50 protein-coding genes and 1 tRNA gene (2 of these 51 running past the window's edge) are annotated in these 56,607 nt (G+C 67.0%); 32 read left to right on the top strand and 19 right to left on the bottom strand.

Features of this window, described 5'->3' with window-relative positions; translation table 11 throughout:
• From QZ471_RS10080 to QZ471_RS10035, 10 genes are all read left to right on the top strand, one after another.
• Positions 1-358, top strand: partial view of a cellulose synthase operon protein YhjQ/BcsQ gene (locus QZ471_RS10080; protein WP_295463260.1) — the 3' portion only. The gene continues 689 nt to the left of window position 1, outside the view; the window shows 358 of its 1,047 coding nt (coding positions 690-1,047); the start codon falls outside the window, past its left edge; its stop codon occupies positions 356-358.
• A 2-nt stretch (positions 359-360) separates the two neighbouring features.
• On the top strand, positions 361-2,559 hold the full coding sequence (gene bcsA, locus QZ471_RS10075) for a UDP-forming cellulose synthase catalytic subunit (protein ID WP_295463258.1): 2,199 nt from the start codon (positions 361-363) through the stop codon (positions 2,557-2,559).
• Entirely contained in the window at positions 2,556-4,784 is a 2,229-nt protein-coding gene (gene bcsB / locus QZ471_RS10070) for a cellulose biosynthesis cyclic di-GMP-binding regulatory protein BcsB (RefSeq protein ID WP_295463255.1), read from the top strand. Before bcsA ends, bcsB begins: the two co-directional genes overlap by 4 nt.
• A 3-nt stretch (positions 4,785-4,787) precedes the next feature.
• Positions 4,788-8,570, top strand: a complete 3,783-nt coding sequence (locus QZ471_RS10065; RefSeq protein ID WP_295463253.1) for a cellulose biosynthesis protein BcsC — start codon at positions 4,788-4,790, stop codon at positions 8,568-8,570.
• Positions 8,571-8,584: 14 nt separating this feature from the next.
• Positions 8,585-9,250: an SGNH/GDSL hydrolase family protein gene (locus QZ471_RS10060; RefSeq protein WP_295463251.1), complete on the top strand. Its 666-nt coding sequence runs from the start codon at positions 8,585-8,587 to the stop codon at positions 9,248-9,250.
• Positions 9,247-9,897, top strand: a complete 651-nt coding sequence (locus tag QZ471_RS10055) for an alginate O-acetyltransferase AlgF (protein WP_295463250.1) — start codon at positions 9,247-9,249, stop codon at positions 9,895-9,897. Before QZ471_RS10060 ends, QZ471_RS10055 begins: the two co-directional genes overlap by 4 nt.
• A 13-nt stretch (positions 9,898-9,910) precedes the next feature.
• Positions 9,911-11,326 carry an MBOAT family O-acyltransferase gene (locus tag QZ471_RS10050; protein WP_295463248.1) on the top strand — a complete coding sequence of 472 codons (1,416 nt, stop codon included), beginning with the start codon at positions 9,911-9,913 and terminating at the stop codon, positions 11,324-11,326.
• A 10-nt stretch (positions 11,327-11,336) separates the two neighbouring features.
• Positions 11,337-12,482 carry a cell division protein FtsQ gene (locus tag QZ471_RS10045; protein ID WP_295463246.1) on the top strand — a complete coding sequence of 382 codons (1,146 nt, stop codon included), beginning with the start codon at positions 11,337-11,339 and terminating at the stop codon, positions 12,480-12,482.
• A 63-nt stretch (positions 12,483-12,545) separates the two neighbouring features.
• Complete coding sequence (locus QZ471_RS10040) at positions 12,546-13,874, top strand: bifunctional DedA family/phosphatase PAP2 family protein (RefSeq protein ID WP_295463244.1); 1,329 nt, start codon at positions 12,546-12,548, stop codon at positions 13,872-13,874.
• Between the two features lie 100 nt (positions 13,875-13,974).
• Positions 13,975-16,527 carry an ATP-binding protein gene (locus QZ471_RS10035; protein WP_295463242.1) on the top strand — a complete coding sequence of 851 codons (2,553 nt, stop codon included), beginning with the start codon at positions 13,975-13,977 and terminating at the stop codon, positions 16,525-16,527.
• A gap of 30 nt (positions 16,528-16,557) precedes the next feature.
• On the opposite strand, the gene bfr is transcribed toward QZ471_RS10035, so the two are convergent.
• The 6 genes from bfr to QZ471_RS10005 form a co-directional block, all read right to left on the bottom strand.
• The gene (bfr, locus tag QZ471_RS10030; RefSeq protein WP_295463240.1) at positions 16,558-17,055 is read right to left on the bottom strand and encodes a bacterioferritin; all 498 of its coding nucleotides are present in this window, start codon (positions 17,053-17,055) and stop codon (positions 16,558-16,560) included.
• Positions 17,056-17,175: 120 nt separating this feature from the next.
• Positions 17,176-18,066, bottom strand: a complete 891-nt coding sequence (locus QZ471_RS10025) for a PA4780 family RIO1-like protein kinase (protein WP_295463238.1) — start codon at positions 18,064-18,066, stop codon at positions 17,176-17,178.
• 150 nt (positions 18,067-18,216) lie between these two features.
• A complete protein-coding gene (locus QZ471_RS10020) occupies positions 18,217-19,149 on the bottom strand; it encodes a biotin-dependent carboxyltransferase family protein (protein ID WP_295463236.1) in 933 nt (310 codons plus the stop codon).
• Positions 19,146-19,823, bottom strand: coding sequence for a 5-oxoprolinase subunit PxpB (gene pxpB / locus QZ471_RS10015; RefSeq protein WP_295463234.1), 678 nt, complete (start codon positions 19,821-19,823; stop codon positions 19,146-19,148). The genes QZ471_RS10020 and pxpB overlap by 4 nt, the downstream gene beginning before the upstream one ends.
• Positions 19,820-20,566: a 5-oxoprolinase subunit PxpA gene (locus QZ471_RS10010; protein WP_295463232.1), complete on the bottom strand. Its 747-nt coding sequence runs from the start codon at positions 20,564-20,566 to the stop codon at positions 19,820-19,822. The genes pxpB and QZ471_RS10010 overlap by 4 nt, the downstream gene beginning before the upstream one ends.
• 89 nt (positions 20,567-20,655) lie before the next feature.
• On the bottom strand, positions 20,656-21,507 hold the full coding sequence (locus tag QZ471_RS10005; RefSeq protein ID WP_295463230.1) for a DUF1989 domain-containing protein: 852 nt from the start codon (positions 21,505-21,507) through the stop codon (positions 20,656-20,658).
• A 104-nt stretch (positions 21,508-21,611) separates the two neighbouring features.
• Here QZ471_RS10005 and QZ471_RS10000 point away from each other — a divergent pair, with 104 nt between their 5' ends.
• The 4 genes from QZ471_RS10000 (at position 21,612) to QZ471_RS09985 (ending at position 25,325) form a co-directional block, all read left to right on the top strand.
• The gene (locus tag QZ471_RS10000) at positions 21,612-22,964 is read left to right on the top strand and encodes an MATE family efflux transporter (RefSeq protein ID WP_295463228.1); all 1,353 of its coding nucleotides are present in this window, start codon (positions 21,612-21,614) and stop codon (positions 22,962-22,964) included.
• 64 nt (positions 22,965-23,028) lie between these two features.
• Positions 23,029-23,166 carry a hypothetical protein gene (locus tag QZ471_RS09995; protein ID WP_295463226.1) on the top strand — a complete coding sequence of 46 codons (138 nt, stop codon included), beginning with the start codon at positions 23,029-23,031 and terminating at the stop codon, positions 23,164-23,166.
• A 283-nt stretch (positions 23,167-23,449) separates the two neighbouring features.
• Positions 23,450-23,998 (top strand): hypothetical protein, encoded by a 549-nt coding sequence (locus QZ471_RS09990; protein WP_295463224.1) that lies wholly within the window; start codon positions 23,450-23,452, stop codon positions 23,996-23,998.
• 286 nt (positions 23,999-24,284) lie between these two features.
• A complete protein-coding gene (locus QZ471_RS09985) occupies positions 24,285-25,325 on the top strand; it encodes an acyltransferase (protein WP_295463222.1) in 1,041 nt (346 codons plus the stop codon).
• Between the two features lie 152 nt (positions 25,326-25,477).
• Here the strand turns inward: QZ471_RS09985 and QZ471_RS09980 are convergent, their stop codons facing one another.
• From QZ471_RS09980 to queA, 6 genes are all read right to left on the bottom strand, one after another.
• Entirely contained in the window at positions 25,478-26,005 is a 528-nt protein-coding gene (locus tag QZ471_RS09980; RefSeq protein WP_295463220.1) for a glycine zipper 2TM domain-containing protein, read from the bottom strand.
• Positions 26,006-26,062: 57 nt separating this feature from the next.
• On the bottom strand, positions 26,063-26,968 hold the full coding sequence (gene secF / locus QZ471_RS09975) for a protein translocase subunit SecF (RefSeq protein ID WP_295463219.1): 906 nt from the start codon (positions 26,966-26,968) through the stop codon (positions 26,063-26,065).
• Between the two features lie 10 nt (positions 26,969-26,978).
• The gene (secD, locus tag QZ471_RS09970; RefSeq protein WP_295463218.1) at positions 26,979-28,847 is read right to left on the bottom strand and encodes a protein translocase subunit SecD; all 1,869 of its coding nucleotides are present in this window, start codon (positions 28,845-28,847) and stop codon (positions 26,979-26,981) included.
• 64 nt (positions 28,848-28,911) lie between these two features.
• Positions 28,912-29,256, bottom strand: a complete 345-nt coding sequence (gene yajC, locus QZ471_RS09965) for a preprotein translocase subunit YajC (RefSeq protein ID WP_058762149.1) — start codon at positions 29,254-29,256, stop codon at positions 28,912-28,914.
• 148 nt (positions 29,257-29,404) lie between these two features.
• Entirely contained in the window at positions 29,405-30,523 is a 1,119-nt protein-coding gene (tgt, locus tag QZ471_RS09960; RefSeq protein ID WP_295464671.1) for a tRNA guanosine(34) transglycosylase Tgt, read from the bottom strand.
• Positions 30,524-30,533: 10 nt separating this feature from the next.
• Positions 30,534-31,577, bottom strand: a complete 1,044-nt coding sequence (queA, locus tag QZ471_RS09955; protein ID WP_295463213.1) for a tRNA preQ1(34) S-adenosylmethionine ribosyltransferase-isomerase QueA — start codon at positions 31,575-31,577, stop codon at positions 30,534-30,536.
• Positions 31,578-31,683: 106 nt separating this feature from the next.
• On the opposite strand from queA, the gene QZ471_RS09950 reads away from it, so the two are divergent.
• A tRNA-Leu gene (locus QZ471_RS09950) sits at positions 31,684-31,768 on the top strand.
• 98 nt (positions 31,769-31,866) lie between these two features.
• Here QZ471_RS09950 and QZ471_RS09945 read toward each other — a convergent pair.
• On the bottom strand, positions 31,867-32,196 hold the full coding sequence (locus QZ471_RS09945; RefSeq protein ID WP_295464669.1) for a DHCW motif cupin fold protein: 330 nt from the start codon (positions 32,194-32,196) through the stop codon (positions 31,867-31,869).
• Between the two features lie 257 nt (positions 32,197-32,453).
• Here QZ471_RS09945 and QZ471_RS09940 point away from each other — a divergent pair, with 257 nt between their 5' ends.
• From QZ471_RS09940 to QZ471_RS09930, 3 genes are read left to right on the top strand one after another with little or no spacing between them, the layout of a single operon-like run.
• Positions 32,454-32,624 (top strand): hypothetical protein, encoded by a 171-nt coding sequence (locus tag QZ471_RS09940; protein ID WP_295463211.1) that lies wholly within the window; start codon positions 32,454-32,456, stop codon positions 32,622-32,624.
• 33 nt (positions 32,625-32,657) lie between these two features.
• Complete coding sequence (locus QZ471_RS09935; RefSeq protein ID WP_295463209.1) at positions 32,658-33,167, top strand: hypothetical protein; 510 nt, start codon at positions 32,658-32,660, stop codon at positions 33,165-33,167.
• Positions 33,168-33,224: 57 nt separating this feature from the next.
• Complete coding sequence (locus tag QZ471_RS09930; protein ID WP_295463207.1) at positions 33,225-33,542, top strand: hypothetical protein; 318 nt, start codon at positions 33,225-33,227, stop codon at positions 33,540-33,542.
• A gap of 144 nt (positions 33,543-33,686) precedes the next feature.
• On the opposite strand, the gene lptG is transcribed toward QZ471_RS09930, so the two are convergent.
• Entirely contained in the window at positions 33,687-34,748 is a 1,062-nt protein-coding gene (gene lptG, locus QZ471_RS09925; protein ID WP_295463205.1) for an LPS export ABC transporter permease LptG, read from the bottom strand.
• Positions 34,745-35,857: an LPS export ABC transporter permease LptF gene (gene lptF, locus QZ471_RS09920; RefSeq protein ID WP_295463204.1), complete on the bottom strand. Its 1,113-nt coding sequence runs from the start codon at positions 35,855-35,857 to the stop codon at positions 34,745-34,747. Before lptF ends, lptG begins: the two co-directional genes overlap by 4 nt.
• Before the next feature lie 172 nt (positions 35,858-36,029).
• On the opposite strand from lptF, the gene QZ471_RS09915 reads away from it, so the two are divergent.
• The 7 genes from QZ471_RS09915 (at position 36,030) to QZ471_RS09885 (ending at position 42,438) form a co-directional block, all read left to right on the top strand.
• Positions 36,030-37,529, top strand: a complete 1,500-nt coding sequence (locus QZ471_RS09915; protein WP_295463203.1) for a leucyl aminopeptidase — start codon at positions 36,030-36,032, stop codon at positions 37,527-37,529.
• Between the two features lie 71 nt (positions 37,530-37,600).
• Positions 37,601-38,029 carry a DNA polymerase III subunit chi gene (locus tag QZ471_RS09910; protein ID WP_058767756.1) on the top strand — a complete coding sequence of 143 codons (429 nt, stop codon included), beginning with the start codon at positions 37,601-37,603 and terminating at the stop codon, positions 38,027-38,029.
• 4 nt (positions 38,030-38,033) lie between these two features.
• On the top strand, positions 38,034-38,396 hold the full coding sequence (locus QZ471_RS09905) for a hypothetical protein (RefSeq protein WP_058767755.1): 363 nt from the start codon (positions 38,034-38,036) through the stop codon (positions 38,394-38,396).
• Positions 38,397-38,482: 86 nt separating this feature from the next.
• Complete coding sequence (locus QZ471_RS09900; RefSeq protein WP_295463199.1) at positions 38,483-41,314, top strand: valine--tRNA ligase; 2,832 nt, start codon at positions 38,483-38,485, stop codon at positions 41,312-41,314.
• Positions 41,315-41,472: 158 nt separating this feature from the next.
• The gene (locus tag QZ471_RS09895) at positions 41,473-41,763 is read left to right on the top strand and encodes a nucleotidyltransferase family protein (RefSeq protein WP_295463197.1); all 291 of its coding nucleotides are present in this window, start codon (positions 41,473-41,475) and stop codon (positions 41,761-41,763) included.
• On the top strand, positions 41,756-42,100 hold the full coding sequence (locus tag QZ471_RS09890; protein WP_295463195.1) for a DUF86 domain-containing protein: 345 nt from the start codon (positions 41,756-41,758) through the stop codon (positions 42,098-42,100). Before QZ471_RS09895 ends, QZ471_RS09890 begins: the two co-directional genes overlap by 8 nt.
• 41 nt (positions 42,101-42,141) lie before the next feature.
• Positions 42,142-42,438, top strand: coding sequence for a winged helix-turn-helix domain-containing protein (locus QZ471_RS09885; protein WP_295463193.1), 297 nt, complete (start codon positions 42,142-42,144; stop codon positions 42,436-42,438).
• A gap of 3 nt (positions 42,439-42,441) precedes the next feature.
• Here QZ471_RS09885 and QZ471_RS09880 read toward each other — a convergent pair whose 3' ends face one another.
• Both QZ471_RS09880 and purL read right to left on the bottom strand, forming a co-directional pair.
• On the bottom strand, positions 42,442-42,756 hold the full coding sequence (locus QZ471_RS09880) for an NGG1p interacting factor NIF3 (RefSeq protein WP_295463191.1): 315 nt from the start codon (positions 42,754-42,756) through the stop codon (positions 42,442-42,444).
• A 169-nt stretch (positions 42,757-42,925) separates the two neighbouring features.
• Positions 42,926-46,825 carry a phosphoribosylformylglycinamidine synthase gene (gene purL, locus QZ471_RS09875; RefSeq protein WP_295463189.1) on the bottom strand — a complete coding sequence of 1,300 codons (3,900 nt, stop codon included), beginning with the start codon at positions 46,823-46,825 and terminating at the stop codon, positions 42,926-42,928.
• Positions 46,826-47,141: 316 nt separating this feature from the next.
• Here purL and mltF point away from each other — a divergent pair, with 316 nt between their 5' ends.
• Positions 47,142-48,626, top strand: a complete 1,485-nt coding sequence (mltF, locus tag QZ471_RS09870) for a membrane-bound lytic murein transglycosylase MltF (RefSeq protein WP_295463187.1) — start codon at positions 47,142-47,144, stop codon at positions 48,624-48,626.
• 232 nt (positions 48,627-48,858) lie between these two features.
• On the opposite strand, the gene tcdA is transcribed toward mltF, so the two are convergent.
• Complete coding sequence (gene tcdA / locus QZ471_RS09865) at positions 48,859-49,644, bottom strand: tRNA cyclic N6-threonylcarbamoyladenosine(37) synthase TcdA (protein ID WP_295463185.1); 786 nt, start codon at positions 49,642-49,644, stop codon at positions 48,859-48,861.
• Positions 49,645-49,728: 84 nt separating this feature from the next.
• On the opposite strand from tcdA, the gene dapE reads away from it, so the two are divergent.
• From dapE to QZ471_RS09850, 3 genes are read left to right on the top strand one after another with little or no spacing between them, the layout of a single operon-like run.
• Positions 49,729-50,871: a succinyl-diaminopimelate desuccinylase gene (gene dapE / locus QZ471_RS09860; protein WP_295463183.1), complete on the top strand. Its 1,143-nt coding sequence runs from the start codon at positions 49,729-49,731 to the stop codon at positions 50,869-50,871.
• Entirely contained in the window at positions 50,868-51,680 is an 813-nt protein-coding gene (locus QZ471_RS09855; protein WP_295463181.1) for a putative RNA methyltransferase, read from the top strand. Before dapE ends, QZ471_RS09855 begins: the two co-directional genes overlap by 4 nt.
• Before the next feature lie 5 nt (positions 51,681-51,685).
• Positions 51,686-52,069, top strand: a complete 384-nt coding sequence (locus tag QZ471_RS09850) for a hypothetical protein (RefSeq protein ID WP_295463179.1) — start codon at positions 51,686-51,688, stop codon at positions 52,067-52,069.
• 218 nt (positions 52,070-52,287) lie between these two features.
• On the opposite strand, the gene QZ471_RS09845 is transcribed toward QZ471_RS09850, so the two are convergent.
• Positions 52,288-52,500: a cold-shock protein gene (locus tag QZ471_RS09845; RefSeq protein ID WP_017641736.1), complete on the bottom strand. Its 213-nt coding sequence runs from the start codon at positions 52,498-52,500 to the stop codon at positions 52,288-52,290.
• A gap of 368 nt (positions 52,501-52,868) precedes the next feature.
• Here QZ471_RS09845 and plsB point away from each other — a divergent pair, with 368 nt between their 5' ends.
• The 3 genes from plsB to QZ471_RS09830 form a co-directional block, all read left to right on the top strand.
• Positions 52,869-55,379, top strand: coding sequence for a glycerol-3-phosphate 1-O-acyltransferase PlsB (plsB, locus tag QZ471_RS09840; protein ID WP_295463174.1), 2,511 nt, complete (start codon positions 52,869-52,871; stop codon positions 55,377-55,379).
• A gap of 48 nt (positions 55,380-55,427) precedes the next feature.
• Complete coding sequence (locus QZ471_RS09835) at positions 55,428-55,907, top strand: YbaY family lipoprotein (protein ID WP_295463172.1); 480 nt, start codon at positions 55,428-55,430, stop codon at positions 55,905-55,907.
• A 63-nt stretch (positions 55,908-55,970) separates the two neighbouring features.
• Positions 55,971-56,607, top strand: the 5' portion of a protein-coding gene (locus QZ471_RS09830; protein ID WP_295463170.1) for an AraC family transcriptional regulator. 89 nt of this gene lie beyond the right edge of the window; the window shows 637 of its 726 coding nt (coding positions 1-637); its start codon is at positions 55,971-55,973; the stop codon falls past the right edge of the window.

Here is a 56,607-nt window from a genome sequence, read left to right as displayed (position 1 = left end):
CCTGGCCCTGGCCACCCGGGTTCTTGGGGTGACGACCGCGGATGCGACCGGCTATGCCAGTCTGCCGCGTCTCGAACGCCAGTGGCAGGGCTGTACCGCCCAGGCCAATCCGCTGCATCTGCTCAACCGGGTCGACCCTGACCGCCCCCTGAGTCAGGACATCGCCGCCATCGTGGCGCAAGCCTGGGGCGAGCGGCTGCTGGGTGTATTGCCGGAAAGTCCCGAACTGGAACAGGCCCTGGCGCTAGGCCAGGGCCTGGCCAGCGTCCAGGACGCCTGGGCACGCCGCCTCGGCGAACTGGGCCAGGTGTTGCTCGACGAGCTTCGACCGACCGTCCGTCACGCAGCGCGTTCCTAGCCATGGGCTTTCTCGACCGCCTGGAGCAGGTTCGCCGGCGCCGCACGCTGCGCGGTGCCAACGCCCCGTCCGAGCTGCCCGCGGCGCCGCCGTCGCTGCAACTGCTGGCCTGGACCGCCGCCGCGCTGCTGGTTGCCCTGCTGGTGAGCGTCCCCCTGGCGTTGGCAGAGCAGGCGCTGTTCGCCAGTGGCTGCTTCGTCGCCGCCCTGCTGCTGCGCCGGCTGCCCGGACGCCTGCCGGTGATCCTGCTGGTGATGCTGTCGCTGCTGGCCTCGCTGCGTTATCTCTACTGGCGCCTCACGTCCACCCTGGGCTTCGAGACGCCGCTGGAGATGCTGCTAGGCTATGGACTGGTAGCCGCCGAACTCTATGCCCTGGCCGTGCTGGTATTCGGCTATCTGCAGACCATCTGGCCGTTGCGGCGGTCACCGCTGCCGATGCCGGACGACCCCGCGCAATGGCCGACGGTGGATGTCTTCATCCCCACCTACAACGAAGCCCTGAGCATCGTGAAGCTGTCGATCCTGGCGGCCCAGGCCATCGACTGGCCGCGCGACAAACTGCGCGTGCACGTGCTCGACGACGGCCGCCGCGAGGACTTTCGCCACTTCTGCGCGACCGCCGGCGTCTCCTACCTGGTGCGCGAGAACAATGAGCATGCCAAGGCTGGCAATCTCAACGCGGCGCTCAAGGTGACCGACGGCGAATACATCGCCATCTTCGATGCCGACCACGTGCCGACCCGCTCCTTCCTGCAGGTCTGCCTGGGCTGGTTCCTCCGGGACCCGCAGCTGGCCATGCTGCAGACGCCACACTTCTTCTTTTCCCCGGATCCCTTCGAGAAGAACCTCAAGACCTTCCGTACCGTGCCCAACGAGGGCGAGCTGTTCTACGGCCTGGTGCAGGACGGCAACGACCTGTGGAACGCCGCCTTCTTCTGCGGCTCCTGCGCGGTGATCCGGCGCTCGATGCTGGAAGAGATCGGCGGGGTGGCCACCGAGACGGTGACCGAGGACGCCCATACCGCGCTCAAGCTCAATCGCCTGGGCTACAACACCGCCTACCTCGGCATTCCCCAGGCGGCCGGCCTCGCCACCGAGAGCCTATCGCGCCACATCGCCCAGCGCATTCGCTGGGCCCGCGGCATGGCGCAGATCTTCCGCACGGACAATCCGCTGCTGGGCAAGGGCCTCACCTTCGGCCAGCGCCTCTGCTACCTGAATGCCATGCTGCACTTCTTCTACGGGCTGCCACGGCTGGTGTTCCTCACCGCGCCGCTGGCCTACCTGCTGTTCAGCGCCCAGATCTTCCACGCCTCGGCGCTGCTGATCACCTGCTACGTGCTGCCCCATGTGCTGCACTCGAACCTGACCAACTCGCGCATCCAGGGCCAGTTCCGCTATTCGTTCTGGAACGAGGTGTACGAAACGGTCCTGGCCTGGTACATCCTGCGCCCCACGCTGCTGGCGCTGATCAACCCGCGGCTGGGCAAGTTCAACGTGACCGACAAGGGCGGCATCATCGCCCGCGACTACTTCGACTGGGAGTTGGCACGCCCCTACATCGTCCTGCTGCTGCTCAACCTGCTCGGCCTGGTGGTCGGTATCGGGCGGCTGTTCCTCGGCGACCCCGAGGCGGTGACCACGGTCGCCATCAACCTGGCCTGGACGCTCTACAACCTGGTGATCGCCAGTGCCGCCGTGGCGGTGGCCAGCGAGACCCGCCAGGTGCGTGCCGAGCCGCGGGTGAGCGCCACCCTGCCGGTCGAGCTGATCCTCGCCGACGGTGCCCGCTTGCCCTGCACCACCCAGGACTTTTCCCAGAGCGGTCTGGGCCTGCGCCTGCCCGAGGGTGTCGAGGTCGCCGAAGGCACCCCGGTACACATAGAGCTCACCCGCAACGGCCAGGCGCGCCGCTTTCCCGCCACCGTGGTGTTCAGCCGCAACAACGCCGTGGGTACCCGTTTCGCCGACCTCAGCGTCACCGAGCAGCGTGAGCTGGTCCGCATGACCTTTTCCCGTGCCGACCTTTGGGCCGAAGCCTGGGGTAACCACCAGCCGGACTCGCTGCTGGGCTCCTTGCGCGGCGTCGGCCTGATCGGCCTGCGGGGCGTCACCGAACTCAATCGCAACTTCTGGCGCACGAGCCGACGCCTCTGGCGCCAGACGCCCTCCTCTTCCGCCCCCTTGGACCGCCCATGACCGTGTCGCTTCGTCTCCTTCCGCTCCTGCTCACCGCCTTGGGCGCCGCGCCCGCCGTCGCTCTGGACCAGGCCACGCCGCCGGTAGCCATGGCCGGCACTGGTTACGACAACAGCTTCAAGCAACTGGGCGCTGTCTACCCCTTCAACCTGCGGGGGATCGACGGCCGCGACGGAGTCAGCTTCGATATCCGTGCCGACGAGATCGTCAGCGCGGCCAAGGTGACGCTGAACTACACCTATTCGCCGGCACTGCTGCCGGATCTGTCCCAGCTCAACGTCCTGGTCAACGACGAGGTCGCCGCCAGCATCCCGCTGCCCAAGGAGACCGCCGGCATCCCGCAGACGCGTACGGTGGACATTCCGCCGCGCCTGATCACCGAATTCAATCGCCTGAGCATCCAGCTGGTCGGCCACTACACCATGCAGTGCGAGGACCCGCTGCACTCCAGCCTGTGGGCCAAGGTGAGCAATGCCAGCCGCCTGGAAGTCCAAGTCACCCGCCTGGACCTGACGCCAGACCTGGCGCGCCTGCCGCAACCCTTCTTCGACCGCCGCGATGCCCGCCCCCTGGAGTTGCCCTTCGTGATCGCCGGGACGCCGGACGACGGCACCCTGGAAGCCGCCGGCACCCTGTCCTCCTGGTTCAGCGCCCTGGCCAGCTATCGCGGTGCCCGCTTCCCCAGCAGCCAAACCGCGCTGCCGGCCAAGGGTAATGCGGTGGTACTGGTGACCAGCGAAGAACGCGCCAAGACCCTCGGCCTGAGCCTGCCGGCCCCGACCGGGGCGCGGGTAGACATCCTGGTCAACCCCTTCGATCCCCAGGGCCAGCTGCTGGTGATCTCCGGTCGCGATGCCGGCGAACTCAAGCGTGCGGCGGCCGCCGTGGCCCTCGGCCACCAGACCCTGTCCGGTCCGGGCATGGCCATCGATGGCCTGCAGACCCTGCAGCCGCGCCAACCCTACGATGCTCCCAACTGGCTGCCGAGCGATCGTCCGGTGCGCCTGGGCGAACTGGCGACGCCCAAGCAGCTGGCCGTCTCCGGCTACGATCCGGGCACCGTGACCGTCCCGCTGCGCCTGCCGCCGGACCTGTTCCTCTGGCGCAACGACGGCCTGCCGCTGCACCTCAAGTACCGCTACACGCCGCAGCCGGTGTCGACCAATTCCTCGCTGCTGGTGAGTTTCAACGACCGGTTCGTCCAGTCCATCCCGCTGCCCGGCCAGGAACGCCTGGACAGCGGCCTGCTGGCGCTGATCAAGAACGAGGAACTGCCGCGCGAGGCGGACATCCGCCTGCCCCTGGACGGCGAAGCGCTCCAGGCTCGACTACAGTTCCGTTTCATGTACGACTACATAAAGCAAGGCGAATGCCGCGACGTCATCATCGACAACATGCGCGGCACCCTCGAACCGGACTCCACCCTGGACCTGTCCGGCTATCGGCATTTCATCGCCCTGCCCAACCTCGGCGTGTTCAAGGACAGCGGCTTCCCCTTCACCCGCCTGGCGGACCTCAGCGAAACCGCGGTGATCCTGCCGGATGCGCCTACGCCGGCTGAGATCGATGCCTATCTGAACGTGCTCGGTCGCTTCGGCACCTCCACCGGCTATCCCGCCACCGCTGTCACGGTGGCGCGCGCCGCGGCCATCGATCGACTGGCCGACAAGGACCTGCTGCTGATCGCCAGCGGCACCGACCAGCCGTTGCTGCAACGCTGGGCCGCTCAGTTGCCCGCTGGCTTCGACGGCGCCCAGCAGCGCTTCGAGGTATCCGACCTGGCCTTCCGTCTGCGCCAGTGGTTCAGCTCCGACCGCGAGGCCAGCCTGCAGCGCAGCCGCGCGGCGCTGAGCGCCAGCGGTAGCCTGACCGGTGCCTACGTGGCCGGCTTCGAATCGCCGCTCAAGAGCGGTCGCAGCGTCGTCGCCTTGGTCGCCGCGCGTCCCGAAGGGCTGGCGGACATCAGCCGCGCCCTCACCACCCGGGAGGACTACGCCCAGGCCCTGCAAGGCAGCCTGGCCACGGTACGCGGCGAGCAGGTGGAAAGCCTGGTGGCCGACGAGACCTATCATGTCGGCAGTCTCGGCCCGCTGCTCTATGCCCGCTGGCAACTGGCACGCCATCCGCTGCTGATGCTGCTGCTGAGCGCCGTGGGCGTGGCCCTGCTCGCCGGACTGGTCTACGCCGCCCTGCGCGCCCGTGCCCGCCGCCGTCTGGAGCGCTAGCGCATGACCCGCGTACCGCTGCTCGCCACCCTCCTGACCGGCGCCCTGACCCCGGCGCTGGCCCTGGCGCTCGACGAGCCCCAAGCCCTGCTCATCGAACAGGGCCACTTCTGGCAGGCGCGCAAGAACGCGTCCCGTGCCCAGGAGACCTGGAACAAGCTGCTGGAGCTGGACGCCCGGCAACCCGAGGCGCTCTACGGTCTCGGGCTGATCGAGGTGCAGGCCGGGCGACTGCCGGCGGCCCAGGGTTATCTGCGCCGCCTGCAGGCCATCACGCCGCTGCCGCAACAGGCCTTGCAACTGGAGCAGGACATCGCCCTGGCCAGCGGCGACAACCCGCAGCGCCTGGTGGACGCACGCCAATTCGTCAGTGAAGAGAAACCGGTGCAGGCGCTGCCGCTGTACCGTCAGCTGTTCGGCGGGCGGCTGCCCCAGGGTGATCTGGCCAAGGAGTACTACGACATCCTCGCCTACACGCCCAACGGCTGGCAGGAGGCGGGACCGGGCATCGAGCGGTTGCGCAAGCTCGACCCCGACGATCCGGCGCTGATGCTGATCCAGGCCAAGCACCTGGCCCGTTTCCCGGCCAGTCGCAGCCAGGGCATCCAGGCCCTGGCCAGGCTGAGCACGCGCAAGGACATCGGCGGCGAGGCCAGCGAGTACTGGCGCCAGGCGCTGGTCTGGAGCGGTCCGCCGGGGCCGGCGGAGGCACCACTGTTCGAAGCCTATCTGCGCCAGCATCCGGATGACGCCGAGTTGCGCGCACAACTGGAAAAGGGGCGCGCCCTGAGTCGCAGCGGCGGACTGGACCCGCAACTGGCGCGCGGCATCGAAGCCCTGCGCCGCGGCGATCTGGGCGCGGCCGAGAGTGCCTTCCAGGCGCGCCTCAAGGTGGCGCCGAACGATCCCAATGCCCTCGGTGGCCTGGGTATCGTCCGCCAGCGGCAGGAGCGCTTCGGCGACGCCCAGGAGCTGCTGACCCGTGCCAGTCGCCAGCCCGGTGGTACGCGCTGGCAGGCCCCCCTGGCGGAAGTCCGCTACTGGGCACTGCTCGCCCAGGCCCGTAGCGCCCAGCAGGCCAATGACTTCAGCACCGCGCGAGAACGCGCGGAGCAGGCCCTGCGTCTCGATAGCAAGCGAGCGGAAGCGCCCCTCGCCCTGGCCGGCGTGCAGGCGCAGACCGGCCAACTGGCCGCCGCCGAAGCCGGCTATCGCCGCGTGCTGCAGCAGGACCCCCGCAATCTCGAAGCCCGGCGCGGTCTCATCGACCTGCTCGCCGACAGCGATCGCCCGGCTGAAGCCTTGCGGTTGCTGGACGGCCTCACCCCGGCCGAGCAGGCCAAGCTCGGTAACCTCGAGCGTCTGCAGGCCACCCGCGCCTTGCAGGAAGCCAAGCTGGCCGAGAGTCGTGGCGACCTCGACGGCGCCCGTCGCGCCCTGGAGAACGCCCGCCGCGCCAACCCGGACGACGTCTGGACCCTGCTCGCCCTGGCTCGGCTCCAGCAGCGCCAGGGCCAGACCCTGGCCGCACGCCAGACCCTGGATAGCGGGCTGGCCAAGAACCCACAGCGGCCCGAGGCGCTCTATGTCCAGGCGCTGTTCGCCCTGGAGCAGAACGATCCGGCAGCCGCCCGCGACTTTCTGCGCCGTATTCCACCAGCCCAGCGCAGCGCGGCCATGAACACCCTGGCGGCCGATCTCGACTTCGACGCCCAGGTCAGCGCCGCCCGCGACCTGGCCCGCCGGGGCCAGCAGCACGCCGCACGCCGTCAGTTGGCGGAACTGGAGCCCCGCGCCGGTCAGCGTGCCGGGGCCCTGGGCGGCCTGGCCGCTGCCTATGCGGAAGCCGGTGACGCCGAGCATGGCCTGCGCCTGCTGCGCGATGTCCTGGCCCGCGAGCGCACGCCCGATCCGGCCCTGCGCCTGCAGTATGGCGAGGTGCTGCTACGCAGCGGCGCCGACGACGAGGTGAACGCCCTGCTGCACGATCTGCAGGACCAGCGCCTCAGCGCAGCCCAGCGCCAGCTCTACGACGACCTGCTCTACCGCTACCGCGTCCGCCAGGCCGATCGCCTGCGCGAGCGCGGTGATCTGGTCACCGCCTACGACACCCTGGCCCCGGCCCTGGCCCAGCGGCCGGACGATGCGCTGGTCAACACCGCCCTGGCCCGCCTGTACCTGGCCAATGGCGACGCCGCCAAGGCCCTGCAACTCTATGAACCGCTGCTGCGCCGCGATCCCGCCAATCCCCGGCTGCAGCTGGGCGCAGCCGACGCGGCGCTCCACGCGCACCAGACGGCCTACGCCGAACGCGCCCTCGACCAGGCGGTGAAGCTGGCCGCCGACGATGTCGGCGTGCTGACCGACGCCGCCGGCCTCTACCGGGCGCTCGGTCGCGACGGCCGCGCCACCGAACTGCTGCGCCAGGTGGTCGCCGTGCAGCGTCGCGATGCCGAAACCGCGCAGCCGCTCGCCAGCGCCCCGGCCAACCCCTTCGGTCCGCGACGCGGCAGCGCCACCTTGGCCAGCCAGGCCATCCCGCCGACCGCCGATCAGTTGCTGGCGGCGGCCAAGGCGGCCCCGGCGGCGGACGCTGCGGTCACGACGAACGACAGCGCCGCCCAGCGCGCTCTCGACGACCTGTTGCAGACCCGCAGCGCCCGCGTGACCCAGGGCCTCACCGTGCGCAGTAACGACAACGAAAGTGGCCTCGGCAAGCTCACCGACGTGGAGGCACCGCTGGAGATCGACTTCCCGCTGGGCGACGTACGCCTGGCGGTCCGGGTGACCCCGGTCAGTCTGACCGCCGGCAGTGTCGGCAGCGCTGCCCGCAATCGCTTCGGCGGCGGTCCGGCGGCCAGCGCCGCAGCGCCCTCGGCCTCGCCCGGCAGCCAGAGCGACAGCGGCGTGGGCCTGGCGGTGGCCTTCAGCGATCCGCAGCGTGGGCTCAAGGCCGACATCGGCACCACCCCGCTGGGGTTCCTCTACTCCACCCCGGTGGGCGGGGTGAGCCTGGAGCGGCCCCTGACCGACAACACCCGCTACACCCTGTCGGCCTCGCGGCGCGCGGTGATCGACAGCCTGACCTCCTTCGCCGGCAGCGAAGACGCCCGCACCGGCCAGCAATGGGGCGGTGTGACCGCCAACGGCTTCCGCGGCCAGCTCGGCTACGACGACAGTCAGTTCGGCGCCTATGCCTATGCCTCCTGGTATCGCCTGCTGGGCAACCAGGTCGCCGACAACAGCCGTACCGAATTGGGCACCGGGTTGTACCGCTATCTGATCAACAGCGCAGACAGCCGCCTGACCCTGGGGCTGGCCCTCACCGGCATCGCCTACGACAACAACCAGGCGTTCTTCACCTATGGCCATGGCGGCTATTTCAGCCCCCAGCGTTTCTATGCCCTGGGTGTGCCCCTGACCTGGTCGCAGCGGACCGACCGCTGGACCTGGCAACTGCGGGGGGCGGTGGGCGTGCAGCGCATCGCCCAGGATGGCGCCGACTTCTACCCGACCGATGCCCGCCTGCAGGCGGCCGCGAGCCAGGCCCTGGGCGCTCCGGCGGTCTACGGCGGCCAGAGCAAGACCAGCCTCGGCTACAGCCTCTACGGCGCCACCGAGTATCAACTCGGTCGCCAGCTGTTCGTCGGCGGCAACCTCGGCGTCGACAACGGCCGCGACTACCAGCAGCTCAATGGCGGCGTCTATCTGCGCTACACGCTCGAACCCCAGGACCGGTCGCTCGCCCTGCCGGTCAGCCCCTATCGTTCCCCCTACGACAACTGATTCACGGAGCTCCCATGGCAGCCAGCCTCCTCACCGGCCTCACCATTCTCATGATCGGCGACAGCCATCTGGCCACCCCCGACTACCTGATCGGCGCCCTGCAGGACAGCCTGGTGCAGCAGGGCGCCAAGGTGCACACCCTGGGTATCTGCGGCACCAACGCCGGCGACTGGCTCAAGGTCACCCCGGGCACCTGCGGCGGCGCCGAGCGGCGCAACGGCGACAAGGCCGTGGTGCTCGGCGGCAAGGCCGCCACCCAGCCGATCAACGAACTGATCGCCTCCGACAAGCCCGATCTGGTGCTGATCGTCATGGGTGACACCATGGCCAGCTACACCAATCCCAGCTTTCCCAAGACCTGGGTCTGGCAGCAGACCACCAGCCTGACCAAGGCCATTGCCGCGACCAAGACCCACTGCGCCTGGGTCGGCCCGGCCTGGGGCACCGAGGGTGGCAAGTACGGCAAGACCTTCGAGCGGGTCAAGCTGATGTCGAGCTTCCTCGCCAGCAACGTCGCCCCTTGCAGCTACATCGATTCCCTGAGCTTCGCCAAGCCCGGCCAGTGGGCCACCATCGACGGCCAGCACCTCACCGGTCCGGGCTACAAGGCCTGGAGCGCGTCCATCGTCGACGCCCTGAACAAGCTGCCCGCCGACAAGCTCAAGGGAGCCGCCCAGTGAAGGCCCTGCTGTTGCTCGGCCTGCTGGCGACGGGGTTCGCCCAGGCCGAAGTCTCTCTCTACCCCACCGGCCCCAGCGAAGACTCCGCCTTCCTCAGATTCGTCAACGCCGGCAGCGAGCCCCTGACCCTGCTGGCCTCCGGCTCCGCCGCGCGGCTGCAGGTGGAGGCCGCCAAGCCAGTGTCCGACTACCTGACCGTCCCGGCCACCAAGGCGATCAAGGGCGAACTGGTCCAGGGCGCGGCCAAGGTCCCGCTGGAGCTGACCGTCGCTGCCGGCGAATTCGCCACCCTGGTGGTACTGCCCGGCTCGCCGCTGGTGCAGCGCGTGGTGCGCGAGCAGCCCGACGACTTCAATGCGCTCAAGGCCTCGCTGGCCTTCTACAGCCTGGACCCGCAGTGCGCGACGCCCGGACTGCAGGCCGCCGGTCGTAATGCCGACATCTTCAAGGACGTGGCCGACGGCACCCTGCAGCGCCGCAGCCTCAACGCCGTGGCGCTCAAGGTGCAGCTGACCTGCGCCGGCCAGGCCACCGGTGAGGCGCTGGACCTGGGCGAACTCAAGGCCGGCGAGCGCTACAGCGTGCTGCTGCTGCCCGGTGCCAAGGGCCCACGACTGCTCGCCGCCCAAGACAGCATCGCCCGCTAAGGACAGCTTCTCGATGGTCTTCGCCTCCCTGGAATTCCTCACCCTCTTCCTGCCGCTGTTCCTGCTGGTCTACGCCCTGGCGCGGCCTGGCGGGCGCAACGGGGTACTGCTGGTGGGCAGTTGGCTGTTCTATGGCTGGCTGAGTCCGCTGTTCCTGCTGCTGCACATGGCCCTGGCGCTGCTGGCCTGGGTCGGCGGCTTGCTGTTGGACCGGGCGCGGGAGGGGTCGAAGACCCGGCTACGGCTGCTCGCCGGGCTGATCGTGATCAACCTGGCGGTGCTCTGCTGGTACAAGTACGCCAACATCGTCGCCGCCACCTGGAGCCAGGTGCTGGTCACCGCCGGCGCCCTGCCGCTGGACTGGCAGAAGGTCGCCTTGCCAGCCGGGCTATCCTTCATCGTGCTGCAGGCCATCTCCTACCTGGTGGACGTCCATCGCCACGTGGTGCCGGTGGAGCGCAGCTTCGTCAACTACGCCACCTACATCTCCATGTTCGGCCACTCCATCGCCGGCCCGATCATCCGCTACGACTGGGTGCGCCGCGAACTCAACCAGCGCTGGTTCAACCGCGAGAACTTCGCCCTCGGCGCGCGCCGCTTCATGATCGGCCTGTGCATGAAGGTGCTGGTGGCCGACACCCTGTCGCCGCTGGTGGACGTGGCCTTCCATCTCGACCAGCCGTCCTTCGTCGACGCCTGGATCGGCTGCCTGGCCTATTCGCTGCAGCTGTTCTTCGACTTCGCCGGCTATAGCGCCATGGCCATCGGCCTGGGTCTGATGCTGGGCTTCCACTTCCCGGAAAACTTCAACCGGCCCTATCTCGCCCGCAGCATCCAGGACTTCTGGCGGCGCTGGCACCTGTCACTATCCAGCTGGTTGCGCGACTACCTCTACATCTCCCTGGGCGGCAATCGCGGCGGCCGCTGGCGCACCTATCGCAACCTCTTCCTGACCATGGCCATCGCCGGCCTCTGGCACGGTGGCGACAGCTGGAACTACCTGCTCTGGGGCATGCTGCACGGCCTGGCGCTGTGCCTGGATCGACTCTGGGACGAACTCGGCGGCCGGCCGCTGCCGCGTCCCCTGGCCCACGGCCTGACCCTACTATTCGTGGCCCTCGCCTGGACCCTGTTCCGCGCGCCGGACTCCGCCACGGCGCTGTCGCTGTACGCCGGCCAGTTCGGCCTGCACGGCTTCGCCCTGGGCGATGCCCTGGCCGCTACCCTGAGACCGGTGCACGGCCTGGCTGCCGCCCTCGGCGTGGCCTGCGTCATCGCCCCGCTCTGGCAGTCGCGGATCGAGGCGCGCCTGCCCGGCAGCGCCCTGCTGCGCGGCCTGGGCGCCCTCTGGCCAGTGGCCGGCTTCCTGCTCTGCTTCGCGCTGATCGCCAGCCGCGAAGCCGTGCCCTTCCTCTACTTCCAGTTCTGAGGCCGCCGTCATGAGCGCTCCCGCCCTGCCGCCCTCGCCCGCGCCCCAACCGCCCAGCGCCACCAGTGTCCGCCTGGCACCCGTTGCCGGGGTGGTCTTCGCCCTGTTCCTGGCCATCGGCCTCGCCTCCTGCGCCTGGGCGCTGTTCACCGATCGCCTCTCGCTGTGGCCCGGGCAGGTAGATCGCCACGCCCTGCTCGAAGGCGAGATCACCCACCACATCGCCAAGGAGCTGGCCAAGGCGCCGCTGCCCGAAGCCGCCGCCCGCCTGGAGCGGGGCGCCAGCTGGCTGCTGCTCGGCGACACCGGCCCACGGGTGCGCCAGGGCTGCCCGGGCTGGTTGTTCCTCGCCGAGGAGCTGGAGCTCCATCGCCACGCCGCCGCCAATGCCCGGGCCCGCGCCCAGACGGTGATCGAACTGCAGCGCCAGCTCGCCGCCCGCCACATTCGCCTGCTGGTCGCCGTGGTACCGGACAAGAGCCGCATCGCCGCCGACCAGCTGTGCGGTCTGCGCCGCCCGGCCGCCTTCGCCAGCCGCATCGCCGACTGGACCCACCTGCTCGCGGCGGCCCAGGTGCCGGTGCTCGACCTCACCCCAGTACTCACACCGCTAGGCAGTGGCGCCTTCCTGCGCACCGACACCCACTGGAACGAAGCCGGCGCCGACGCCGCTGCGCAAGCCCTGGCCGCGCGGATCAAGGCCCTGCCCTTCCAGGCCACGCCCGCTCGCGACTTCAGCCGTACCGCCTTGCCTCCGGCCCCGCGCCCTGGGGACCTGGTGCGGCTGGCCGGCTTGGACTGGCTGCCGCCCCGCCTGCAGCCGCTGCCCGAATTGCTCACCCTGACCCAGGTGGACAGCCGCGCCGCGGCCACCGCCAGCGACGACCTCTTCGGCGACGGCGACCTGCCCAACCTGGCGCTGATCGGCACCTCCTTCTCGCGCAATTCCAACTTCCTGCCCTTCCTCGAACAGGCCCTGGGCGCCAGCATCGGTCGCTTCGCCAAGGACGGCGGGCATTTCGCCGGTGCCGCCCGCGACTACTTCGCCAGTCCCGCGTTTCGACAAACCCCGCCACAGTTATTGGTCTGGGAAATCCCCGAACGCGATTTACAATCCCCCGGCCCCGAGGCGTTACGTCTCGATCCGCGTCCTTGAGGCAACCAAAGGCAATTCCTGCCGGTCTGAGGACGCGAACCCCGGACCCCAGGAAGCCTTTCGATGACGGAACTGCTCGCCGGCCTGACCCAGTGGATCAACCAGCATCATCAATGGTTGGGCACGGCCATCTTCATCATCTCCTTTCTCGAGTGCCTGGCCCTGGCCGGCCTGGTGGTGCCCGGCACGGTGGTGCTCTTCGCCGTAGCCATCGCCGCCGGTAACGGGGCGCTGGGGCTGTTCGACACCCTGTTGCTGGGCTTTCTCGGCGGTATCCTTGGCGATGCCGTGTCCTATTTCATCGGTCGCCGCTTCCACCAGGGCATCCGCGCCTTGCCGGGCCTGCGCACTCATCCGGAGTGGATCGGCTCGGCCGAAGGCTTCATACACAGGTATGGCGTGGCCAGCCTGCTGGTAGGTCGCTTCATCGGGCCGCTGCGCCCGCTGCTGCCGCTGATCGCCGGCATGCTCGACATGCCGCTGGTGAAATTCATCAGCGTCAGCCTGGTGGCCGCCGCCGGCTGGTCCATCGCCTACCTCGGCCCCGGCTGGGTGACCGGCGCCGCCTTCCGCCTGCCCTTGCCGGAAGGCTTCTGGCAGCAGGCCGGCATCATCCTCGGCGGCGTCGCGGTGCTGGTGGCGGTCATCGCCCACGGCGCCTGGCGCGAGCGCGCCGGCACCACCCTGCTCAGCGGCGCCCTCTGCCTGGCCGGCCTGCTGGCACTGCTGTTCGGCTGGCACCAGTTGCGCGCCTTCGACGAAGGCCTGATGGCGCTGGTCCAGGAACACCGCGAGAGCTGGCTCAATTTGGTCGCCGTGGTCATTACCCGGCTGGGTGACTTCCGTACCCAGCTGATCGCCGCCGCGCTGCTGATCCTGGTACTCGCCGCCTTCCGCCAGTGGCGTCCGCTGCTGTTCGCCCTGGGCACCACCCTGGGCACCGCGCTGGCCAACGGCCAGTTGAAGAACCTGCTGGCACGTGCCCGGCCGGACGTACTCGCCGAGCCCCTGACCACCTACAGCCTGCCAAGCGGCCACAGCTCGGCTTCCTTCGCCTTCTTCCTCACCCTGGGCATCCTCGTCGGCCGTCGCTACGGACCGCGCGGACGTCTGGCCTGGCTGGTGATCGCCACCCTGCCGGCGGTGCTCATCGCCCTGAGCCGCGTCTACCTGGGTGTGCACTGGCCCACCGACATCCTCGCCGGGGCCCTGCTCGCCGGGGGCTTCTGCGGCCTGAGCCTGGCGCTGCTGCAAAAGACCGGCGGCAATCGCCTGGAACCCGTACCTACCCGTTTCTGGCTGGTGCTGCTGCCGCTGATCCTGCTGCTCTTCGTGTTCGCCGCCGGCTGGGCGCTGCCAGAGGCCATCGAGCGATATGCGCCCCGGCTGTAAGGGCGCGGCGAACCAAAAAATCCGCTCAGGGTCCTGCAGTTCCGCTTCCCTTGTGGTCTGAACGCCTGGAATTGCAGATGTGGCCGGGGGGGCACGATAGATGGCAGCGCAGATTGCCGATTGGAACGAATTGGACTTTCTCGCCGGTGGCGGCGATATGGGCGCCCGGTTGCGCACCCACGACTGGTCGGACTCGCCCCTAGGTCCGCCGGCGCAGTGGCCACAATCGCTGCGCTCGGCACTGAGCATCTGCCTGAATTCCAGCTTTCCCACCGCCATCTACTGGGGCCCCGACCTGCTGCTGCTCTACAACGACGCCTGGGCGCCCATTCCCGCCGAGCGCCACCCCTGGGCGCTCGGTCGTCCGGCGCGAAAGGTCTGGCAGGATATCTGGCCGGTGGTCGGCCCTCAGTTCGACCAGGTGATGGCCACCGGCGAAGGCTTTTCCGTCTTCGACCAGATGCTGCCGATGAAGCGTCAAGGTGTGGTCAGCGAGACCTACTGGAACTACAGCTTCACCGCGATCCGTGGCGAAGGGGGCGAGATCGCCGGCATCTTCAACCAGGGCCACGAGACCACCCAACGGATCTTCGCCGAACGCCACCGCGCCGCCGAGGCGGCGCGCCAGCGACGGATGTTCGAGCAGGCACCTGGCTTCGTCGCCATCGTCCGCGGCCCGGAACACGTCTTCGACTTCGTCAACGTCGCCTACCGCCGGCTGTTCGGCGAGCGGGCCTTCGAAGGTCGTGCGGTCCGCGAGGTCTTCCCCGAATTGCGCGACCAGGGTTACTTCGAGTGGCTCGATCAGGTCTACCGTAGCGGTCGGCGCTTCGTCGCCGAGCGCACCCCGCTGCGGCTGGAGCGCGCAGGCGAACCGATACGCACCCTCTACCTGGATTTCATCTACGAACCCCTGACCGACGAAGCCGGCCAGGTGATCGGCATCTTCTGCCAGGGCCAGGACGTCACCGAGGCCCACCTGGCCCAGGCCGCGCTGGAAGCCAGCGAGCGGCGTTTCCGCACCGCCCTGGAGATCGAGACGGTCGGCGCCCTCTGTTTCGATCCCGCCGGCCGCCTGATCGATGCCAACGACGCCTTCCTGCGCATGAGTGGTCACGACCACGACGACCTGCGCGCCGGCCGCATCGCCTGGCCCGCCCCCTATCTGCGGCGCAATGACGACCAGTTGCCACCCGAGGAACGCAGTTACCCGCGGCGCGACGGCACCACCGGCTGGGCCCTGGTCGCGGCCAAGCGGCTGCCCGATGGCAGCGCCTTCGAATTCATCGTCGACATCAGCGATCGCAAGCGCGCCGAGGCGGAGCTGCGCGAAGAGACCCGTACCCTGGAAGCGCTCAAGCGCATCGATACGGAGCTGGCCGCGCAACTCGATCTCGCCCACCTGGTGCAGACGGTGACCGACGCCGGCGTCGAACTCACCGGGGCGCGCTTCGGTGCCTATTTCAACCAGCAGGCCGGCGCGACCGGCAGTTGTCAGGAACTCTTCACCCTGTCCGGCCCCGACCGCGCGGTATTCGAGCGCCTCGGCCGGCCCAGAGCCACGGCGCTGTTCGCGCCAACCCTGGGCAACCAAGGCGTGGTGCGCGCCGACGACGTGACCTGCGACTCCCTTTATAGCAAAGCCATGTCCGCTGATGGCCTGCCCCTGCGCAGCTACCTTGCAGTCGCCGTGGTGGCACGCAACGGCAGCGTGCTCGGTGGGCTGTTCTTCGGCCATCCCGAGCCGGCGCGCTTCACGGCGCGCCACGAACGGCTGATGGCGGCGCTGGCGGCCCGTGCGGCCATCGCCATCGAGCAGGCGCAGCTGTTCCAGGCGGTACGTACCGCCAACGAAACCCTCGAACAGCGGGTCGCCGAGCGCACCGCTGAGTTGACCCAGGCGCAGCAGGCACTGCATCAGGCGCAGAAGATGGAGGCCATCGGCCAGTTGACCGGTGGCATCGCCCATGACTTCAACAATCTGCTGGCGGGCATCATCGGCAGCCTCGAGTTGATCGAGCGCCGCCTGCGACAGCAGCGCACCGACCAGCTCGACCGCCTGCTCGGCGGTGCCCAGGCCTATGCCGAGCGTGCCGCCTCCCTGACCCAGCGGCTGTTGGCGTTCTCCCGACGGCAGACCCTGGAAGCCAAGGCCACCGACGTCAACGAGCTGATGCTGGCCATGGAGGAGCTGATTCGCCGCAGTGTCGGCCCGGCCATCGACGTCCAGGCCCGCCCGGCACCCGAGCTGTGGCCCTCGGTGATCGATGCGGTACAGCTGGAAAGCGCCCTGCTCAACCTGGCGATCAATGCCCGCGATGCCATGCCCCAGGGCGGGCAGTTGCTACTGGCGACGGCCAACCTGCCGCAGACCGCCCCGGAGCGGCCGGAGGGCCTGCCCGCCGGCGATTATGTGCGGGTACAGGTGAGCGACACCGGCACGGGCATCGCGCCGGACATCCGCGAACGAATCTTCGATCCTTTCTTCACCACCAAGCCGCCGGGTCAGGGCACGGGGCTGGGGCTGTCGATGGTGCACGGCTTCGTGCACCAATCCGGCGGCCAGATCCGGGTGGACACCACGCCTGGCGTCGGCACCTGCATCTCGCTCTATCTGCCGCGGGCGCCGGAGGGCGACGCCAGCGCTGGCTGACCGGCGCCTGGCGACGCCGGTCGGCAGGTCCTACAGACCGGTGCCGTGGGGCGTCGAACCGCCCTTCATCTGCGACTGCAGGTAATTCTGCAGACCAATCTTATCGATCAGGCCGAGTTGCTGCTCCAGCCAGTAGGCGTGGTCTTCCTCGGTGTCTTCCAGCTGGGCGACCAGGATCTCGCGGGTCACGAAGTCCTTGTGCTGGTTGCACAGCGCCACGCCCTGGGCCAGGGCCTCGCGCACCTCGTACTCCAGGGCCAGGTCCGCGCGCAGCATGTCGGGCACGGTCTGGCCGACGGTGATGGCGTTGGGTCGCATGTCCGGGGTGCCCTCGAGGAAGAGGATGCGGCGCAGCAGGGCATCGGCGTGCTGGGTTTCCTCCTCCATCTCGTGGCCGATCCGCTCGTACAGCCTCATCAGGCCCCAGTCCTCGTACATCCGCGAGTGGATGAAGTACTGGTCACGCGCTGCCAGCTCGCCGCGCAGCAGCTGGTTAAGGTAGTTGATGACGTCCGGATGGCCTTGCATGAAAAGAGTCCTGTGCTGTTATGCCGCCAGTTTAGCGCGCCACTCCCGCACAGGCGCCGTTCATCGGCCGACCACTGGGGCCGTTCGTCTCATCGCAGCGCTAATCGTTCTGCTTAACGCTCAGCTTAACCAGGGTGGCGGCGGCTCCTCGCGCCCGCTCGGTTCGTCCTGCTCGCGACGCGCGGCCTGGCGGCGTTCCTCGTCACGCCGGGCGGCCTCGATCTCGCGCATCACCGCGCGGACGTCGGCCTGGCCTTCGCGCTCGGCGAACTCACCGGTCAGTTGCGAATGCACGTACAACTCGCCCTTTTCGTAGAGTGCCCACATCTCCGGCGCATAGCGGGTCTGGCGCAATTCCGGGGCGAAGCGGCCGAAGTACTGCGCCATGTTCTCCACGTCCCGGGCCAACAGGCGAAAGGCATGGTTGTTACCGGCCGCATCCACCGCCTGGGGCAGGTCGATGATCACCGGTCCGTCCTCGGCCAGCAGCACGTTGAATTCGGAGAGGTCGCCGTGGACCAGGCCGGCGCAAAGCATGCGCACGATCTGGCCGATCATGAGGTCATGGTACCGACGGGCCTCCTCGGCACTCAGGGTCACGTCGTTGAGCCGCGGCGCGGCTTCGCCATTGCCGTCGGTGACCAGGTCCATCAACAGCACGCCGTCGAGGAAATCATGGGGCTTGGGCACCCGCACCCCGGCATCGGCCAGCCGATAGAGCGCCGTCACCTCGGCGTTCTGCCAATTGTCCTCGCGCTCGCGGCGACCGAACTTGGAGCCCTTGGCCATGGCGCGGTTTTCCCGACTGCCACGCACCTTGCGCCCCTCCTGGTATTGCGCGGCCTGACGGAAGCTGCGCTTGTCGGCTTCCTTGTAGACCTTGGCGCACCGTACCTGACTGCCGCAGCGCACCACATAGACCGCTGCCTCCTTGCCACTCATCAGGGGCCGTACCACCTCGTCGACCAAGCCGTCCTCGATCAGCGGCTCGATGCGTTTGGGAGTTTTCATCGCCGGTTCCAGCTCCTTCTTGTCGGTCGTCACAACGGGACGGGCGAGGCAAGTTTCAAGCCAGCCGCCGAGAAAGGGAAGTCGGCATCGCCCCTGAGCGTGCGACTCATCGAAGCGGACAAGATTCCTCCGGCAAGACCGACTGCGCGCTCAACCACCGAAGAAGGCCAGGAAACGACGCCAGTCGGCCTGAGCCTCGGCCAGTTCCACCGGGGCGAAGTGCACCTCGTGATGGGCCGGACACTGCGCCAGGCGCCCGAGGTCCAGCGGATGGACGAAGCCCAGCAACGGATAACCGCCCATGGTCTGCCGATCGGCCATGAGCACGATCGGCTGGCCGTCGGGCGGCACCTGGATGGCGCCGGTCACCACCCCCAGTGACCATTGTCGGCGCGGTGGCACCAGCGGCGTAGCACCGGCCAGGCGGATGCCCATGCGGTCGGACTGCGAGCTGAGTCGCCAGGGTTGCGCGCAGAATGCCTCCTGCTGCGCTGTGCCGAAGGCCTCGGCATCGCCGCCGAAGATCACCCGCAGCGTCGGGCGCTGCCGGTAGTCCGGCACGAAGCGCCAAGCCGGCCCGCAACGACGCTCGTGCAGGCCGCGCACCGTGGCGCACCCTAGAACCTGTCCGGCCACCAAGGGCCCGCCCCGGCCATCCACACCGCCCAGGCCCTCACGCCTGTTGCTCGCCACGCTGCCCAGGGTCGGTGACGCCTGAAAGCCGCCGCCCGCGGCGGCCAGATAGGCCCGTTGGCCGGCTTGGGCGAAGCCCAGGCGTAGGCGCGCGCCCGCGCGAACCGGAAAGCACGACCAAGGCGGCAGGGATTCGCCGTCCAGCCGGGCGTCCAGGGGCGCCCCAGTGAGGGCCAGCCAGGTGTCGGTCTGGATCTCGAACTCCGCACCGCCCAGGGCGATCTCCAGCAGCGGCGCAGTGACGGGATTACCCACCAGGCGATTGGCCCAGCGCGCGGCCTGGCCGTCCATGGGCCCCGAGGGGGCCACGCCCAGGTGCTGCCAACCCTGGCGCCCCAGGTCCTGCAGCAGGGTCAGGGGACCGGGCTTGATGACCTGCAGACCGCTCATGGCTGGCCTCCCTGGGCGCGCAAGGTCGCCGCATCGACCGGCACGAAACGCACCCGGTCACCGGGAGCCAGCAGACAGGGCGGCTCGGCCTGGGCATCGAAGACGGTCCACAGGCAGCGGCCGATGAGATTCCAACCGCCCGGCGAGGCCTGGGGATAGACGGCGGTCTGGCGTTCGGCGATGGCCAGGCTGCCGGCGGGCACGGCGGTCCGTGGCGTGCTCCGCCGAGGCAGCGCCAGGCGTTCGTCCAGCTCGCCGAGAAAGGCGAAGCCCGGCATGAAGCCGATGGCCCCCACCTGGTAATCGCGCCCGCTGTGCCGGGCGATGACGTCGGCTTCGCTCAGGCTGCAACGCTCGGCCACCTCGGCCAGGTCAGGACCGGCGTAGAGGGTCGGCACCTGGTGCAGACGCCCACCCGCGGCGGTGTCCACGGCGCCTGGCCAGTCGGCCAGCAACGGCTGCAATCCGGCCTGCAACTGGTCCAGGTTCAGGCGCAGGGGGTCGTAGTGCACCAGCAGGCTGGTCCAGCCCGCGACCAAATCGGTCACCGCGCCACCGAAGGCACTACGGATACCCGCACCGAGACGGGCGATGCGCACCGGTAGGTCGGCATCCGGGCGCTCGGCGAGTTCGATCAGCAGGGCCGCCACGCCGAAGGGCTTGAGGACGATCATAGGGCGTCCAGTGCCGCGCGCAGGCGGCGCAGGACCGCCAGGGACTCGGCGTTGTCGCCGTGCACACAGAGGCTGTCGGCCTGCAAACGCATGGGTTGGCCATCGAAGCCGGGGAAGTCGTCGCCGCGGGCGATGGCGATGGCCTGGGCGAGAATACGCTCGGGATCGTGGTGGACGGCGCCGAGCTGGCCACGCGGCGCCAGGGAGCCGTCGGCCAGGTAGGCACGGTCGGCGAAGGCCTCTCGCAACAGCGGCACACCAGCCGCCTCGGCCAGGCGCTGCTCGCGGGCGTTGTCGGCCTTGGCCAGCACCATCAGCGGCAGGCCTTCGCGATAGCGAGCGCAGGCGCGCAGTGCAGCGGCGAGCAGGGCATCGTCCTTGACCAGGGCGTTGTAGAGGGCGCCGTGGGGTTTGACGTATTCGACGCGCACGCCAGCGGCGCGGCAGAAGGCGTCCAGCGCGCCGATCTGGTAGAGGATCATGGCCTCCACCTCGTCAGGAGTGCAGGCCATGGGGCGGCGACCGAAACCCACCAGATCGGGATAGGCCGGATGGGCACCGATCTGCACGCCATTGGCTACCGCCAGGGTCACGGCGCGCTGCATGGTCAGGGGATCGGCGGCGTGGAAGCCGCAGGCCAGGTTGGCCTGGTCGACCAGGGGAATGGCATGGGCATCGTCGCCCATGCCCCAGGCACCGTAACTTTCACCGGAATCGCAATTGAGCAGCAGGCGGGCGGGCATAACAGGGTCCTCGAAGGCAATGGCCTTGAGTGTCGGAAAGAACGACCGCCGCTGTCCAACGAAAAACGCCTGCCCGCTCAGACAAGCCGCTATCGCTCCCAGGCCGGCTTGACCACCTCCAGTCCATGGTTGCCGCGATAGGGCGCCCGCTCCGGCGAGCGCCAGCCGTCGAGCAACTCGGGCGCCAGGCGATAGACTTCCACCCCGAGTGGCCGGCAGACCGACAGCGGGTCCTGTTTCTCCGGCCCCCAGAGCGCCACCGACAGATCACCGCCCGGACAGGTCGACAGCGCGCAGAGCACGTCGATCTCGGCGAAGAACTCCAGGTAGTCGCCCACCTGGGCCGGACAGGCCTTCATGAAATACATGCCGTCCTCGTTCAACCCGGTGACCTGGAAGATGTTCAGCACATCGTGCACATCGAATTCGGTCAGCCCGTGAGGCAATACCGCACGGGTCAGGTTGGAATGGCAGTGGTGGTGGAAGTCCTCGCCGGTCAGCAGCTTGTTGACGTAGGGATCGCAGCGAGTGCCCAGCAGATCGTGGATGCGTCCGCCGTGCTCGTCGGTACCATAGTTGGCCAGGGTGTCGTCGGTGATGGTCAACAGCGGCCGCAGGAACGGCAGGTTGGACCACAGCCGGTCATAGGTGGAGACGTGCGCACCTTGCAGCTGCCGGGTGCGCGCCGCCCAGAGGCGCTCGCGGGGGTCCTGGGCATTCCAGACGTTGAAATCGCCCACCTGGGGCCCATGAGGCGCGGTGACCCGGAACACATGGCCGGCCGGGACCTGCCAGGCGCGCCCGGTGCGGATCGGCACCTCGAACGCCTCGACCAGGGTGCGGCCCTCCGGCTGGTTGCGGATGCGGTCGTAGAACGCCTTGTCGACATCGAAGGCGGTACCGGGCGACGGCTGATAGGCGGCGGGATAATGCTTGAACATGGCAGAGCTCCGACTGGGGTAACGAATCCTTCCGCCATGCAAGGGGAGGACCGCTCGCGATGGCTGCCCTACAATGGCGGCTTTGCGGCCGCTGCGAATCGCCCATGACCTCCCTGCTCGCCGACTGGCGCCATCCCGTCCTGCACCGCCGCGTCTGGGCACTGGCCGGGCCAATGATCCTGTCCAATCTCAGCGTGCCGCTGGTGACTCTGGTCGACAGCGCCATCGCCGGCCATCTGCCGGAAGCCCGCCAGCTCGCCGCGGTGGCCATGGGTGGGGCCTTCTACACCGCCCTGCTGGGCATCCTCGGCTTCCTGCGCATGGGTACCACCGGCTTCGCCGCCCAGGCCAGTGGCCGCCGCGATGGCGCCGCCCTGCGTCAGATCCTCCTGCAGGCCGGTCTGCTGGGGCTGAGCCTGTCCCTGGTATTGCTGCTGCTCGTCAGCCTGCTACTCGATCCCCTGCTCGCCTGGCTCGGCCTGGACCCCGCCTTCGCCGAGCTGGCCAGTCACTTTTTGCACCTGCGTCTGCTCGGCCTGCCCGCAGCCCTGCTCAGCTACGCCGTGATCGGCTGGCTGCTCGGCACCCAGGATGCGCGCACGCCGCTGGTGCTGCTGCTCACCACCAATGCCCTGAATGTGCTGCTGGTAACCGCCTTCGTGCTCGGTCTCGGCGCCGGCGTGCAGGGCATCGCCCTCGCCTCGGTCCTGGCGGAATGGGGCGGCGTGCTACTCGGCTTCTGGCTGGTGCTCCGCCGTCTGCGCCTGTGGCCGGGGCGGATCGACCGCCCAGCCTTGGGCCGCCTCGCCAGCTGGCGACCGCTGCTGGCGGTCAATCGCGACATCTTCATCCGCTCCCTGGCGCTGCAGGCGGTATTCCTGCTGTTCGCCGCCCAGGGCGCCCAGTTGGGCGAGACCACCGTCGCCGCCAATGCCCTGCTGCTCAACGGCCTGCTGGTCACCGCCTTCGCCCTCGACGGCCTCGCCCATGCGGTGGAGGCGCTGGCCGGTCACGCTCTGGGCGCCCGCGAAGGGGCCACCCTACGCCGGGTGCTGGTGATCGCCGGTGGCTGGTCGCTGCTGGCCAGCCTGGTGTTCGCCGTCGCCTTCGCCCTGGGTGGTGATCTGTTGGTCGCCCTGCAAAGCGACATCGCCGCCGTGCGCCAGGAAGCCCACCATTATCTGCCCTATCTCGCCCTGCTGCCGCTGATCGCCATGGTCAGCTACCTGCTCGATGGCCTGTTCATCGGCGCCACCCGTGCCCGAGAGATGCGCAACTCGATGCTGCTGGCGTTGCTGCTGGCACTGCCGCTCGGCTGGCTGCTGCGTGGACTCGGCAACCATGGCCTATGGCTGGCCTTCCTCACCTTCATGGCCTTGCGTGGCCTGATCTCGGCGGTCCTGGCCTGGCGCCTGGCCCGGCGCGAAGGCTGGTTGACCGACACCCCCAGCAGCTGAGCCGGCGGAACCGACCGGGTAGCGCGCCCCTCAAAGCCGGGAATCCCCTGCCGAGAGCCCTGCCATGAGCGAAGACACCCGAGACCAGGAGCCCCTGGATACCCCAGTCGAGCCGGACGATGTCCCCGAGCACCAGAAGCCGGAGAATCTGGAAAAGCTCAAGGATTACGGCAAGGACCAGATCCCGCCCGGCGTCGCCTAACGCCAACCCTGAACCCCTCGACAAAAGCCAGCGACGAGGGTGGTAAAGCCCCGGCCGAGCTTCTAGTGTGGTGCTTCAGAAGTTCGCGCAAGAATTGGCGAGTGATTTTTTGGTCTGAGCTAGGCGCCGCGACGAGTCATAGCAGGGCTATGGCAAGGAGGGGCAACAACGCTCAGGCCGAAAAAGCGCCGCCAAAATTGTGTAGATAACTTCTGAAACACCACACTAACATCGGCCGGGATAAGTCGGCCCCTGGGCCTTCGTGAAGGGAATCGAAGTCACCATGCCCGTCAGGTCCAGCCTGTCGCCCCTCCTTGCGCTCCTCACAATCGCTCTGCTGATACTGGCGGCGCCCTACGCACGGGCCGTCGACGGCTACGCGGGCGTACCGTTCGGCACCGACCAGAAGACCTTCCTCGCCAAGCGCCTATGCAACTTCCAGCCACGCAAGAGCGAGGTGAATGGCGTCGACTACCTCGGCTGCGACGACCTCGCCTTCGCCGGCGAGAAGGTCGAAGCCGGGGCCTTCTTCATCGACGGCAAGTTCCTGCGCTTCTCCATCGTCACGCCATTGGCCCAGTCCTTCCTGATCGCCGAGGGCCTGACCCAGAAATATGGCAAGCCTTCGTCCCAGTCATCCGCCGAGGCCTTCGAGCAGCTGTCCCACGATGACGACGCCCAGGCCTACCTGGCCTTCGATCACGACACCGTCTTCTACAAGTTCAGCGCCCGGGCCGCGCGCAAGAAACAGGTTCTGCTGATCTATACCTCGCCCCGCTACGAACAGCTGCTCAAGGAGAAACAACTGCAGCTGCTCAAGCAGTCCCTCTGAACATTCGGTAACAGCTCGTCGGACAATTGCGCTCTTAGCCGCCAAAGTGTCGCCCCGTTCACGTCTAGCCCGAAACAAGCCATGAACAATGGCAGATAGCCACGGTCAGAACGCGGGCAAGGAGCCCCATCCTGTCACCGGCTACTTACGGACGTCGTTCCTTCGGGAGTCCTACCATGATCGAACCTGTCGCGATGCGCGCCCCTGGCGCCGCAGCGATCACGCTTTCGTTTGCACCAGCGCTTGGCTCCAGCGGCACAGGTTCTCTTTTGAAAAGGATCATTCAATGAACACTCGCAATCTCTGGGTCGACTATGCCAAGGCCATTGGCATCATCCTGGTGGTCTATGGCCACGTCGTCCGCGGCCTGCTCAACGCCGGCATCCTGCAGGACGCCGAATTCCACGGTCTGGTGGACAGCGTCATCTACAGCTTCCACATGCCGCTGTTCTTCTTCCTGTCCGGACTCTTCTTCTACAACTCCTTCGTCAAGCGCGGTACCGGCGGGCTGCTGGTGAACAAGATCGACACCATCGTCTATCCGTTCCTGGTCTGGTCGCTGCTGCAGGGCTCGGTCGAGGCGCTGATGTCGCGCTACACCAACGGTGGCGTGAGCTTCAGCGAGGTGCTGACCGTCTGGGAGCCCCGCCAGCAATTCTGGTTCCTCTATGCACTGTTCCTGGTGTTCTGCCTGGCCATGCTCGCCTACCGCTGGGCCAAGCCCATGGCCTTCTTCGCCGTGTTCGCCTTCGGCGCCCTGGTCTATCTGTTCCAGAACGCCGGCCCGGAAGATTTCTTCTTCACCTTCACCGCACAGAACTTCGTGTTCTTCGCCTTCGGTGTCTGGTTCAACAACTTCAAGCAGGCCATCGAGGAGCAGGCCGGCCGCGTGATGGTCGGCTCGGGCCTGCTGTTCGTGGTGCTGGAATACTGGTTCCACGGCCTGCTGGGCCTGGTCTACACCGACCGTGGCCTGGCGACCCTGGTACTGGCGCTCAACGGCATCATCTTCGTCAGCGCCACCTGCATGGTGTTGGCACAGCGTCCGCTGCAGTGGCTGCTGACCCTGGGCACCCTGTCCATGCCCATCTACGTCATGCACGTACTCAGCGGCAGCGGGGCGCGCATCATCCTGAGCAAGGGCCTGCACATCAACGACGGCCTGCTGCACATCGTGGCCGGCTGCGCCTTCGGCATCCTGGTGCCGGTGGCCATCGCCAAATTCCTCGAAGCGCGCCACATCAACGGACTCTTCGAGGCGCCGGCGTGGATCTCCGCCCGGCGGTGGCTTCGGCCCAAAGCTGAAACGCCCCGTCCCGCCGTCTGAATGAGGCACTCGGCCAGGGCACCCCGCGCTCCTGGCCAGGACCGACGACCTTTCCGGTCACCGCGCAAGACCCAATAAAAAACCCGCTACCAGTCACCTGGTAGCGGGTTTTTTATTGGCTGAAGCCCTGAAGCTTCAGCCGCCGAGGCGAATCACTGGCTGGCCAGCACCTGGCCGTTCTTCACTTCCAGTTGCTTGCCCGGCTCGTGGTCCATGCGGACCTGGCCGATCTTGCCATCCAGCAGATACTTCACGTCATAGCCAACCACCTTGTCGCTGCTGTCGGTGACCGTGTTGCAGCGCGTCTGGGTGGTGGTATAGGTGTCGCGGTTCTGCATGTATTCCTGACCCTTGTTGCCGGCGTAACCACCGCCGACCGCACCGGCGATGGTCGCCAGCGTCTTGCCGCTGCCGTTGCCGACCTGGTTGCCCAGCAGCCCGCCCACTACCGCGCCGACGGCGGTACCGGCGATCTGGTGCTGGTCCTGGACCGGGCGACGGTGGGTCACCGTCACGTCCTTGCAGACCTCGCGGGGCGTCTTGACCGTTTCCTTCACCGGCTGGACGGCGACGACCTCGGCGTACTGAGGCCCGCGGTCGACGAAACTGTAAGCCACGGCACCACCAGCGGTGGCGACGATGGCACCCAGAACCGTTCCTACGAGCATCGACTTGTTCACTACAACCTCCTGACTACTGTCATAGCGGGCACAAGGCCCTTTGCCATGCCTAGGACATCAGGGGCGTTCGTCGAGTTCCTTGGTCTGCGGCGGGATCAGGTCTTCGCTCTTCAGATCCAGCCAGATCAGCACCACGTTGGCGATGTAGATCGACGAGTAGGTACCGGCCAGCACGCCGATGAACAGCGCCAGGGAGAAGCCGAACAGGTTGTCGCCACCGAAGACCAGCAGGGCCACCACGGCGAGCAGGGTCGAGATCGAGGTCGCCAGGGTCCGCAGCAGGGTCTGGGTGGTCGAGACGTTGATGTTCTCGATCAGACTGGCCTTGCGCAACACCCGGAAGTTCTCCCGCACCCGGTCGAACACCACGATGGTGTCGTTGAGCGAGTAGCCGATGATGGCCAGTACCGCCGCCAGCACCGTCAGGTCGAAGGTGATCTGGAAGAACGACAGCAGGCCCAGGGTCACCACCACGTCGTGGATCAGCGACAGGATGGCGCCCACGGCGAACTTCCACTGGAAGCGGAAGGCCACGTAGACCAGGACGCTGCCCAGAGCCAGCAGCATGCCCAGGCCACCCTGGTCACGCAGCTCCTCGCCCACCTGCGGACCGACGAACTCGGTGCGGGTCAGGGAGAAGCCGTCGGTGCTCGCCTGCTTCAGCGCGGCGGTCACCTTCTGGCCCAGTTGGGGATCGTCACCGGGCATCCGCACCAGCACATCGGTGGTGGCGCCAAAGCTCTGCACCACGGCTTCTTCGAAGCCGGCCCCGTGCAATTCCTGACGGATCTTGCCGAGGTCGGCGGGCTGCTCGTAGCGCAGCTCGATCAGGGTACCGCCAGTGAAGTCCAGGCCGAAGTTCAGCCCCTTGTAGAACCAGCTGAACAGCGCCAGGAGGGTCAACAGGGCGGTGATGGCGAACGCGATGTTGCGGACGCCCATGAAGTTGATGGTCTTTTTCATCGCCGCGTCCTCAAATCCACAGCTTCTTGACGTTCCGGCCGCCATAAATCAGGTTGACCATGGCGCGGGTCACGAAGATGGCGGTGAACAGGGAGGTGAAGATACCCAGCGACATGGTCACGGCGAAGCCCTTGACCGGCCCGGTGCCCATGGCGAACAGGATGGCGCCCACCAGCAGGGTCGTCAGGTTGGAGTCCAGGATCGCCGTGAAGGCGCGACTGAAGCCTTCATGGATGGCGCGCTGGATCGGCATGCCGTTGGCGATCTCTTCGCGGATCCGCGAGAAGATCAGCACGTTGGCGTCCACCGCCTGGCCCATGGTCAAGACGATACCGGCGATACCCGGCAAGGTCAGGGTGGCATGCAGGATGGACATCAAGGCCATCAGCAGCACCATGTTGAAGCCCAGGGCGATGGTCGCTAGCAGACCGAAGAAGCGGTAGATGGCGATCAGGAACAGCGACACGAACACCATGCCCCACAGGGAGGCGTCGATGCCCTTGGCGATGTTGTCGGCGCCCAGGCTCGGGCCGAGGGTGCGTTCTTCGGCAAAGTACATGGGCGCGGCCAGGCCACCGGCGCGCAGCAGCAGCGCCAGTTCCGAGGCCTCGCCCGAGCCGTTCAGGCCGGTGATGCGGAAGCTGTTGCCCAGGGCCGACTGGATGGTCGCCAGGCTGATGATGCGCCGCTCTTCCTCGAAGCCGGGCACCGCCACTTCCTTCTGTACGCCGTCGACGGTCTGGGTGGTGTAGCGGGTGACCGGACGCTGCTCGATGAACACCACGGCCATGCTGCGGCCGACGTTGCTGCGGGTAGCGCGATTGATCAGATCGCCGCCGTGGCCATCCAGGCGGATGTTGACCTGGGGCCGGCCGTTCTCGTCGAAGCTCGCCGAGGCGTCGGTGACCTGGTCACCGGTGATGATGACGTTACGCTCCAGCGGCACTGCCGGACGACCCGGCTCGCGGAACTCGAAGCTCTCGGTCGAAGCGCGTGGCGTATCCGGAGTGGCCGCCAGACGGAATTCCAGGTTGGCGGTCTTGCCGAGGATGCGCTTGGCTTCGGCGGTGTCCTGCACGCCCGGCAGCTCGACCACGATGCGGTCGGCGCCCTGGCGCTGCACCAGCGGCTCGGCCACGCCCAGCTCGTTGACCCGGTTACGCACCGTGGTCAGGTTCTGGGTGACGGCGTAGTTGCGGATCTCGCGCAGCTTGGCTTCGGTCAGTTGCAGACGCAGCACCTGCAGGTCGCCGCGGGTGTCGGTGGTCAGGTCGAAATCGGCGTAGTTCTTGCGGATCAGGCTCTGCGCCTGCTGCAGGTCGGCGGCGTCGGTGAAGCCGAGCTGCAGAGCACCGTTCTGGTCGGGCATGCTGCGATAGCGCACCTTTTCGCGGCGCAGCAGGGTCTTGACCTCGTTGTCATAGACCTTCAGGCGCGCATCCACGGCCTTGTCCATGTCCACCGCCAGCAGGAAGTGCACCCCACCGGACAGGTCCAGGCCGAGTTTCATCGGGCTGGCGCCCAGCTTGCGCAGCCACTGCGGGGTGGTGGGCGCGAGGTTCAACGCCACCACGAAGTTGTCGCCGAGGCTACGGCGGACAACTTCCTGGGCCGGCAGTTGGTCGTCTGCGCGAGTCAGGCGAATCAGGCCACGGGTTCCAGTTTCGTTGAGCGTAGCGGACTTGACCGCCAGCTTGGCGGCGGTCAGCGCCGCGGTGGCACCGTCCAGCTCAGCCTGGGTGACCTTGCGTTCGGTGCTGGAAGCGCTGATCTGCAGGGCCGGATCGTCGGGGTACAGATTGGGAACCGAATAGATGACGCCCACGACCAGTACGGCCAGGATCAGCAGGTACTTCCAGAGGGGATATTTGTTGAGCATGACACCGCCCGAGATAAAGGCGGGGCGCCTTGCGCGCCCCGGTGTTAGCTAGAGTGAAGAAGGCTCAGAGCGCCTTCAGGGTGCCCTTCGGCAGGGTCGCGGCGATGGCGCCCTTCTGGAACTTGAGTTCGACGTTGTCGGACACTTCCAGCACCACGAAATCGTCGGTGACCTTGTTGATGCGGCCAGCGATGCCACCGGTGGTCACCACTTCGTCGCCCTTCTGCAGGCCGCCCAGCAGGTTCTTGTGATCCTTGGTGCGCTTGGCCTGGGGACGCCAGATCAGGAAATAGAAGATCACCACGAAGCCGATCAGGAAGATGAACTGAATGTATTCACCCCCCGGTGCGGCGTTGGCGGCCGGCGCGGCAGCTTCCTGGGCCTGGGCCGTGGAAATCAGAAAACTCATTGCACTACTCCTTGCAGAGTTGGATGACGGAAAGAGAAGACATGCCGGCGATCGCTCGCGACCACCTCGACGAGCCTGGGCCCCGGGTTCACGACCGCGGCGGACGGCGGACTAGCGCCGTTTCGCTGCAACGATCGGACAGGGGCTTTCAGCTGCCGAGCGGCGGTGTAGGCAGGCCGCGCCGAGCATAGAAGGCGTCCACAAAGTCGGCCAATTTACCCTCTTGGATAGCCTGGCGCAAACCGGCCATCACGCGCTGGTAGTACCGCAGGTTGTGGATCGTATTCAGCATACTCCCCAGCATTTCCCCGCATTTATCCAGATGGTGCAGATAGGCGCGGGAGAAATGTTTGCAGGTGTAACAGTCGCAGGTCGGATCCAGCGCCGTCTCGTCGTGGCGATGCACGGCGTTGCGGATCTTCAGCACACCGGTATCGATGAACAGATGGCCGTTGCGCGCATTGCGGGTGGGCATCACGCAGTCGAACATGTCGACGCCACGACGCACCCCTTCCACCAGGTCTTCCGGCTTGCCGACGCCCATCAGGTAGCGTGGCTTGTCCGCCGGCAGGTGCGGCGGCAGGAAGTCCAGTACGCGGATCATCTCTTCTTTGGGCTCACCCACCGACAGGCCGCCGATGGCGTAGCCGTCAAAGCCGATGCCTTCCAGGCCCTCCAGGGATCTCAGGCGCAGCTCTTCGTGCATGCCGCCCTGGACGATGCCGAACAGCGCGGAAGGGTTGTCGCCGTGGGCTTCGCGGGAGCGCTTGGCCCAGCGTAGCGACAGTTCCATGGAACGGCGCGCGGTGTCGAAATCGGCCGGATAGGGGGTGCACTCGTCGAAGATCATCACGATGTCCGAGCCCAGGGCGCGCTGCACGGCCATGGATTCCTCGGGCCCCATGAACACCTTGGCGCCGTCCACCGGCGAGGCGAAGTAGACGCCCTCCTCCTTGATCTTGCGCAACGCGCCCAGGCTGAACACCTGGAAGCCGCCGGAATCGGTGAGGATCGGTCCCTGCCACTGCATGAAGTCGTGCAGGTCGCCGTGGCGCTGGATCACTTCGGTCCCCGGGCGCAGCCAGAGGTGGAAGGTGTTGCCGAGGATGATCTGGGCGCCGATGTCGGCAACGCTGTCGGGCAACATGCCCTTGACCGTGCCGTAGGTACCGACCGGCATGAAGGCCGGGGTCTCGACCACGCCACGCGGGAAGGTCAGGCGACCGCGTCGGGCCTTGCCCTCGGTAGCCAGCAATTCGAAATTCATGAAACTCATATCAGCTCTCCGGGCCCTGGGCCCCGGGATTGCGGGTGATGAACATGGCGTCGCCATAACTGAAGAAGCGATAGCCCTCGGCCACGGCCGTGGCATAGGCGGCCATGGTCTCGCGGTAACCGGCAAAGGCCGACACCAGCATCAGCAGGGTCGATTCGGGCAGGTGGAAATTGGTCACCAGGGCGTCGACCACATGGAAGGGCCGCCCGGGATAGAGAAAGATGTCCGTCTCGCCAGCGAAGGCCTTGAGCTCGCCGTCGCGGGCCGCGCTTTCCAGCGAGCGCACGCTGGTGGTACCGACGGCGATCACCCGACCGCCGCGTGCCCGGCAGGCGGCTACGGCATCGACCACGGACTGATCCACCTGCAGCCACTCGCGATGCATATGGTGGTCTTCGATTTTTTCCACCCGCACCGGCTGGAAGGTGCCGGCGCCGACGTGCAGGGTGACGAAAGCGGTCGCCACGCCCTTGGCGCGGATGGCTTCCAGCAACGGCTCGTCGAAGTGCAGCCCAGCGGTGGGCGCGGCCACGGCGCCGGCGTTGCGCGCATAGACGGTCTGGTAGCGCTCGCGATCCTCGGCCTCGTCGGGCCGGTCGATGTAGGGCGGCAACGGCATGTGGCCGACTCGCTCCAGCAGCGGCAGCACGGGCTCGGCGAACTTCAGCTCGAACAGCGCCTCATGGCGCGCCACCATCTCGGCCTCGGCACCGCCGTCGATGAGAATCCGGCTGCCCGGCTTGGGCGACTTACTGGAACGCACATGGGCCAGCACCCGCTCCTCGTCCAGCACCCGCTCGACCAGGATCTCCAGCTTGCCGCCACTGGCCTTCTGGCCGAACAGCCGCGCCGGAATGACTCGGGTGTCGTTGAACACCATCAGGTCGCCGGGCTGCAGATAACCCAGCAGATCGGCGAAGTGGCGATGGCTCAACTCACCGCTGGGGCCATCGAGCACCAGCAATCGACTGCCGCGGCGCTCGGCCAGCGGATGACGGGCGATGAGGGATTCGGGAAGGTCGAAATGGAAGTCGGCGACGTGCATGGCAGGTAGATCTCGAAAGGCCGCACAGCTTACCGGAAGCGGCCTTTTTCACCAACGCACTTTGGATTGACCAGGCCTGCCCACGTCCCTATACTCCGCCGCCATTGCCCCGGTGGCGGAACCGGTAGACGCGGCGGATTCAAAATCCGTTTCCGAAAGGAGTGGGAGTTCGAGTCTCCCCCGGGGCACCAAGCATCACCGTCCATGATCATCATGGAAGCCAAGAAACCGCCCTTCGAGGCGGTTTTTTTGTGTCTGGCGGTTCCCGGCAGCCCTGGCACCCACAGCCTCAATCCACGACAAACAACCTAGCGCCGGTCACGGTCGAGGATCGGTGCGCCTCTGCATTGTCGGCCACCTGGTAGCTCATGCCGGCGGTCAAGGTGAAGACGCGACCATCGGCCAGTTCGGTGTCCAGTCTCCCCTCCAGGCAAAGTAGGATGTGTCCCTTGCTACACCAGTGATCGGCAAGGTAACCCGCGCTGTACTCGACCATGCGCACTCGTATTGCACCGAACTGGCAGGTACGCCAGAGGGCCGAGCCGGTTTCTCCAGGATGGGCCGTAGGTTCGATCTTCGACCAATCGGTGGTTCCAAATGGAATGTCGCTCAGTTGCATGGCGGCCTCGATCCAGTGCAGGAAGGGCATGTTACCTGGGCAGCAAGACGGTCAAGCGATACAGATCGGACGAATTTCCGCGCTACTTGCGGCTCTAGACTGTCTCCAGTCACCGAAGTCCATGCCGGTGCAAGTAGCACCGTCGCCTCCAAAAGTCGCCGCTCGATACGGATTCTGTACCCTAGGAATGCGCCGGACCCACTGTTCAGGCATGCTCTCCAGATCGCCCTCGCTTTCACCAAGAGGAAGGATGCCTTTTGCAATGGATACTGCTTTGCCTCGCGCTACTGCTGTCCGGCTGCAACCACTACAGCAATGCCGGCCCGCTCTGCGAGCCCAGTCCGCTGAGCGGTGAGGACTGCAAGCGTCGGCAGCCGGCTGGCAACTATCTGATGGACAAGTATCGGGAATGGGAACGCTATCAGTAGGCTGCGCGCTAAATCCGTTTGCGAGAACTGGCTATGAGTAGAATCGCGCCTCTGCTGATCGTCCTGCTGCTTGGGCTGCAAGGCTGTGCCGGACAGCGACCGGTCGACCTGGCCGACCAGGGTACCGAGTGGGGTCGCTCGCCCAGCTGGCTGCTGCAGGCGCGGCTGCACGGTGCGCTCTATGCCTGCGAATTGCTGGTGCTCAACGGCAACAACGCCCGGCTGGCTGGCGAACGGGCGCGGTTACCAGGCTTTCGCCGACAACTGGGCGACTGCCAGGCCACCGCCATCAAGGAGGCGCATGAGGCAACCGGTCAGTTGCCTGCGGGTCAGGATCGGCTGCTGCGCAACGCGCAAAAGGTTTATCTGGCGACCTGGCAGGCTTATCTGGCCAGTCTCACCCTCGAGCATCCCGCCGACCTGCAGCAGAAGGAGTCATACCTTAGGGCACGGACTGCGCTATTGGAGGCAGCGGTCAAGGAGAGCGAACAGCCCGCCAGGATCCAAGAGCCAACCGAAAAGCAGCTGACAATCGGCAGCTGAATCCTGCGGGCAAAGCGTGCAATAGTAAGGCTTCGCTACGGACGAGAGACATTGCGCATGGAAACGCTTGCCCCCTGCTCCCAGGTTGCGGTCAATGACCTGGAAACCGCTCAGTCTCCCGCCCGCTTTTCCCCGGACTTCATCGATCGCCTGCTCTCGCGCTGCGAGACGCGCATGGGCGAGATGGAAGACTTTCCCGACATGAGCCCTGACTTGCGTCTGATCCACATGCAGAACGTCGATCTGCTGGTGCGCACGGTGACGGGTGAATGCCGCCACCGGGACCAGATCCGTCGGGTCCAGCGGATCCTGGCCTTCTGCGCAGAGCATGCCGACTGGCTGCAGCCCACGTCAGCGGCTCAGGGTGCCGCCTAGCGCGCGACATCGACGACCTGGAGCTCACCCTATACACCTGTGAAGATGGGTGCTCCAGGGACGCGCGCCGTGCATACCCATGATCGGAGCCTTCCGCGCCCTGCACGCGCCCGTCTGACGGCCGCATGCAGGGTCGTCGCGCGCCTAGCCGGCCCTGCGCAGCAAGAACACCCCGGCCAGGGCGCAGAGCAGCGCCGGCGCCAGCACGGCTACCAGTGGCGAGAAGCCGAACACCAGGCTGGAGGGGCCGAGCAGATCCTGGAAGATGCGCAGGGCGAAACCGAGGATCACCCCGGTGAAGATGCGCTGGCCCAGGGTCACCGAACGCAGCGGGCCGAAGATGAAGGAGATCGCCATCAGCACCAGGGCAGCGGTCACCAGCGGCTGGAAGATCTTCGACCAGAACGCCAGCCAGTAGCTCTTGTTGTTGAGCCCCTGGTCGGCCAGGTAGTGGATGTACCACCACAGCCCAGAGATCGACAGGGCATCCGGCTCCATGATCACGGTGTCGAGTACCTGCGGGGTCAGCTCGACGTTCCAGATCACCTTGGGCTCCTGGCGGACGCTGGTCTGGCGGTCGCCGAAGTCGGTGATGCTGACGTTCTCCAGCTCCCAGCGATCGCCGCGATAGACGCCGCGCTGGGCGAAGCTGGATTGCAGCAGGTGCCGCTTATCGTCGAATTCGTAGCGCGTCACCCCCAGCAGCAGACCATTGGGCTGCACGGCATTGACGTGGGTGTACTCATGCCCCTGGCGGTGCCAGAGGCCGTGGCGCGAACTCTGCGCCTTGCCAGCGCTCTGGGCCAGGGCACGGCCGCTCTGCGCCAGGTTTTCCGACCAGGGCGCCACGTACTCGCCGATCAGGATGCCGGCGATGAGCAGCACGAACATGGGCTTCATCACCGCCCAGACGATGCGACCAAGGGAAACGCCCGCGGCGCGCATCACGATCAGCTCGCTGCTGCTGGCCAGGGTGCCCAGGCCGATCAGGCAGCCGATCAATGCGGCCATCGGCAGCATCTCGTAGGCCCGGCGCGGCGTGGTGAGGAGGACGAACTTGAGCGCTTCGGCGACGCCGTAGTTGTCGTCGAAGTCGCCGAGCTGGTCGATGAAGGCGAACAGCAGGGCCAGGCCGACGATCACCCCCAGCACCGCGAGGATGCTGACGAAGACGGTGCGCCCTATGTACCAGTCGAGCTTGTTCATGCCGGCACCCCCGCCTTGTTACCGCGCAACCGCGCCTTGAGCGGCTCCCAGAAGGCCAGCAGCAGACCGAGCACCAGGAACAGCAGGTGCACGCCCCACAGCCCGATGGCTGGCGGCAGACGCCCCTTGTCCAGGGCGCCACGGGCGGCGATCAGCAACGACAGGTAGGCCATGTACAGCAGGATCGCTGGCAGCAGCTTGAGGAAACGACCCTGGCGCGGATTGACCTTGGCCAGGGGCACGGCGATGAGGGTGACGATGAATACCAGAATCGGCAGGGAAAGGCGCCACTGCAGCTCGCCACGGTATTGCAGGTCGTTGCTGCGCAGGAGTTCGCCGGTGGTGACGGCATCCCGCTCGCTGATGTCCTCGCTCACCGCGGGCTTGGGCAGCAGCACCCCGTAGGTGTCGTACTGCACCGCCCGATAGTCGGCCTGCCCGGGGACGCCGTCGTAGCGGAAGCCGTTCTGCAGGATCAGGTAACGACTGCCGTCGGGGTGGATTTCCTGACGCCCGGTGTCGGCCACCAGCACGCCTACACCTCGGTCCTTGCCGCCAGCGGTGGAGGTGTTGCGCTCGGAGATGAACACGCCGCCCAACTGGCTGCGATCGGCCGAGAGGCGCTCGGTGTAGGTGACCCGAGAGTTGTCTCTCAGGGATTGGAAGCGCCCGGGCTCCAGGGTATCGAATTCGGTCATGGCATCCTGCTGGTTGAGGATGCTGGTGACCTTCTGCACCCCCAGCGGCGCCAGCGACAGGCTCAGCCAGGCCACAATCAGGGCGACCACCGCGGCCGGGGCCATGCTGTAGGCCAGCAGCCGCCGCGGACTCAGGCCGGTGGCGGTAAGCACGGTCATCTCGCTGTCCAGGTACAGTCGCCCGTAGGCCAACAGGAAGCCGAGGAACAGCCCCAGCGGCAGGATCAACTGGAGGAAACCGGGGATGCGATAGGCCATGATGAGCAGCAGCACGCCGGGGTCCAGCAGCCCCTGGGCCGCCTGGGCCAGGTACTTGATGAAACGGCCGCTCATGATGATCACCAGCAGCACGGCACTGACCGCACCGAGGGTGGTGAGAACTTCTCGAGACAGATAGCGGAAGACGATCAAACAGGATTCTCCAGGGTTGTCAGGCTCTGGCGCGAACGCTCACACTAGCTCGGCTACACGGCTTGCGTCGCAAGGCCCACCCGTTGAAGGCCGATCGCCGGGAAAAGGCCCTGGCGAAAGCCCCGCATTATATCCTGCGAACTCATGTGTTTGTCTTGGGGAGCTTCTCCTAATGGAATTCGTCGTCAAAAACGCTCGTCCGGAAACCCTGAAAACCGCCACCCTGGTCGTGGCCGTCGGTGAAGGCGGTGCGCTCGACGCAGCGGCCAGCGCCGTCGATGTCGCGACGTCCGGCGCCCTCAGCGCGGCGGTCAAGCGCGGCGATATCGCCGGCAAGGCGGGCCAGACCCTGCTGCTCACCGGCCTGACCGGGATCAAGGCCGAGCGTGTCCTACTGGTCGGTAGCGGTGCTGCCGAAGGGCTATCCGATCGTCAGTACCGCAAACTGGCTAGCGGCGCCCTGGGCGTGCTCAAGAGCCTCGGCGGCAGCGACGCCGCCCTCGCCCTGGGCGATGTACCGGTGAAGAACCGCGACGGTTACGGTCGCCTGCGTCTGCTGGCCGAGACCCTGGCCGATGGCGACTACGTGTTCGACCGCTTCAAGAGCAAGAAAGCCGATCCGCGGCCACTGAAGAAGCTGACCCTGGTCACCACCAAGGCCTCCCAGACGGACGCCGAGCGCGCCCTGGCCCACGCCCTGGCGATCACCCACGGCACCGCCTACGCCAAGGACTTCGGCAACCTGCCGCCGAACGTCTGTAATCCGATCTACGTGGCCGACCAGGCCAAGGCCCTGGGCAAGCAGTTCAAGGACGCTGGTCTCTCCGTCGAGGTGCTCGACGAGAAGAAGATGCGCGAATTGGGCATGGGCTCCTTCCTCGCCGTGGCCCAGGGCAGCGCCCAGCCGCCACGCCTGGTGGTGCTGCAGTACAAGGGTGCGGGCAAGAATGCGCAGCCCTATACCCTGGTGGGCAAGGGCATCACCTTCGACACCGGCGGCATCAGCATCAAGCCCGCCGCCGGCATGGACGAGATGAAGTACGACATGTGCGGCGCCGCCAGCGTCCTGGGCACCTTCCGCGCCCTGGTCGAACTCAAGCCGGCGATCAACGTGGTGGGCCTCTTGGCCCTGGCCGAGAACATGCCCAGCGGCACCGCCACCCGTCCGGGTGACATCGTCACCAGCATGAGCGGCCAGACCATCGAGATCCTCAACACTGACGCCGAAGGCCGTCTGGTGCTGTGCGACACCCTCACCTACGCCGAGCGCTTCCAGCCAAAGGCGGTGATCGACATCGCCACCCTGACCGGCGCCTGCATCACCGCCCTGGGTTCGCTGGTCTCCGGCATGATGGGCAACGACGAGGCGCTGATCGCCCAGGTGAAGAGCGCGGGCGACCAGGCCGATGATCGCGTCTGGCAACTGCCGCTGCACGACGAGTACCAGGAGCAGTTGGACAGCCCCTTCGCCGACATGGCCAACATCGGCGGGCCCAAGGCCGGCACCATCACCGCCGGTTGCTTCCTGGCGCGCTATGCCAAGGCCTATCCCTGGGTCCACCTGGACGTAGCCGGCACCGCCTGGATCAGTGGCGGCAAGGACAAGGCCGCCACCGGTCGTCCGGTGCCCCTGCTGGTGCAGTACCTGCTCGACCGCACCGCCGAGGCCTAAGCGCCTGTACAAGGCCGCGACGCCCTCACGTCGCGGCCTTGCCGTTTCCCTCCCCTGCTCGTGATAGCCCCATGACCCGTGTCGACTTCTATGTTCTGCCTTCCACCGATCCCGCGGCGCGGCTGGCCTTCGCCTGTCGGCTGGTGGACAAGGCCTGGAAACAGGGCATGCCGGTCTATGTGCACTGCGCCGACGCCGAGCAGCGCCAGCGCCTGGACGAGCAACTGTGGGCGTTCCGCCCGGACAGTTTCGTTCCCCATGATCTCGCGGAAACATCCAGCGATACCCCGGTAGTGCTTGGCCTGGACACGCCGGCCGAGCAGACGGGCGAGCTGCTGATCAATCTCAGCCTGGCCCCGCCGCCCTGCCACGCGGGTTTCGCCCGGATCGCCGAGGTGGTCGTCGAAGCCCCCGAAGTCCGCCAGGCGATGCGCGAAGGTTTTCGCTTCTACCGCAAGCTTGGCTATGCTCTACAGGACCATCAGCTGTCACGTGTCTGATTTCATGACCAGCACCAAGCCCCCTGCACACGTCCTGCAAGACCTCGAAGCCATCCGCCAGGTGCTCGACAAGAGCCGCAACGCGGTCCATCCGAGCAGCGCCGACGGCATTCCCATCCTTTCCGACGTCATCGCGCCCAGCGCCGAACGCCTCAAGGCCATCCCGCCCCTGCTCGACCAGATCGTGCCGGACGCCATCGAAGACGTGATCCCCCAGGAACCACGGGACGACCTGGCCCGCGTCCGCCTGCGCCAGGAAGCACCGGACATCCTCCAGGAACTGCTGGACGAAGAGCTGCCGCGCCTGGAAGCCGAACTGCAGCGCCGCCTGCAGCAGCGCCTGGAAGAACTGCTGCAACGTCCCTGACCCGGGGCGCCAAGGCGCCCTGCCGTCGGCGGGCTGGAGTCGCTATACTCGGAGGCTTTCCTCTTCCAGCGACAAAAGCCCCCTCCATGGACAAGACCTACCAGCCGCACGCCATCGAAACCTCCTGGTACCAGACCTGGGAACGCCAGGGCTACTTCGCGCCCCAGGGGTCGGGCGAGCCCTACACCATCATGATCCCGCCGCCGAACGTGACCGGCAGCCTGCACATGGGCCATGGCTTCAACAACGCCATCATGGACGCCCTGATCCGCTTCCGCCGCATGCAGGGTCGCAACACCCTCTGGCAACCGGGCACCGACCATGCCGGCATCGCCACCCAAATGCTGGTGGAGCGCCGCATCGGTGCCGAGGGTCTGTCGCGCCATGACCTGGGCCGGGAGAAATTCCTGGAGAAGGTCTGGGAATGGAAGAACGAATCCGGTGGCAACATCAGCCGGCAGATCCGCCGTCTGGGCTCCTCGGTGGACTGGTCGCGCGAGCGCTTCACCATGGACGACGGCCTCTCCGAGGCGGTCAAGGAAGCCTTCGTGCGCCTGCACGAGGATGGCCTGATCTACCGCGGCAAGCGCCTGGTCAACTGGGACACCAAGCTGCACACGGCCATTTCCGACCTGGAAGTGGAAAGCCATGACGAGAAGGGCCACCTCTGGCACCTGCGCTATCCGCTGGCGGACGGCGCCCGTACCGCCGAGGGCGCGGATCACCTGGTGGTCGCCACCACCCGTCCCGAGACCCTGCTGGGCGACGCCGCCGTGGCCGTGCACCCGGAAGACCCGCGCTACAAGGGCCTGATCGGCCAGTACGTCGAGCTGCCGCTAGTGGGCCGCCGCATCCCCATCGTCGGCGACGATTATTGCGACCCCGAATTTGGCACCGGCTGCGTCAAGATCACCCCGGCCCACGACTTCAACGACTATGAAGTCGGCAAGAGACACAACCTGCCACTGATCAACATCTTCGACGCCGACGCGGCCGTCCTGCCCGGCGCCCAGGTGTTCAACCTGGACGGCAGCGTCAACGGTATGTTCGACGCCACCCTCCCCGCCGCCTACGCCGGCCTGGACCGCTTCGAGGCGCGCAAGCGCATCGTCGCCGACCTGGAGGCCGCCGGTCGCCTGGAAAAGATCGACGACCACGCCCTCAAGGTGCCCAAGGGCGACCGCTCCGGCACCGTGATCGAGCCCTGGCTGACCGACCAGTGGTACGTCTCCACCAAGCCCCTGGCCGAGAAGGCTATCGCCGTGGTGGAAAGCGGCGAGGTGCAGTTCGTACCCAAGCAGTACGAGAACATGTACTTCAGCTGGATGCGTGACATCCAGGACTGGTGTATCAGCCGCCAGCTCTGGTGGGGCCACCGCATTCCCGCCTGGTATGACCAGGCCGGCAACGTCTATGTCGGTCGCGACGAGGCCGAGGTGCGTGCCAAGCACGACCTGGGTGATATCGCCCTGCGCCAGGACGACGATGTCCTGGACACCTGGTTCAGCTCCGGTCTGTGGACCTTCTCCACCCTCGGCTGGCCCGAGCAGACCGAAGCGCTGAAGACCTTCCACCCCACCGACGTGCTGGTCACCGGCTTCGACATCATCTTCTTCTGGGTCGCCCGGATGATCATGCTGTCCACCCACCTGACCGGACAGATCCCGTTCAAGACCGTCTATGTCCATGGCCTGGTACGCGACGGCCAGGGCCAGAAGATGTCCAAGTCCAAGGGCAACGTGCTCGATCCGCTGGACATCGTCGACGGCATCGACCTCGATACCCTGCTGCAGAAGCGCACCAGCGGCCTGATGCAGCCCAAGCTGGCGGAGAAGATCGCCAAGCAGACCCGCGCCGAATTCCCCGATGGCATCGCCAGCTACGGCACCGACGCCCTGAGATTCACCTTCTGCTCCCTGGCCACCACCGGCCGCGACATCAAGTTCGACATGGGACGCGTCGAGGGCTATCGCAACTTCTGCAACAAGCTGTGGAACGCGGCGAACTTCGTCATGGAGAACGTCGAGGGCCAGGACACCGGCGTCAACGACGAACCCGTCGAGCTGTCCTCGGTGGATCGCTGGATCATCTCCCAGCTGCAGCGCACCGAGGCCGAGGTGACCCGTCAGCTCGACGCCTTCCGCTTCGACCTGGCCACCCAGGCGCTCTATGAATTCGTTTGGGACGAGTACTGCGCCTGGTACCTGGAGCTGGTCAAGCCGGTGCTGTGGGACGAAAACGCCTCCCTCGAACGTCAGCGCGGCACTCGCCGTACCCTGGCGCGGGTGCTGGAAGTGGTGCTGCGCCTGGCGCATCCCTTCATGCCCTTCATCACCGAGGAAATCTGGCAGCGCCTCAAGGCACCCGCCGGCGTCCAGGGCGAGACCCTGATGCTGCAACCCTGGCCGGTGGCCAACGAAGCGCGCATCGACGCCGCCGCCGAAGGCGACATCGAGTGGGTCAAGGCGCTGATGCTGGGCGTGCGGCAGATCCGTGGCGAGATGAAGATCTCCATGGCCAAGCGCATCGACATCATCGTCGCCAACGCCAGTGCCGAGGACCAGCGCCGCCTGGCCGACTTCGAGCCGCTGCTCAACAAGCTGGCCAAGCTGGAATCGGTCCGCGTGCTGGCCGCTGGTGAAGAAGCGCCGATGTCCGCCACCACCCTGGTCGGTGAGATGGAAGTGCTGGTACCCATGGCCGGCCTGATCGACAAGGACGCGGAACTGGCGCGCCTGGACAAGGAGATCGGCCGCCTGGAGGGCGAGGTCAAGCGCGTCGGCGGCAAGCTGGGCAACGAAGGCTTCGTCGCCAAGGCCCCCGCCGAGGTCCTGGAAAAGGAACGCGCCAAGCTGGCCGAAGCCGAACAGGCCCTGGCCAAGCTGGTGGACCAGCGGCAGCGTATCGCGACGCTGTAAGGCGAACGCCGCAGTCGGAGACGACTGCGGCGTCTTCGTTCATGGGCTTGCAAGATCTACGGCTCTTGCCAAGCGGGAAGAGCCGCCTTGGGAGCGAGTTGGAAGGCGGTCCTTATCCGTGACAGACTGAACCGCCCCCCTCTTTCGAGGACAGGACGTTGGAACGCGACCTCATTCTGACCAAGCTGCGCCTTAGCAAGCCCTATCTTGCAGAGCGCTACGGATTGGTCTCGCTAGCGCTGTTCGGTTCGGTCTCGCGCGGAACAGCAAGCGCTGATAGCGACATCGACATCCTCGTCGACTTCGACGGACCCGCTACTTCGGAGCGTTACTTCGGCGTGCAATTCCACCTCGAAGACCAGTTGGGCCGTCCCGTTGATCTGGTGACCGAAAAGGCCTTGCGCAACGAGTTACGCCCCCTGGTGGAGAGAGACGCCATCCATGTCTGATGAGCGCCTCTGGACGTTCTACATCGAAGACATGCTCGACTTCACCCAGAAGGCCATCACCTATTGCCAAGGCCTGGACAGAGCTACCTTCGTGACCAACACCCTGGTCTATGATGCGACGCTGCGTAATCTCGAACTGATCGGCGAAGCCGCGACACGCATTCCAACGGTCGTGCGCGATAGTCATCCAGACATTCCCTGGCGCCAGGTCATAGCGACGCGCAATCGGCTGATCCATGGCTACCTGGGTATCGATGACGACATCCTCTGGAGCATCATCCAGGATGATCTGCCAAGGCTTCGAGAGCAGCTCGACTCCCTGAGAGCAGCCATTTGAAAACCCGGACCTAACGGCGACTGACCTTCGAGATCCATGACATGGACGTGAGCAAGACCAAGACCAGTTTCTATCGCCGCCTCTATGTGGCCTGGCTGGTGGCCAGCGGCACCGCCACCAACGTGCCGGCCCTGATGGCCGCCACCGGCATGCCGCGGCGTACCGCCCAGGACACCTTGCTGGCGCTGGCCGACCTGGATATCGACTGCCAGTTCGTGCAAGGCGAAGGCGCCCGCAACAACGCCGGTGGCTACGAGATCCGCGACTGGGGTGCGGTAGACCCGCGCTGGGTCGAGCGGGAGCTGGCGCGGATCAAGACGGTCCTGGGTTATCCCTGAACCCTAAAAATCTAGTACCTGCACCACGTCATAGGCGGGCGTTTCGTAGGGATGCGCCGCCTTGAGCGCCGCCACGGCCTGGCGGGCGATCTGTTCGTCGGCCAGCACCAACTCCACCCGCCACTCCGTCACCCGTTCGAGACTGCCCTGCTCGCCCAGGTGCGGCTGGCTGCCCGGTAGCGGCCGAAACTGGCCGAGGCCCCGGACCTGCCAGCAGCAGCTGTCGTAGCAGCCGATGCGACCGCCGCCCACGGCGAAGATCGCCTGTTTGACGGCTTCCAGGTGGGAGTCGGGGACGTAGAAGCAGAGTTTCAGCATGATGACGCTCTCGGGTTGGGCGGCCCTCACCCCAGCCCTCTCCCTTAGGGAGAGGGGGCAGGAGCGCTGCGGCGGACGCCTGGTGGCTCGCCGTCGGTTTGGAAAGAGAGCATATGAGGCCAGGCTTCCCCGACCGCAGGTCGAGGAAGCCTGGCCAGACGCCGAACCCTTAGTCCACCCAGACCCGCGCATTGCGGAACAGGCGCATCCAGCCGCCGTCCTCGCCCTGCCAGTCGGCGGGAATCCAGGAATTCTGGACCGCGCGGAAGCAGCGCTCGGGGTGCGGCATCATCAGCAGCACGCGACCATCCTGGCTGGACAGCCCGGTGATGCCCAGCGGCGAGCCGTTGGGGTTGGCCGGATAGGTCTCGGTGACCTTGCTGTGGCCGTCGACGTAGCGCAGCGCCACGGTACCGGACACATCAGCCGCGATCAGCGCCTCCTGGTTCGGGTACTCGGCGAAGCCTTCGCCGTGGGCGATGGCGATGGGCAGGCGCGACCCGGCCATGCCGGCGAGGAACAGCGAGGGCGAATCCTGCACCTGGACCATGGCCACCCGCGCCTCGAACTGCTCGGAGCGGTTGCGCACGAAGCGCGGCCAGAATTCGCTGCCGGGCACCAGCTCGCGCAGGTTGGCGACCATCTGGCAGCCGTTGCACACGCCCAGGGTGAAGGTGTCGGTACGCTCGAAGAACTGCTGGAAGCCATCACGGGCACGGGCGTTGAACAGGATGGACTTGGCCCAGCCACCGCCGGCGCCGAGGACGTCGCCGTAGGAGAAGCCACCGCAGGCCACCACGCCCTTGAAGTCCGCCAGGTCGATACGCCCGGAGAGGATGTCGCTCATGTGCACGTCGATGGCGGAGAAGCCGGCGCGATCAAAGGCCGCCCCCATCTCCACCTGGCCGTTGACGCCCTGCTCGCGGAGGATGGCGACCTGCGGCCGCACGCCCTTCTTGATGTAGGGGGCGCTGATGTTCTCGTTGGGGTCGTAGGACAGCTTGGCCGACAGACCCGGATGATCCTCTTCCAGCAGGGCATCGAATTCCTGCTGGGCGCACTCGGCGTTGTCGCGCAGGCGCTGGATCTGGAAGCTGGTCTCGCTCCACAGACGCTGCAGCATCCGGCGCTCGGCGCGATAGAGATGCTCGTCGTGGTAGTGGATGTTGATCTCGTAGCCGTTGACCGGATTGCCGATCACCGCCACGCAGTCTTCCAGGCCGGCGGCGCTGAATTGGGCCAGCACCTCGTGGGTGAAGTCCTGGGGCACCTGGATGACGGCACCCAGCTCTTCGGCGAACAGCGCACGGGTCAGTTCGTCACGGTCGGCGGCCAGGGCATCCAGACGCAAGGCCAGGCCACAGTGACCGGCGAAGGCCATTTCCACCAGGGTGGTGATGAGGCCGCCGTCGGAACGGTCGTGGTAGGCCAGCAGCAGGCCGTCCTGATTGAGGCCCTGGATCACGGCGAAGAAGGCCTTGAGGTCTTCGGCTTCGTCGACGTCGGGAGCCGCCTGGCCGAGTTTGCCGTGGGTCTGGGCAAGGATGGAACCGCCCAGGCGATTCTGACCACGACCCAGATCGATGAGGATCAGGTCGGTCTGGCCCTTGTCCAGGCGCAGCTGGGGGGTCAGGGTGCGGCGGATGTCCTGCACCGGGGCGAAGCCGGTGATCACCAGCGACAGCGGCGCGGTGACGCTCTTGTCTTCGCCGCCGTCCTGCCAGCGGGTCTTCATGGACATGGAGTCCTTGCCCACCGGGATGGTGATGCCCAGCTGCGGGCACAGCTCCATGCCCACCGCCTTGACGGTTTCATAGAGGCGTGCGTCTTCGCCCGGGTGACCGGCGGCGGCCATCCAGTTGGCGGACAGCTTGATGTCACCGAGCTTCTCGATACGCGCGGCGGCCAGGTTGGTGACGGTCTCGCCAATCGCCATGCGGCCGGAAGCGGGGGCGTCGAGCAGGGCCAGCGGGGTGCGCTCGCCCATGGCCATGGCCTCGCCGGTATAGACGTCGAAGCTGGTGGCGGTGACGGCGCAGTCGGCGACCGGCACCTGCCAGGGGCCGACCATCTGATCGCGAGCGACCAGGCCGGTGATGGTGCGGTCGCCGATGGTGATCAGGAAGCTCTTGCTGGCCACGGCCGGGTGACGCAGGACGCGCTCCACCGACTCGGTCAGGTCCAGGCCGGCGCCATCGAAGGCATCGCCCAGTTCGGCTTCACGGGTCACGCTGCGGTGCATGCGCGGCGGCTTGCCCAGCAGCACCTCCAGCGGCATGTCCACGGCGTTGTTGCCGAAGTGGCTGTCGGCCACCGTCAGCTGGCGCTCTTCGGTGGCCTCACCGACCACGGCGAAGGGGCAACGCTCGCGCTCGCAGATGGCCTTGAAGGTCTCGAAGTTCTCGGCGTCCACGGAGAGCACGTAGCGCTCCTGGGACTCGTTGCACCAGATCTCCAGCGGGCTCATGCCCGGCTCGTCGTTGGGCACGTTGCGCAGTTCGAAACGGCCGCCGCGACCGGCATCGTTGACCAGTTCGGGGAAGGCGTTGGACAGGCCGCCCGCACCCACGTCGTGGATGAAGGTGATGGGGTTGTTTTCACCCAGCTGCCAGCAGCGGTCGATGACCTCCTGGCAGCGGCGCTCCATTTCCGGGTTCTCGCGCTGCACCGAGGCGAAATCCAGGTCGGCGGAGCTGGCGCCGGTGGACATGGACGAGGCCGCGCCGCCGCCCAGGCCGATCAGCATGGCCGGGCCGCCCAGCACGATAAGCTTGCCGCCCACCGAGATGTCACCCTTCTGCACGTGGTCGGCGCGGATGTTGCCCAGGCCGCCGGCGAGCATGATCGGCTTGTGGTAGCCGCGCACCTCGGGACCTCGGGGGGTCTCGACCTGCTGCTCGAAGGTACGGAAGTAGCCGGCCAGGGCCGGACGGCCGAATTCATTGTTGAAGGCGGCGCCACCCAGCGGGCCTTCGATCATGATGTCCAGCGGGGTGACGATGCGCTCGGGCTTGCCGTAGGGCTGCTCCCAGGGCTGCTCGAAACCGGGGATATTCAGGTTGGAGACGGTGAATCCGGTCAGGCCGGCCTTGGGCTTGGAGCCGCGACCGGTGGCGCCTTCGTCGCGGATCTCGCCGCCGGAGCCGGTGGAGGCGCCGGGGAAGGGGGCGATGGCGGTCGGGTGGTTGTGGGTCTCCACCTTCATCAGGATGTGCACGGGCTGGCTGTGCGCCCCGTATTCGCGGGACTCGGCGTCGGGGTAGAAGCGCCCGGCGGTGAAGCCTTCCATGACCGCGGCGTTGTCCTTGTAGGCGGACAGCACACCGGTGCGGTTCAGCTCAAAGGTGTTCTTGATCATGCCGAACAGGGACTTCTCCTGGCTCTCGCCGTCGATGTCCCAGCTGGCATTGAAGATCTTGTGCCGGCAGTGCTCGGAGTTGGCCTGGGCGAACATCATGAGTTCGACGTCGTGGGGATTGCGCCCCAGGGTGGTGAAGCTCTTCACCAGGTAGTCGATCTCGTCTTCGGCCAGGGCCAGGCCCAGCTCCAGGTTGGCGCGCTCCAGGGCGGCGCGACCGCCACCGAGTACGTCCACCGCGGTGAGCGGCTTGGGCGTGGCATGGCTGAAGATGTCGGCGGCGGCGTCCAGGGTCGGCAGCACGCGCTGGGTCATGCGGTCATGCAGGGCCGCGGCCAGCTGCGCGTGGGCGGCGGCGTCCAGCTCGCCGGCGACGTAGTAGGCCACGCCCCGCTCCAGGCGCTCGATCTGCGCCAGACCACAGTTGTGGGCGATGTCGGTGGCCTTGCTCGACCAGGGCGAGATGGTGCCCAGACGGGGCACGATGAGGAACAGCGCGCCGCTGGGTTCCTGCTGGGGGACGCTGGGGCCGTATTGCAGCAGTCGGCCGAGGATGCCCTCTTCCTCCGCGCTCAGGGTGCCGGCGACTTCGGCGAAATGAACGAACTCGGCATAGAGCCCGGAGACGCCGGGAACCAGACGAGTCAGCTGGTCGAGAAGTTTGCCGTGACGGAACGAAGAAAGAGCGGGAGCGCCGCGCAGGATCAGCATCGGGGACAGCCTCGGGGCCAAGTCACTTTGGGGCCGTGCATTCTAGCCTAAAGGCGCGCTCGGGACACCTTCCGGCGACGAGGGTTCATCCAGGCTTACCACCAAGACTGTATGTATAAAATGGGCGCTTTGCCACTTCTCGCGTATACTGCCCGCCGACACGGCCTGCCGCCCCCATGGACGCGGCTCCCCATTGGGCTCAGGATAGAGCCTTTGGCCGGACCGGTGGCGCGGAGCGTCCCGACGATAACGAAAGGCCCCAGGAGGGCCGACCGATAGGCGCGTCAGCAAGGCGCCAGTGCCGTTTTGATGCCGTATGGCCGAGCTAGCCCATTTGAATAGAGCCTTCAAGCGATTCGCCTGGCTTACCCTGCCCTTCCTCGCCCTGCTCATGAGTTGCGGGGAAGCGGACGTGCCCGCGCCGCCCAAGCCGACCGCCCTCGAGCAGGTCCAGCAGGCGGGCGTGCTGCGCGTGGTGACGCGCAACAGCCCGGCGACCTACTTCCAGGACCGTAACGGCGAGACCGGCTTCGAGTACGAACTGGTCAAGGGCTTCGCTGAATCGCTCAAGGTGCGCCTGGAAATCAGCACTGCCGACAATCTCGACGACCTCTTCAATCGCCTGACCGCGCCGGACGGCCCGGTCATCGCCGCCGCCGGCCTCACGCCCTCCGCCAATCGCCAGGGCCTGAAGTTTTCCCGCAGCTATCTCGACGTGGTGCCCCAGGTCATCTACCGCAATGGCACCGTGCGTCCCAGTACGCCGAAGGACCTGGTCGGCAAGCGCATCCTGGTGCTCAAGGGCAGCAGCCAGGCCCAGCAGCTCAGAGCGCTGCAGGCCCAGGTGCCGGAGCTCGCCTTCGACGAATCCGACCAGGTGGAGGTCAGCGATCTGCTGCGCATGGTCGACGAAGGCCAGATCGACCTGACCCTGGTGGATTCCAACGAACTGGCCATGAACCAGGTGTACTTCCCCAACGTGCGGGTAGCCTTCGACCTGGGCGACAACCAGGGCCAGGCCTGGGCACTGCAGCCCGGTGAAGACAACAGCCTGCTCGATGCGGTCAACGCCTACCTGGACAAGGTGCGTCGCGATGGCACCCTGCAGCAACTCAAGGAGCGCTACTACGGCCACGTCGACGTCCTCGGCTACGTCGGCGCCTACACCTTCGCCCAGCACCTCCAGGAGCGTCTGCCCAAGTACGAGAAGCACTTCCGCAAGGTGGCGCAGAAGCACCAGCTGGACTGGCGCCTGCTCGCCGCCATGGGCTACCAGGAATCGCTGTGGACGGCGGACGCTACCTCCAAGACCGGGGTGCGCGGCCTGATGATGCTGACCAACAACACCGCCCAGGCCATGGGCGTGGCCAACCGCCTGGACCCCGAGCAGAGCATCACCGGTGGTGCCAAGTATTTCGACCAGATTCGTGACGAGCTGCCGGACAGCATCAAGGAGCCGGATCGTACCTGGTTCGCCCTGGCCACCTACAACATCGGCATCGCCCACATCCTCGACGCCCGCCGCCTGGCCGAATCCCAGGGCCTGGACCCGGATCGCTGGCTGGATGTGAAGAAGATGCTGCCGCGCCTGGCGCAGAAGCAGTGGTACAGCAAGACCCGCTACGGCTACGCCCGCGGCGGCGAGACGGTGGAGTTCGTACAGAACGTGCGCCGTTACTACGACATCCTCACCTGGACCACCCAGCCGCAGATGGAAGGCCAGCAACTGGCCAAGACCGGCCTGCACGTCCCCGCCGTGTCCGACGCCCGCCCGGCCCAGGAAGCGCCGCAGGATATGTAGCCTGAGGCGTGCCGTTGTTCAGCCGATGCGCCGGTACCGCCCCCTCTCCCTCGGGGAGAGGGCTGGGGTGAGGGCCGCCGGGCTCGAAACACCGTAGCGTGAAAAACCGCGTCAGCGTTTCCCCACTGGCACCCTCCCGCGTGGACAAGGCTGCGCCGTTGTCCACACTACACCCCCTTTCCCCTCTCCCCTGGGGAGAGGGTTGGGGCGAGGAAGGTGCCCGCCTGGGCCGCTACGCCTTGGGCTTCTGGATCAACTTGTCCACCGCTCGCGCCGCGGCCACCATGCCGAAGGTGGCGGTGACCATCATCACCGCGCCGAAGCCGCCGGCGCAGTCCAGGCGCACGCCTTCGCCGACGAAGCTCTTCTGCTGGCAGACGCTGCCGTCCGGCTTGGGATAGCGCAGCTGTTCGGTGGAGAAGACGCAGGGCACGCTGTAGTGGCGGCTGGGATTGCGCGAAAAGCCGTAGTCACGACGCAGCAGCGAGCGTACCCGCGAGGCCAGGGGGTCGTTGTAGGTGCGATTGAGGTCTACCACCTGGATCTGGGTGGGGTCGATCTGGCCGCCGGCGCCGCCAGTGGTGACGATGGCGATCTTGCGCCTCTTGCACCAGGCGATCAGCGCCGCCTTGGAGGCCACGCTGTCGATGCAGTCCAGCACCAGGTCGAGGTCTGCGGTGATGTAGTCGGCCATGGTCTCGCGGGTGACGAAGTCCGCCACCGCCTTGACTTCGCAGGCCGGATTGATGGCCTGGATGCGCTCGGCCATCACCGCGACCTTGGGCCGCCCCACCTGGCCTTCCAAGGCATGCACCTGGCGATTGGTGTTGCTGACGCAGACGTCGTCCAGGTCGAACAGGCTGATGCGGCCGACGCCGCTGCGGGCCAGGGCCTCGGCGGCCCAGGAACCCACCCCGCCGATACCCACCACGGCGACGTGACTGGCGGCCAGGCGCTCGACGGCTTCCTGCCCATAGAGCCGGGCGATCCCGCCGAAGCGTTGTTCATCGAACGTCATGAAGGCTTTCCACAAAAGCCACAGTATAGGTTTTCCTTTACCATACCGCTCCCCCTGAACCCTAGCCGCCTCCCGGGACCCGCCATGACCACCGCCCTCACCCCCACCCTGGAACTCGCCTGCGACCTGATCGGCCGGGCCTCGGTCACGCCGCTGGACGAAGGCTGCCAGGCCCTGATGATGCAGCGCCTGGAGCGCCTGGGCTTCGCCCTCGAACCCCTGCGCATCGAGGAGGTGGACAACTTCTGGGCGCGGCGTGGCGGCGAGGGTCCCGTGCTGTGCTTCGCCGGTCACACCGACGTGGTGCCCACCGGTCCGCTGGAGGCCTGGCAGCAGGCGCCCTTCAATGCCCACGTGGATGCCGACGGCATGCTGCGCGGCCGTGGCGCCGCCGACATGAAGGGCAGCCTGGCGAGCATGATCATCGCCGTGGAGCGCTTCGTCGCCGACCACCCCGACCATCGCGGCGCCATCGCCTTCCTCATCACCAGCGACGAAGAAGGCCCGGCGCTGCACGGCACCCGCGCCGTGGTGGAACGCCTGCGCGAGCGCGGCGAGCGGCTGGACTGGTGCATCGTCGGCGAACCCTCCAGCACCCGCCTGCTGGGTGACGTGGTCAAGAACGGTCGCCGCGGCTCGCTCAACGGCCGCCTGACCGTACGCGGCAAGCAGGGGCACGTGGCCTATCCGCACCTGGCGCGCAACCCCATCCACCTGGCGGCCCCGGCTCTGGCGGATCTCGCCGCCGAGCAGTGGGACGCGGGCAATGCCTTCTTCCCACCCACCAGTTTCCAGATTTCCAACCTCAATTCCGGCACCGGCGCCGGCAACGTGGTGCCCGGCGAGCTGCAGGCGCTGTTCAATTTCCGCTTCTCCACCGAATCCACCGTGGAGGGCCTGCAGGCCCGCGTCGAGGCCATCCTCGATCGCCACGGCCTGGACTGGCACATCGACTGGTCGCTGTCCGGCCTGCCCTTCCTCACCGAGCCGGGCGAGTTGCTCGACGCCGTTGCGGCCAGCGTGGAAGCCGTCACCGGCTATCGCCCCGAGGCCTCCACCAGCGGCGGCACCTCGGATGGCCGCTTCATCGCCACCCTGGGTGCCCAGGTGGTGGAACTGGGTCCGGTCAACGCCACCATCCACCAGGTGGACGAGCACGTGCTGGCCAGCGACCTGGATCTGCTGACCGAGGTCTACTACGGCACCCTGGTACGGTTGCTGGCATGAAGCTGATCTGTCCGCTCTGCCAGGCCCCGCTGGCCGAGGTCGACGGCGGCGTCGGCTGCCCGGCCGGTCATCGCTTCGATCGCGCCCGCCAGGGCTATCTGAATCTGCTGCCGGTGCAGCACAAGAAGAGTCTGGACCCGGGTGACAACGCCGCCATGGTCGAGGCGCGCCGGCGCTTTCTCGATGCCGGCCACTACGCGCCCCTGGCCGAACGCCTGGCGCAACTGGCCGCCGAACGCGCGCCCCAGCGCTGGATCGACGTGGGCTGTGGCGAAGGCTTCTATACCGCGCGCCTGGCCCAGGCCCTGCCCGCGGCCGACGGCTATGCCCTGGACATCTCCCGCGAAGCGGTGCGCCGCGCCTGTCGCCGCACTCCGGTCCTGACCTGGCTGGTGGCGAGCATGGCGCGGCTGCCGCTGCCGGACGCCAGTTGCCAGTTGCTGGCCAGCGTCTTCAGCCCCATCGACTGGAGCGAAGCCCAGCGTGTGCTGGCCCCCGGTGGCGGCATCCTGCGCCTGGGCCCGGCCAGCGCCCACCTGCTGGAGCTGCGCCAGCGCCTCTACGATGAGGTGCGCGACTATGCCGAGGACAAGCACCTGCAGGATCTGCCGCCGGGGCTGGAACTGGCCCACAGCGAGGGGCTCGAATTCGTGCTGCCGCTGGCCGAGCGCCAGACCCGCGAAGACCTGCTGGCCATGACGCCCCACGGCTGGCGGGTCAATGCCGAGCGCCGCGAGCGCGTGCTGGCCGAGCCCTTCGAAGTACGAGTCGCCGTGCGTTACGATTGGATCGTCAAATCCGGAGCCTAAGTCCCATGCGCCAGCCCGATATCGAAATCTACCTCAAGGACGTCGACCGGGACGCCGTCTCAGCCTGGCTCGAACAGGTGTTCGCCATGCCTTGCGCCTGGCAGGCCAGGGGGCAGACCTTCAAGTGCACCCTGCGCTATGGCGGCGAGTCCATTCCGGTCACCTGGCTGCCGAAGGCGGTGGGCAAGTGGCATAGCCTGCTGCTGGAAAGCGATGTTTCACCCTGGGTGGACGACCTGGCGTGCGCGCGGGATGCCCAGGCGGCGTTGCAGGTGCAGGTGCGCTGCGCCCCGAGTGGCTGGAGCGAAGAGGAAGACGAGGAAGCCGCGGATCGCTGGCTGAAGGTCACGGATGCCGGTGTCGAGGAGATCGTCTGGCGGACCGAGTGACCTGAATTCGCGAGGAGCCTGGCGCTCCTCGCGAGACGGGCTTACAGCCTGTTCAAAGGCTCGCGAGCTAGAGACAAACAAGGCCTAGGCGGCCCCGCGAAAATAGCTGAGGAAGCGGATCGGACCCGCGCTCGATAAATGAGCATTCCGACCGGGCTGGCGACCCAGGCCATTTTCAACGCCGTTTGACCGACGCGCAGCAGACTTTGAATAGGCTCTTACAGCCGGGCGACGTCTTCGGCCTGCAGGCCCTTCTGGCCTTCGATCACCGAAAACTCCACCTGCTGGCCCTCGACCAGGGACCGGTGTCCTTCACCGCGGATGGCGCGGTAGTGAACGAACACGTCGGCACCGCCTTCGCGTTGAATGAATCCATAGCCCTTGGCGTCATTGAACCACTTGACGGTCCCGGTTTCGCGCTGCTCACCCATCACATCTCTCCGAAGCTTTCTGGATTTCCTATCCCTGGTCGCCCAAACGCGAGCAACCGGGTTGCCTTGTTGTGTCGGTACGGACTACGTGCCGGCAACGCCACCCGCGGGCAGCCCTGCCAAGCGTCGGCAAAAACTTGCCGATACCTTATGAAGCATGGCTTCCCCGGCAAAATCAACGTTCTTTACGCAAAGTGCCATCATAGCTGGAAGCCACGTCAGCGCCGGGTTTCCGTCGATTCGCCAGGCAATTTCTTAGCCCGGGTGACAAGACCGCAACGAGCAGGTCGAAGTCTGCACAAGACGGGTGGTTTTACGCCCGCCAGGCCTTCCGGCACACTGCCGCCTCGTCAATCCGGTAGCCCTTCATGACTCGTTCGCCGCTGCGTCTCCTGGCCTTTTCCCTGCTCAAGCGCCTGCTCTACCTCTGGGTTCGCTCCGAGACCACCCAGGCCGCCAGCCTGCTCAGCCGCATCGATCCGACCAAACCGGTGCTCTATGTCCTACCCGAGGCCTCGCTGAGCGACCTGGCGGTACTCGACCGGGAATGCCGCAAGGCCGGACTGCCACGGCCACTGCGCCCGCTGGTACTGGGTAGCAAGACCGAGCCACTGGCCTACTTCAATGCCGTCGGCAAGCCGGACTGGCGCGGGCGACCGGCGCGGCGCTCGGTACCACCCACCCTGCGCCGGGTGGTGGCCGCCGTGACCGAGCAGCAACTGGACGACGTCCAGCTGGTACCCGTCAGTGTCTTCTGGGGCCAGTCGCCGGATCGCGAGACCAGTCCCTGGAAGCTACTTTGGGCGGACAACTGGGTGGTGACCGGACGGCTGCGCAAGGCCGCACGCATCCTGGTACTGGGCCGGCTGACCCGGGTGCAGTTCTCCAAGCCGCTGTCGCTCGGCGAACTGGCTGCCCAGCGCCCCGATCCGCTGCGCCTGGAGCGGCTGGTGATGCGCCGTCTGCGCATCCACTTCCGCAACGTGCGCCAGGCGGTGATCGGCCCCGACCTCTCGCATCGCCGTACCCTGCTGCGCGGCTTGCTGCGGGCGCCCCAGGTCCGCGCGACCATCGCCCGAGAGGTGAGCCAGCGCAAGGCCACCCCCGGCCGCATCGAAGACGAAGCAGCGCACTATGCCCGGGAAATCGCCTCGGACTTCTCCTATCCGGTGGTGCGCTGCCTGGACGTCGGCCTGCGCTGGTTCTGGAACAGCATCTACCAGGGCGTGACGGTCAGCCACATCGAGCGCATCCAGGAGATGGCGCCGGGCCACACCGTGGTCTACGTGCCCTGCCACCGCAGCCACATCGACTACCTGCTGCTGTCCTATCTGCTGTTCCAGAACGGTCTGACGCCGCCGCACATCGCCGCCGGCATCAACCTGGACATGCCGGTGGTGGGCAACATCTTGAGACGCGGCGGCGCCTTCTTCATGAGGCGCAGCTTCAAGGGCAACGCCCTCTATGCGGCGGTGTTCAACGAATACCTGCACAGCCTGTTCAGCCGCGGCTTCTCCACCGAATACTTCGTCGAAGGCGGCCGTTCGCGCACCGGGCGCACCCTGCAGCCGCGCACCGGCATGCTGGCCATGACCCTGCGCAGCTTCCTGCGCGACTCCCGTCGGCCCATCGTCTTCGTGCCCGTCTACATCGGCTACGAGAAGGTCTTCGAGGGCCGCACCTACCTGGGCGAGTTGCGTGGCGCCGCGAAGAAGAAGGAATCCATCTTCGACCTGGTGAAGGTCTTCGGCGCCCTGCGCCAGCGCTTCGGCCGGGTCTGGGTCAACTTCGGCGAGCCCATCCCCTTGCAGAGCTTCCTCGATGCCCGACAGCCGGGCTGGCGCGACGAACAACTGGACGAGGACTTCAAGCCGGCCTGGTTCACGCCGGTCACCCATGAGCTGGGCGAACGCATCGTGCGACGCATCAATGCCGCTGCGGCCGTCACCCCGGTCAACCTGGTGGCCCTGGCGCTGCTGTCGACCAACCGTCAGGCGCTGGACGAAGGCGCTCTCATACGCGCCATCGAGCTCTACCTGGACCTGTTACGGCGGGTGCCCTACTCCACCAGCGTCACCCTGCCGGAAGGCGACGGCCAGTCGATGATCGAAGAGGTCCGCGGCCTGGGCTTCCTTTCCGAGCAGCAGGATGCTCTAGGCCGCATCCTCTATCTGGACGAGCAGAATGCGGTCCTGATGACCTACTACCGCAACAACGTCCTGCACCTCTTCGCCATCCCGGCGCTGATCGCCAGCTTCTTCCAGAACACCGGGCGCATGACTCGCGAACTGATCCATAGATTCGCCCTGGCGCTCTATCCCTATCTGCAAGCCGAGTTGTTCATCCACTGGGAGCGTGAGGAACTGCCGCTGGTGGTGGACGGCTGGCTGGAAGCCATGGTAGAGCGCGGCCTGTTGCGCATCGAAGACGACGTCTTCGTGCGGGCAGCGCCCAGTTCGCGGCAGTTCGTCCGTCTGACCCTGCTGGCGCGAGCCATCCTGCAGACCCTGCAGCGCTACTACATGACCACCGCGCTGATCCTCAACCATGGCCAGAACAGCCTGACCGCGCCGCAACTGGAAGAGCTCTGCACGGTGATGGCCCAGCGGCTGTCGGTGCTGCACGGCCTCAATGCCCCGGAGTTCTTCGATAAGTCGCTGTTCCGTCACTTCATCCAGACGCTGTTGGCCGAAGGGGTACTGCGCAAGGCCGACGACGGCACCCTGGGTCATCACGAACTGCTCGGCGAGCTGGCCGAGGGCGCGGGCAAGCGGGTGCTGCCGGCGGAGATTCGCCTGTCGATCCGCCAGGTGGCGCTGGATCGCCCCGACGCCCCGGACCTGCCGGACAGCGAATCGCCACCCGCGGCGGGCAACTAAGCCGGTGCGGATGGGTCACAGCAGTCGATTTCAGTCCAGGATCTACCCATGAAAAGAATCGCCACCCTGCTCGCCACCTCGCTGCTGCTCAGCGCCTGTAGCGGGCTGCGCCCCGGTCCCGCGACGCCGCCGCCGGCCGGCCAGCCGCTGCCGCCCACCGAGCAGCCGCAGCCCACCACCCCCGGCACGCCCGCTCAGCCGAGCATGACCAGCCTCAGCGGCCAGGCCACCTTCACCGCCAACGAGCCGGTACCGCCCACCGCCAAGCTCACCGTCAGCCTCTACAGCGCCAGCGCGGGCGACACCCCAGCGGGTCGCCTCGCCCAGCGCACCCTGTTCGTCAAACAGCCCGGCCAGGTGCCCTTCCGTCTCGACTACGCGCCCTCGCGGGTCAAGAGTGGTGAGCGCTACCTGCTCAGCGGTCGCATCCTGCTCGGCGGTCGCCCGCTGTACCTGACCCAGGAGCCGGTGGTGGTCGACCTGAACGACGCGGGCGAGGTGGAGTTGCCGCTGCAGCCGGTGCGCTGAGTCGCCACGCTAACATGCTAGGATCGGGACCTTCGATCCGCCAGCTCCTCGCCGAGGTGCGCCTTGACTCCACGCCTCGCCATCAAGCGCTATGAGGGCGAACACCAGCCCCATGCCCATGCCTTCGCCCAGTTGGTGCTGCCCATTCAGGGCGGCATGGAGCTGGAGTTGGCCGGTCGCGGCGGCGCGCGGCTGCATACCGGTCTGGCCGCCCTGGTGGCGCCCGACTGCGATCATGCGCAGCGCTCCGCGCCGGACAGCCGCTTCCTGGTGATCGATTGCGCCACCGACTGGCTGCCGGCCCAGACGCTGGACCAGGCGCTCCGCCAACCCGGCCTGCCGATTCCACCGGCAGCGCGACAGTTGCTCGCCTTCGCCGAATTGACCCCGCCAGCGACCCTCACCCAGCACGCCAGCGAACTCACGCGCCTGCTCCTGCACTCCCTCACCGTCATCGTCCCTGCCTCGGCCTTCGACCGGCTGCTGACGCGGGTGGAGGCCCAGCCTGCGGGTGACTGGACCAACGCGGCCATGGCTACCCTGACCGGGGTCGGCCTGAGTCGCCTGCACCTGCTCTTTCACGAGCGCTTCGGCCAGACACCCCAGGCCTGGCTGACCGATCTGCGGCTGCGCCAGGCCCAGCGCTGGCTGGGAGACAGCCGCCTGCCCATCGCCGAGATCGCCCTGCGCGTCGGCTTTT

The sequence above is a fragment of the uncultured Pseudomonas sp. genome, from assembly GCF_913774235.1.
Lineage (GTDB): Bacteria > Pseudomonadota > Gammaproteobacteria > Pseudomonadales > Pseudomonadaceae > Chryseomonas.
Note: the sequence above shows the minus strand (reverse complement) of the source record. Positions and strands in the feature narration are given on the sequence as shown.

Coding starts and splice junctions, on each gene's coding strand:
- QZ471_RS09850 (WP_295463179.1), top strand. CDS start 51,686: ATGCGCCAGCCCGATATCGAAATCTACCTCAAGGACGTCGACCGGGAC.
- secF (WP_295463219.1), bottom strand. CDS start 26,968: ATGAAAAAGACCATCAACTTCATGGGCGTCCGCAACATCGCGTTCGCC.
- QZ471_RS10020 (WP_295463236.1), bottom strand. CDS start 19,149: ATGAGCGGTCTGCAGGTCATCAAGCCCGGTCCCCTGACCCTGCTGCAG.
- yajC (WP_058762149.1), bottom strand. CDS start 29,256: ATGAGTTTTCTGATTTCCACGGCCCAGGCCCAGGAAGCTGCCGCGCCG.
- QZ471_RS10025 (WP_295463238.1), bottom strand. CDS start 18,066: ATGAAAACTCCCAAACGCATCGAGCCGCTGATCGAGGACGGCTTGGTC.
- bcsA (WP_295463258.1), top strand. CDS start 361: ATGGGCTTTCTCGACCGCCTGGAGCAGGTTCGCCGGCGCCGCACGCTG.
- QZ471_RS09845 (WP_017641736.1), bottom strand. CDS start 52,500: ATGGGTGAGCAGCGCGAAACCGGGACCGTCAAGTGGTTCAATGACGCC.
- QZ471_RS09910 (WP_058767756.1), top strand. CDS start 37,601: ATGACCCGTGTCGACTTCTATGTTCTGCCTTCCACCGATCCCGCGGCG.
- QZ471_RS10005 (WP_295463230.1), bottom strand. CDS start 21,507: ATGTTCAAGCATTATCCCGCCGCCTATCAGCCGTCGCCCGGTACCGCC.
- QZ471_RS10040 (WP_295463244.1), top strand. CDS start 12,546: ATGACGGAACTGCTCGCCGGCCTGACCCAGTGGATCAACCAGCATCAT.
- QZ471_RS10010 (WP_295463232.1), bottom strand. CDS start 20,566: ATGCCCGCCCGCCTGCTGCTCAATTGCGATTCCGGTGAAAGTTACGGT.
- lptG (WP_295463205.1), bottom strand. CDS start 34,748: ATGAACAAGCTCGACTGGTACATAGGGCGCACCGTCTTCGTCAGCATC.
- tgt (WP_295464671.1), bottom strand. CDS start 30,523: ATGAATTTCGAATTGCTGGCTACCGAGGGCAAGGCCCGACGCGGTCGC.
- QZ471_RS09900 (WP_295463199.1), top strand. CDS start 38,483: ATGGACAAGACCTACCAGCCGCACGCCATCGAAACCTCCTGGTACCAG.
- QZ471_RS10045 (WP_295463246.1), top strand. CDS start 11,337: ATGAGCGCTCCCGCCCTGCCGCCCTCGCCCGCGCCCCAACCGCCCAGC.
- purL (WP_295463189.1), bottom strand. CDS start 46,825: ATGCTGATCCTGCGCGGCGCTCCCGCTCTTTCTTCGTTCCGTCACGGC.
- plsB (WP_295463174.1), top strand. CDS start 52,869: ATGACTCGTTCGCCGCTGCGTCTCCTGGCCTTTTCCCTGCTCAAGCGC.
- QZ471_RS09985 (WP_295463222.1), top strand. CDS start 24,285: ATGAACACTCGCAATCTCTGGGTCGACTATGCCAAGGCCATTGGCATC.
- QZ471_RS10050 (WP_295463248.1), top strand. CDS start 9,911: ATGGTCTTCGCCTCCCTGGAATTCCTCACCCTCTTCCTGCCGCTGTTC.
- QZ471_RS09995 (WP_295463226.1), top strand. CDS start 23,029: ATGAGCGAAGACACCCGAGACCAGGAGCCCCTGGATACCCCAGTCGAG.
- QZ471_RS09935 (WP_295463209.1), top strand. CDS start 32,658: ATGAGTAGAATCGCGCCTCTGCTGATCGTCCTGCTGCTTGGGCTGCAA.
- QZ471_RS09945 (WP_295464669.1), bottom strand. CDS start 32,196: ATGCAACTGAGCGACATTCCATTTGGAACCACCGATTGGTCGAAGATC.
- bfr (WP_295463240.1), bottom strand. CDS start 17,055: ATGCAAGGCCATCCGGACGTCATCAACTACCTTAACCAGCTGCTGCGC.
- QZ471_RS09880 (WP_295463191.1), bottom strand. CDS start 42,756: ATGCTGAAACTCTGCTTCTACGTCCCCGACTCCCACCTGGAAGCCGTC.
- QZ471_RS10035 (WP_295463242.1), top strand. CDS start 13,975: ATGGCAGCGCAGATTGCCGATTGGAACGAATTGGACTTTCTCGCCGGT.
- QZ471_RS09855 (WP_295463181.1), top strand. CDS start 50,868: ATGAAGCTGATCTGTCCGCTCTGCCAGGCCCCGCTGGCCGAGGTCGAC.
- QZ471_RS10065 (WP_295463253.1), top strand. CDS start 4,788: ATGACCCGCGTACCGCTGCTCGCCACCCTCCTGACCGGCGCCCTGACC.
- secD (WP_295463218.1), bottom strand. CDS start 28,847: ATGCTCAACAAATATCCCCTCTGGAAGTACCTGCTGATCCTGGCCGTA.
- QZ471_RS10000 (WP_295463228.1), top strand. CDS start 21,612: ATGACCTCCCTGCTCGCCGACTGGCGCCATCCCGTCCTGCACCGCCGC.
- QZ471_RS09990 (WP_295463224.1), top strand. CDS start 23,450: ATGCCCGTCAGGTCCAGCCTGTCGCCCCTCCTTGCGCTCCTCACAATC.
- QZ471_RS09890 (WP_295463195.1), top strand. CDS start 41,756: ATGTCTGATGAGCGCCTCTGGACGTTCTACATCGAAGACATGCTCGAC.
- mltF (WP_295463187.1), top strand. CDS start 47,142: ATGGCCGAGCTAGCCCATTTGAATAGAGCCTTCAAGCGATTCGCCTGG.
- QZ471_RS09930 (WP_295463207.1), top strand. CDS start 33,225: ATGGAAACGCTTGCCCCCTGCTCCCAGGTTGCGGTCAATGACCTGGAA.
- pxpB (WP_295463234.1), bottom strand. CDS start 19,823: ATGATCGTCCTCAAGCCCTTCGGCGTGGCGGCCCTGCTGATCGAACTC.
- QZ471_RS09885 (WP_295463193.1), top strand. CDS start 42,142: ATGGACGTGAGCAAGACCAAGACCAGTTTCTATCGCCGCCTCTATGTG.
- QZ471_RS09905 (WP_058767755.1), top strand. CDS start 38,034: ATGACCAGCACCAAGCCCCCTGCACACGTCCTGCAAGACCTCGAAGCC.
- dapE (WP_295463183.1), top strand. CDS start 49,729: ATGACCACCGCCCTCACCCCCACCCTGGAACTCGCCTGCGACCTGATC.
- bcsB (WP_295463255.1), top strand. CDS start 2,556: ATGACCGTGTCGCTTCGTCTCCTTCCGCTCCTGCTCACCGCCTTGGGC.
- QZ471_RS09835 (WP_295463172.1), top strand. CDS start 55,428: ATGAAAAGAATCGCCACCCTGCTCGCCACCTCGCTGCTGCTCAGCGCC.
- tcdA (WP_295463185.1), bottom strand. CDS start 49,644: ATGACGTTCGATGAACAACGCTTCGGCGGGATCGCCCGGCTCTATGGG.
- QZ471_RS09915 (WP_295463203.1), top strand. CDS start 36,030: ATGGAATTCGTCGTCAAAAACGCTCGTCCGGAAACCCTGAAAACCGCC.
- QZ471_RS10060 (WP_295463251.1), top strand. CDS start 8,585: ATGGCAGCCAGCCTCCTCACCGGCCTCACCATTCTCATGATCGGCGAC.
- queA (WP_295463213.1), bottom strand. CDS start 31,577: ATGCACGTCGCCGACTTCCATTTCGACCTTCCCGAATCCCTCATCGCC.